The following is a 57,089-nucleotide window of genomic DNA, read 5'->3' as shown; positions in this document are numbered from 1 at the left end:
TCGAACTCGGGAAACGGGGGAGGTTTAACCCCTTGGTATCCCTGTCCGATCAGCGCTGACAGCCCCAATCCGAACAAGGTCAGCGACAGCCCCGAGGCCACTTGGTTGGCCAGGGCAAACTGGGTGAGGATCGCGAACAACAGCGACAGCGCCGCTCCGCCGATCGCTGCGCCCAACAGCCCCAGCAAGGGCGACCCGGTGTTCACCGCAATGGCAAATCCGCAGATCGCGCCGGTGATCATCATGCCTTCGACGCCCAGGTTCAGAACGCCGGCTTTTTCCACCACCAGCTCGCCCAAGGCCGCCAGCAACAAGGGCGTTGCAGCCACGATCAAAGAGGCCAACAGCAGGATCGGATTGATCGAGGACATATCCATTATGCAGCCTCCCCCTTGGCGAATTTGATCTTGAAGTTGGTCAACACGTCCACCGCCAGCAGGAAAAACAACAGCATCCCCTGGAACAATTGGATCGCAGCCGAGGGCAGGCCCAGCTTGGATTGCGCGATCTCGCCGCCGATATAGGTCAGCGCCATCAACCCGCCCGCCAGCAGAATACCCACCGGATGCAGCCGACCCAGAAAGGCCACGATGATCGCGGTGAAGCCATACCCGACGTTGAAATCAATGCTCACCTGACCTGCAGGGCCGGACACCTCGAACATGCCCGCCAATCCAGCCAGCGCCCCCGACGCCCCCAGACAAAACAGGATCAACCGCGCCGGGATAACACCCGCAAAACGCGCTGCGCGCGGGGCCTCGCCCGTCAGACGTATGTGAAACCCCAGCATGTGCCGGTTCAGCAAAACATAGGCGAAAATCACCGCAATAAAGGCCGCAACCACCCCCCAATGCATGCCCGAGCCCGCGATCAGCTCGCCGTTATGGGCGCTGTCATATTGTTGCAGGTTGCGCGATCCAGGAAAGCCAAACCCCTCTGGATTTTTCATCAATCCCAGGGACATAGACGCCAGCAGTTGCTCGGCCACATAGACCAGCATCAGGCTGACCAAAATCTCGTTTGTCCCGAATTTGACCTTCAGCAGCGCCGGGATCATCGCCCACAACATGCCGCCCAGGGCCCCCGCGATCACCATGGCCGGAAACAGCCACCAAGCCTCCAGCGGGTACAGGGCCAGCGCCACGCCAGCCCCGGCCAACGCCCCTACAATATACTGCCCCTCGGCGCCGATATTCCAGATGCCAGCACGAAATCCAAGTGACAGGCCGATCGCGATCAACACCAAAGGCGCCCCTTTCACCAACAGTTGCGGGCGATAATAAAACGCAAACTCGGAAAACAACGGGTCCCAGAAAATCGTGCGGATCGCCACCAAAGGATCCTTGCCCAGAAAGGCAAACAAAATCCCGCCCGCAATCATCGTCAAAATCACCGCCAGAACCGGCGTGGTATAGGTCCATATTTGCGACGGCTGAGGCCGCTTCTCAAGTCTCAGCATAGCCCGGTCCCCGCCTTCTTTGCTCCATAAATACTCAATGAAGGCAACAGCTTAAACATGTGCTTCCTCCATTCCATGGGCCCCACCCATCATCAGGCCGATCTCATCCACGCTCAGTCCGCGCGCAGGCCGGATATCGGACAGGCGCCCCTCGTTCAGGGCGCCAAAATGGTCCGAGATCTCCATCAACTCGTCCAGGTCCTGGCTGATCACGATCACCGCCGTTCCCCCGGCCGCCAGGTCCAGCAAGGCCTGCCGAATTGAGGCCGCCGCCGCCGCATCCACGCCCCAGGTCGGCTGATTCACGACCAAAACGGTGGGCAATTGCATCACCTCGCGGCCGATCACGAATTTCTGTAGGTTCCCCCCGGACAAAGACCGCGCTGCATTGGCAGGGCCGGGGGTGCGCACATCGAACCGCTCGATCACGGCCTCGGCAAATTCACGCGTCTTGCCCCAATTCAGAAACCCCTTGTTTTCAAGCCCTTGCCGCACCGAAGCCGTCAACAGCGCGTTTTCGGTCAGGCTCATGTCTGGCGCGGCGGCGTGTCCCAGCCGTTCCTCTGGCGCGGTCAGCAAGCCCAGTTTGCGCCGTGCGGTCGGGCCAAGCGCCCCAATCGACTGACTCTCCATGATCACCGCCCCTGCGGGTGAGCGAATTTCACCCGAAAGCGCGGCCAGCAGCTCGTCCTGGCCATTCCCGGCGACACCGCCCAACCCCAGAACTTCGCCCGAGCGGACCTTGAGCGTGATCCCCTTCAGCGAGGTTCCGAATTCCGAGGGCGACTTCACCGACAGATCCGTCAACTCCAGCAGAACCGGCCCCAGATCACCGCCCGTGCGTTCGGGCACGTGCAACTGGCTGCCCACCATCATTTCGGCCATCTCGCGCGCCGAAACATCGCGCGGAACGCAGGTACCGACCTTCTTGCCCAACCGCAGGATCGTGGCGCTTTCACACAGAGCGCGAATTTCCTCCAGCTTGTGGCTGATATACAGGATTGCCACCCCTTCCGAGGTCAGCTTGCGCAGGGTTTTAAAAAGGATTTCAACCTCTTGCGGAGTCAGAACACTGGTGGGTTCATCCATGATCAGCAGGCGCGGGTCCTGCAACAGGCAGCGAATAATCTCGACCCTTTGCCGTTCCCCCGCGGACAGATCTCCGACCGTGCGGTAAGGGTCCAGCGGCAGGCCGTAAGTCTCGCTGACCTCTTTGATGCGCGTTGCCAGATCGCCCATTTTCGGCGGGTTTTCCATGCCAAGCGCGATGTTTTCGGCAACGTTCAGCGCTTCGAACAGCGAAAAATGCTGGAACACCATGGCGACACCAGCGGCGCGCGCAATGCGCGGTTCGGCGGGGGCAAAGGGTTCCCCGCGCAGGGTCATGGTGCCGGTGTCGGGCTTGACCAGCCCGTAAATCATTTTCACCAGCGTCGATTTTCCGGCGCCGTTTTCCCCCAGCAAGGCGTGTACTTCGCCCTCTTTGATATCAAACGAGACATCGCTGTTCGCGACGACCCCCGGATAGGCCTTGGTCAGGCCCTGAATAGATAGCAGCGTCCCTGTCACCCGGTTTTTCCCTTGAATAGCGGAGTCTTACGCTCCGTTGTGGTCAGTATGTCACGCGCCACGCCAATCGCAATGGCCTGAGGATGTTTCCCCAACGTCGGGTCCCCGATGGGGCATTCTATGCGCAAAAGACTGTTCATTTCATGACCCAGATTGGCCAGACGGCTGCGAAAACGCGCCCATTTGGTCTGTGATCCGATCAGCCCGCATCTGGCAAACCCATGGCCCAGAAGCGCATGGCACAGCGCCAGATCCAGCGTATGCGAATAGGTCAGGATCAGGTGCTGCGCGTCCTTGGGCGCATGTGGCACCAACCGTTCTGGATGGGCGGCGGGCAGGGGCGTGACACCGGCGGGAATATCCGCGGGAAACCTCTCGGGGGCCGTATCCACCCAGGTGATCGCCAGATCGGGCATCGGGGCCAGAACTGACACCAGCGCTTGCCCCACATGACCCGCGCCCCAAATCCAAAGCGCTTGTTCTGGGCGATGCCGGGCTTCGACAAACCACCCCTGGGTCAGTTCCGAGCGCGGCTGAACACCCTGCGAGCGCGCCTGCGCCAGGCTGCGTTTCACAGAAAGCGGCATATCCGAGCCATCCACCGAGCGCGCGATCACATCACCCGTCATCGCCTCGACCCGCGCCAAATCGTAGACCTCGCGCAACAGGGTGATCCGCCCGCCGCAGCATTGCCCCAACTCGGGCCCCAAAGCGTGTCGCGTCAGCCGGTCCGAGCGCGCCTGACGGGCCTCTTGCGCGGCCTGAAATTCCAGCGCGCCCCCACCGATCGTACCCGACTGGCCGTCATTCCAGACCAGCATTGCCGCGCCCACTTCGCGGGGGCTTGATCCTTCGATGGCAGCAATCACCACGCGCACAACACGCCCATGCGCCAAAACAGCGGCACGCAATCCGTCCAGATCAAACCCCATCGCGCAGCCTCCCGATGGTGGTCAGCAGGCGTTCGGCCGTCGCCGGCGCATCCAAGGCCGGATAGTCCGTCCCACAGGCCGAGACCGCATCCGACAGCGCCAGCCATGCCGAAATCCCCAGCATGAAAGGCGGCTCGCCCACGGCCTTGGACCGGTAAATCGTCTCTTCCCGGTTGCGCCCATCCCATAGCGCCACGTTAAACACGTCGGGCTGATCGGAAAACGCCGGGATCTTGTAGGTCGAGGGCGCATGCGTGCGCAGCCGCCCCTTGTCATCCCAGACCAGCTCTTCTGTGGTCAGCCAACCCGCGCCCTGCACATAACCGCCTTCGACCTGGCCAATATCCAATGCCGGATTTAAAGACGCCCCCGCATCATGCAAGACATCCGCCCGCAAGATCCGGTTTTCCCCGGTCAGCGTGTCCACAACCACCTCGGTCACGGCCGCGCCATAAGCGAAATAGAAAAACGGCCGACCCTCGCCCTTGATGCGATCCCAGGCCAGCTTGGGGGTTTTGTAAAACCCGGTCGCGGACAGGCTGATCCGGTTCTGATAGCACAGCGCCGCAGCCTCGGCAAAGCTCAGCTCCACCTCTCCGGCGCGCACCATGCCGTCGGCAAACTCCACCTCCAGCGCACCACTATACATCCGCAAAAACGCTGCCATACGTTCGCGGATCTCGTCGCAGGCAGCTTTCACCGCCATCCCGTTCAAATCCGACCCGGACGAGGCCGCCGTCGCCGAGGTATTGGGCACCTTCGCTGTATCCGTGGCCGTGATCCGCACCACATCTATCCCCACGCCAAACCGGCTGGCCGCCACCTGCGCCACTTTCTGAAACAGGCCCTGGCCCATCTCGGTGCCACCATGGTTCATCTGGATCGAGCCATCCTGATACACATGCACCAAAGCCCCCGCCTGGTTCAGATGCGTCAGCGTAAACGAGATCCCGAACTTCACCGGACTAAAGGCAATCCCCTTCTTCAACACCGGATTGGCCGCATTCCAGGCCGCAACGGCCTCGCGGCGCGCCTGATACTGCGCGCTTTCCAACAACTGGTCGGTCAATCCATCCAGCACGAAATCCTCGACCCGCTGACCATAGGGCGTCACATTGCGCTTTTTCTTGGTCTCAATACCCCGGGGGGAGGCCGCAGGCCGGGGGGCAGCGCCCCCTTCCATCGCGTCATAGTAATTGCGCCGCCGCAGCTCGGCCGGGTCCATCCCCAGCGCATGGGCGACATGGTCCATCACCCGCTCGATCCCCACCATGCCCTGCGGGCCACCAAAGCCACGATAGGCGGTGGCGCTTTGGGTGTTGGTTTTCAGCCGGTGGCTCTCGATCCGCACATTGGGCAGGTAATAGGCGTTGTCCGCATGCAGCATCGCCCGGTCGGCCACGGGCAGCGTCAGATCCTGCGCCCAGCCGCCTCGGGTCAGTTGCACGAAATCGACGCCGTGGATCATGCCGTCCTCGTCAAAGCCTACGCGATAGGTGATGCGGAAATCGTGCCGTTTGCCGGTGATCACCATGTCATCATCGCGGTCATAGCGCATCTTGCAGGGCTTGCCGGTCAGTCGCGCGGCGATGGCGCAGGCGCAGGCCAGCGCGTTGCCCTGGCTTTCCTTGCCGCCAAAACCGCCGCCCATCCGGCGCATTTCCACGCGGACGCGGTGCATGGCCACGCCCAAGGCCTCGGCCACCTTGTGCTGAATTTCTGTCGGGTGCTGGGTCGAGCTGTGGACCAGCATATCGCCATCCTCGCCCGGTACGGCGGCGGCGGCCTGACCTTCCAGATAGAAATGCTCTTGCCCGCCCAGTTCCAGCGTGCCTTCGACAACATGCGCGGCCTCGGCGATCGCGGCATCCGCATCGCCCATCGTGTAGATACGGGGGCCTTCCTCGAACCGGCTGTCAGCCGCCAAGGCCTCGTCAATCGTCAGGATCGGCATGGTTTCTTCATAGGACACCACGGCCAGACGCGCGGCTTTGCGTGCGATCAGATGGGTTTGGGCCACCACCATGAACAGCGGCTGGCCGACAAAATGCACGGTCCCGTCGCTGAGCAAGGGTTCGTCATGGGCCGAGGGCGAGACATCATTGGCAAAGGGCAGGTCTTCAGCCGTCAGCACGGCCACCACGCCGGGCAGGGCGCGGACTTCGGACAGGTCCATCGCAGCGATCCGCCCGGCGGCGATGGTGCTTAGCCCAAAGGCCAGATGCAGCGTGCCCGCCGGGGTGGGGATGTCGTCAACGTACCGCGCCTGACCCGTCACATGCAGATGGGCCGCGTCATGGGGCAGGGGGCTGGTCACGCTCATGGCTGTACCTCCGCACGCACATCGTGGACCGACACATCGGCCCCCAGATCCTCGAGGAAATAGCGGCTGAGCATGTTGCGCGCGGCCTCCAGCCGGTAGTCGGCCGATGCCCGCATATCGCTCATCGGGGTGAAATCCTGCGCCCAGGCCTCCCAGGCGGCGGCGATGGTATCGTCGCTCCAGGGGTGGCCGATCAGCGCTGTTTCCACGTTGGTGGCCCGTTTAGGAATGCCCGCCATGCCGCCAAATGCGATCCGGGCGTCGTTCACAACCCCGTCGGCGACATCGATATAGAAACACCCGCACACGGCCGAGATATCCTGATCAAACCGTTTCGACAGTTTGTAGCATTTCAGTCGGTCGGCCTGCTTGGGGATGGTGATCGCCTCGACGAACTCGCCTTTGGCGCGGTCCTGTTTGCCATAATCGACAAAGAAATCCTGCAGCGGGATTTCCCGGCGCGACAGATCGCGGCGCAGGTGCAGCGTGGCTCCCAAGGCGATCAGCGCCGGCGGCCCATCCCCGATGGGCGAGCCATTGGCGATATTCCCGCCAATCGTGGCCGCAGCCCGCACTTGTGCGGATCCATACCGGCGCAGCATCTGCCCCAACGAGGGGTGCAGATCATCCATCAGCGGGATCAGCCGTGCCACGGTGACGCCCGCGCCGATGGTGATGCTGTCCTCGGTCTCGGTGATCTGCTGCAAGTCAGCGCAACGGTTCAGAAAGGCGACCTTGGGCAGCTCGCGCAGATGTTTCGTGACCCACAGACCTACGTCCGTGGCCCCCGCGACCAGCGTGGCATCGGGATTGTCCATGTACCACTCGGCCAACTGATCCGCTGTCTCGGGCTGAACGATGGCGCCCTCGGTGGCGGGCAGGGCCTCGGGCAGGGTGAAATCCGACAGATGCGGCGGGGCGGGGTGATCCTCGGCCGCTTGGGCGGCGCGCAGGATGGGCACATAGCCCGTACAGCGGCACAGGTTCCCGGCCAGCGCCGTGGCATGATCGGTATCCCCGTTCAGATGTGCCGTCGCCATCGAGGCAATAAACCCCGGCGTGCAGAACCCGCATTGGCTGCCGTGATGCTCGATCATGCTCTGTTGCACCGGGTGCAGATCCCCCAGAGGCGAGGCCAGACCTTCGACGGTGCGAATAGATTTGCCGTTCAGTTGTGGGAGAAACAGAATACAGGAATTGAGCGCGCGATTGCCGTCTGCATCTTGCACCATCACGGTGCATGCCCCGCAATCACCTTCGTTGCAGCCCTCTTTGGTGCCTGTCAGACCCCGCGTTTCGCGCAACCAATCAAGCAACGTTGCCGTCGGGGGCACGTCGCGCAATTCCACGCTCTCTCCGTTCAGAAGAAAGGTGATATCCATGTGATAGACCCGCCGCCTTACCGGAGTGTTAACCTTGGTGACCCGTCTTCGATGCGGCGTAGAAAACGGGAAGGCCCCTGTTGGTTTCCCTCAGCAAAGCCGGGATTTTACCGTTTGGCAAGAAAAACTACAGTCCGAGTGACTGAGGATGCGGCACCTGCTTAGGCTTTAGGCGCGCATTTCACGCTTTCCGGCGCGGTGTGGCTGAAATAGGATGCGCGATATGACTGATGCTCCTCGATTTATCCATCTGCGCGTCCATACAGAATATTCTTTGCTCGAAGGTGCCGTGCGGTTGAAGAAACTGCCGGGCGTCTGCACGGACATGGAAATGCCTGCCGTTGCCGTGACCGACACCAATTCGATGTTCTCGGCGCTGGAATTCGCCGTGACCGCCAGTGGTGCGGGAATCCAGCCGATCATGGGGTGTCAGGTGGATGTGGCCTGGCATCATCCCGAACCCGGCGCGCGGCAAAAAGATCCCGCGCCCGTGGTGTTGCTGGCGCAATCCGAGGCCGGGTATGAAAACCTGATGCGCCTGTCCAGCTGTCTGTATGTGGACAAGGGCGGGCAGCTGCCACAGGTGACATTCGACGAACTGACCGAGTTTTCCGAGGGGCTGATCTGTCTGACCGGTGGGGCGCTGGGCCCCGTGGGGATGGAGCTTCAGGCCGGGCATCGCACTCAGGCCGAACAGATGCTGCGCCGCTTTGCGCAGATTTATCCCAACCGCTGCTATGTCGAAATTCAGCGTCATCCCGGTGAAAACGGTTTACCCGAAGCCGAGCGCCTGACCGAGCGCGGCTTTGTCGAGATGGCCTATGATCTGGGTCTGCCACTGGTGGCCACCAATGATGTCTACTTCCCCAAGGATGACATGTACGAGGCCCACGATGCGCTGATCTGTATCTCGGAAGGGGCCTATGTCGATCAGGTGGAACCGCGCCGTCGCCTGACCCCGCAACACTATTTCAAATCGCAGCAGGAAATGGTGACGCTGTTCGCGGACCTGCCCGAAGCGATTGAAAACACGGTAGAAATCGCCAAGCGCTGTGCCTTTATGGCGTATCGGCGCGATCCCATCCTGCCCAAGTTCGCCGATGACGAGGTTGTCGAGCTGCGCCGTCAGGCCAACGAGGGTCTCCAAGCCCGTCTGGCCGTGATCCCACATGCGGCCACGGTCGAGGAATACCAGGAACGGCTGGATTTCGAGCTGGATATCATCGAGGGCATGGGCTTTCCCGGCTACTTTTTGATCGTTGCCGACTTTATCAAATGGTCCAAGGATAACGGTATCCCGGTGGGGCCGGGGCGGGGCTCGGGTGCGGGCTCTTTGGTGGCCTATGCGCTGACGATTACCGACCTGGATCCGCTGCGCTATTCCCTGCTGTTCGAACGTTTCCTGAACCCGGAACGTGTCTCGATGCCTGACTTCGACATCGATTTCTGCATGGACCGACGCGAGGAAACCATCCGCTACGTTCAAGAAAAATACGGGCGCGACAAGGTGGGGCAGATCATCACCTTTGGGGCGCTTTTGTCCAAGGCGGCGGTGCGCGACATTGGGCGCGTGTTGCAGATGCCTTACGGCCAAGTGGACCGCCTGTCGAAACTGATCCCGGTCGAGGGCGTGAAACCCGTCAGCATCGCCGAGGCGCTGAAGCAAGAGGAACGCCTGCGCGAAGAGGCCCGCAACGAAGAGGTCGTGGACCGGCTACTGACCTATGGCCAGCAGGTCGAGGGGCTGCTGAGAAACGCCTCGACCCACGCGGCGGGCGTGGTGATTGGCGATCGTCCGCTGGACCGGCTGGTGCCGCTGTACCAGGACCCGCGCTCGGACATGCCCGCGACGCAGTTCAACATGAAATGGGTGGAACAGGCCGGGCTGGTCAAATTCGACTTCTTGGGCCTGAAAACCCTGACCGTCATCCAGAACGCGGTGGACCTGATCAAGAAAAACGGCCGCCACCTGCATATCGGCCCCGATGGCACGGAACTGTATGATCCGCCCGAGGGCGCGGTGGATGATATCGGCGCGATTCCCCTGGATGACGAGCCGACCTACAAGCTCTATACAAGCGCGAAAACGGTCGCAGTGTTCCAGGTGGAAAGCTCGGGTATGATGGACGCGCTGCGGCGTATGAAACCCACCTGTATCGAGGATATCGTGGCGCTGGTGGCGCTGTACCGCCCCGGTCCGATGGAAAACATCCCCACCTATTGCGAGGTGAAAAACGGCCTGAAAGAGCGCGAATCCGTCCATCCGCTGATCGATCACATCCTCGAGGAAACCCAGGGCATTATCGTTTACCAGGAACAGGTGATGCAGATCGCTCAGGTCATGGCGGGGTATTCGCTGGGGGGCGCGGACCTGCTGCGCCGGGCCATGGGTAAAAAGATCAAAGAGGCCATGGACGCCGAGCGTCCCAAATTCGAACAGGGCGCTGCCGAAAACGGGGTTCCCGCGAAAAAGGCCAGCGAAGTCTTTGACCTGCTTGAAAAATTCGCCAACTACGGCTTCAACAAATCGCACGCGGCGGCCTATGCGGTGGTCAGCTATCAGACCGGCTGGCTGAAGGCGAACCACCCCGCCGAGTTCATGGCCGGGGTGATGAACTGCGATATTCATCTGACCGATAAGCTGTCGATCTATGCCGAAGAGGTCCGTCGCGGGCTGGAGATCGAGATCGTGCCGCCCTGTGTGAACCGGTCTTTGCCGACCTTCGATGTGGTGGACGGCAAGCTGATCTACGCGCTGGGCGCGCTGAAAAACGTGGGCCTAGAGGCGATGAAGCTGGTCACGGACGGGCGCCGCGTGGATGGCGTGGACAAACCCTTTGCCACTTTGTTTGATTTTGCCCGCCGGGTGGATCTGAAACGGGTCGGGAAACGCCCGCTGGAAATGCTGGCCCGCGCCGGGGCGTTCGACCAGCTGGACCCCAACCGCCGCCGCGTGTTCGAGGCACTGGACGCGCTGGTGGGCTATTCGGCCGCGATCCACGAACAGAAGGCCAGCAGCCAGGTGTCGCTGTTTGGTGAGGCGGGGGACGACCTGCCCGAACCCCGGATTCTGCCGGTCGAGGATTGGCTGCCAGCTGATCGCTTGGCCGAGGAACACAAGGCCATCGGGTTTTATCTGACCGGCCACCCGCTGGATGACTATTTGCCTGCTTTGAAACGCAAAAAGGTCCTGACGCTGGAGGCGTTGCAGCGCAAGGCCGAGGAAAATGGCGTCGCACGGGACAAGGTGGGGGTGCTGGTCTCGGGCTTGCAAGAGCGTAAATCCGGGCGCGGCACGCGGTTCTTTCGGATGAATGTCAGCGACCCGACGGGGCAGGTGGCCGGGATGGTCATGTTCCCCGATGATTTCGAGGCCACGCGCAAAGTGTTCGAGCAGACCAACCAGGTGGTGATGACGCTGGAAGGGCGCTTTAACGAAGGGCAGTTTGACCCGATGGGCCGCTCGGTCGCGGCGATGGATTCGGTGATCGCGGATGCGGGCAGCTCGGGCCTGAAAGTGCTGATCGAGGACGCAGCGGCGCTGCAAAGTGTAGCGAATATTTTGGAAAACGCCCGCCAGGCTGTGCGCGTGGTGGGCAAGGGGCCGGTGCAGCTGTGTTTGATTCATCCCGAATTGCCCGGCGAGGTCGAAATCGACGCGGGTGACGATTTCCCGGTGAACCCACAGATCAAGGGCGCGCTCAAAAGCCTGTCGGGCGTCGTCGACGTACAGGAGGTCTGATGGCCGAAATTACCCAAGCAGAGGCGCCCAATTTGGCCGATCTCTACCCGCAGGCCTTTCCGGACGAGGACTTGTTGCCGCTGGTCCAGCAGATGGTGGGGCAGCCTCAGGTGGTCAGCCTGATTGCCGGGTCTGCCGAGGCCCCGATTGGCCATATTTGCATGACCTACGGGTTGGTGGCAGGGCAGTCCGTGGCGCTGCTGGGGCCGTTATGCGTGGCGCCGGCGCATCAGAAAACCGGGATCGGCACGGCTTTGGTTCAGGCCGGGCTCGAGGCGGTTCTGGCTGGCGGGGCCGAGCAAGTGCTGGTGTTGGGCGATCCGAATTACTATGGCCGGTTCGGATTTCAGCAAGAATCCGAGGTCGCACCGCCCTATGACTTGCCCGCTGAATGGGCTCCGGCCTGGCAATCGCTTTCCTTGGACGAAGAGGTCCCGCAGGGCCTGTTGGAACTGCCGGATTTCTGGATGAACCCGGCCTATTGGTCCGACTAACCCCTAGTAATGTGGCGGTTTTTCCGGGCCGGTATAGATATAACTGCCCTGATCGCTTTCCTGTTGCGCGGCGCGTTCCATCAGCATCTGTACGCGTTTTTGCAGCTGGTCGATCACGTCTTGCTGGCGCGCCACAACATCCGAAAGGTCGTCCACGGCGCGGGTCAGATGCGCCAGTTTTTCTTCGATCTCGGTCATGCTGCGGCTCCGCTCTTGGGTCAGGACGCAGGATATAGCACGGCTGCGGCTGGGGTGAAGCCTTGAATGCGGGGCGTTTCGGCCCTTGTTGGCTTGCCCCCATGGGCTGCATCCGGTAGACGCGAGCGCGAGTTTAGTGGCAAGGACCAGGATGATGGCCAAGCAGAAAAAAGCCCCCCGCCCCAAGGCAGAGACGCCCAAGGGGTTCCGCGATTATTTCGGTGCAGAAGTGACCGAGCGCAGCCATATGCTGCAACAGATCGCCGGGGTCTATCATCATTACGGGTTCGAGGCGCTGGAAAGCAGCGCGGTGGAAACGGTCGAGGCGCTGGGAAAATTCCTGCCCGACGTGGATCGCCCCAACGAAGGCGTCTTTGCCTGGCAAGAGGCGGATGACGAGAAATGGCTGGCGCTGCGCTATGATCTGACGGCGCCTTTGGCCCGCGTCTATGCCCAGCACCGCAACGATCTGCCCACGCCTTATCGCCGCTATGCGATGGGGCCGGTGTGGCGCAACGAAAAGCCCGGACCGGGCCGATATCGCCAGTTCTATCAGTGTGATGCGGACACGGTTGGTGCGGCCAGCATGGCGGCGGACGCCGAGATTTGCGCGATGCTGTCGGATACGCTGGAAACCGTCGGCATCCCGCGCGGCGACTACATCGTGCGGGTGAACAACCGCAAGGTTCTGAACGGGGTGCTCGAGGCGATGGGCCTGGGCGAGGCCGCCGATCACGATGCGGTTCTGCGCACCATCGACAAGTTCGACAAGGTCGGTGAGTCCGGCGTGCGCGAACTGCTGACCAAGGGGCGTCTGGATGCCTCGGGGGCGTTCATTGATGGGGTTGGTCTGTCCGACGATCAGGCTGAACCGGTGATTGCCTTCCTGACCTCCAAGGCTGCGGATGCGGCCGGGACGCTGGCCAATCTGCGCGCTGCCGTGGGTGGATCGCAAATCGGTCAGAAGGGCATCGAAGAGCTGGAAACCATCGCCGAGCTGGTGCAGGCACAGGGCTATGGCCCGGATCGCATTGACATCGATCCTTCGGTCGTGCGCGGGCTGGGATACTACACCGGCCCCGTGTACGAGGCTGAGCTGACCTTTGAAATCTTTGACGAAAAAGGCCGCAAACGGCAATTCGGCAGCGTGTCGGGCGGTGGCCGCTATGACGATCTGGTGAAACGCTTCACTGGGCAGGAAGTGCCTGCAACGGGTGTCTCGATCGGTGTCGACCGCCTGCTGGCCGCGCTGCGTGAAAAGGGGCGTATCAAATCCCAAGCCACGGGGCCCGTGATCATCACCGTGATGGATCGCGATCGCATGGCTGATTATCAAACCATGGTGGCCGAACTGCGCAACGCCGGTATCCGCGCCGAGGTCTATCTGGGCAACCCCAAGAACTTCGGCAACCAGCTGAAATACGCGGACAAGCGCAACTCGCCCGTCGCTGTGATCGAGGGCGGCGATGAAAAGGCCAATGGCGTGGTGCAGATCAAGGACCTGATCCTGGGCGCCAAAATCGCAGAAAACGCGACGCTGGAAGAATGGAAAGAGCGCCCCAGCCAATACGAGGTGCCGCGCGATCAGCTGATCGCCAAGGTGCGCGAAATTCTGGAAGGGCAGGACTGATGGATCGAGCAGCCCTCAGGGCGCGAGCGGCCCAATTACGCGCCCGGTTCGAAGAAGAAAACGCACAGGTCGTGGAAACCGCGATCCTGCAACCGGCGGATACGCTGCTGGACCTCTATGGCGAGGACATCCGGGCGCGGGCCTATGTGACCTCGGATGCGTTGCGGGGCGAACAGATGCTGCGCCCCGATTTCACTGTGCCGGTTGTGCAGATGCATATGGAGGTCGGCGCCGAACCTGCGCGCTATACCTATGCGGGCGAGGTGTTCCGCCGTCAGGAAGACGACGCCGCGCGCCCGAATGAATATCTGCAAGTCGGATACGAGGTGTTTGACCGCGACAACCCCATCGATTCGGATGCCGAGGTCTTCACCGTGATCCGCGCCGCCCTGGGCGATGTGCCTGTGCGGGCCGCCACGGGGGACATCGGCATTCTGATGGCGGCTGTGGATGGGCTGGACACGACGGACGCGCGCAAGGCCGCGCTGCGCCGCCACATCTGGCATCCCCGCCGGTTCCGCTCGCTGATTGATCGCTATGCCGGGCGGTTGCCGGTGCCTGCGGCGCGTCAGGCGTTGCTGGCGGCTGCTGATCCATTCGCGGCCGACGTGCCTCAGATCGGGCTGCGCAGCCGGGCCGAGGTCGAGGCACGGATCGAAACCTTGCGCGCAGATGCGGCGACGCCTCCCTTGGCCGAGCGCGAGGTCGCGCTGCTGGATGCCATCGTGTCCGTGCGTGAAAGCCTGCCCAACGCCCTAGAGCATCTGCGCGACATCGCCGTGGACATGCCCGCGATCGAAGCAGCGGTCGAGCGCCTGTCGCGTCGCATGAAAGCGCTGGAAAAGCGCGGTGTCGACGTGGATGCGCTGGATTTCGAGGCCAGCTATGGCCGGACCTCTCTGGAATATTACGACGGGTTCGTCTTTGGGTTCTATCAGGCCTCGCGCCCAGATTTGCCGCCAGTGGCGGCGGGGGGGCGCTATGATGCGCTGACCCGTGTGCTGGGGCAGGGCGCTGAAATTCCGGCCGTTGGGGGCGTGATCCGCCCGGACCGTTTGATCGACGTGGAGACAGGCAAATGAGCGTGAAGCTGGGTGTGCCCTCCAAGGGGCGCTTGATGGAAAAGACCTTTGACTGGTTCGGCGAGCGGGGCATCACCCTGTCGCGCACCGGGTCTGACCGCGAATATGCCGGCGCTGTCGAAGGTGTGGACGGGGTCGAACTGGTGCTGCTGTCGGCCGGGGAAATCCCGCGCGAGCTGGCCGCGGGCCGGATCCATCTGGGCGTGACCGGCACCGATCTGGTGCGTGAAAAACTGGGCCAGTGGGATCAACAGGTGCAGGAACTGGCCGAGCTGGGCTTTGGCCATGCCGACCTGATCATCGCGGTGCCCAACTGCTGGGTGGATGTGGATGTGCTGGACGATCTGGACGCGGCTGCGGCCAGTTTCCGCGCCAAACACGGCTTCCGTTTGCGGATTGCCACCAAGTATCACCGGCTGATCCGCGATTTCTTGTTTGATAACGGTGTGGCCGATTATCAGCTGGTCGATAGCCAGGGCGCGACCGAAGGCACGGTGAAGAACGAAACTGCCGAGGCCGTGGCCGACATCACCTCGACCGGGGACACTTTGCGGGCAAATCACCTGAAAATCCTGTCGGATGGGCTGGTGCTGAAAAGCCAGGCCACTCTGTTCCGCTCGCGTACGGCACCCGTCACGGATGCGGAACGCGCCACCGTGCAGGAACTGATCCGCGTGCTGGGGATCGACTGAGGCCTAAAGCACCCCGATCTCGGACAGCGCTGCCGACAATTCGGGTGGCAGCGCCTCCTCGGCTTCGCGGCCGGGGGGCAGATCGGGGGGGCTGTCTTCGGGCTTCAGATAGCGCCAGCCCTGAAAGGGGCGGCGTTGCGCCTGGGCGGTGCGACGCAGCTGGGGGTCCAGCACAATGGCGCAGCGACGGATGCCGTCCGAGCCGATCACCTCGTCCATCCGCAGAATGCGCTGGCGACACTGAATAACGCCCTTGATCACCCAATAGATCGAGCCGCCATCCAGAATCTCGGCCTCGCGCTTGGGCCACATCCGGGTGACGTGACGCGGCAACCCGTCCGGCCCCTGAGCCTGCGGCAACTGTTGCCAGGCGGTCAGGGTGTCCACGGACTCGGTTCCGACGCTGAGTTTGATGAGATTCATGACAAAGCTCTATAGATGGTGTATCGTTGCGGGGTCAAACACAAAATACAGTAGATAAACGAAGTTTCGTTTTGGCTCGATTTAGCGTTGACCCCCGCCAGATCAAGCCCTAGACGGAACGCCCTCGGAAGGGTGTATCTGCCGCGCCTTTCGGATGATACTATAAGAAACCGGACCAACAGGAACCCTGCCATGACACGATTTGCCGCCCCGATTTCCGAACAGATCTGGGACATGAAGTACCGACTGAAAGAGGCCGATGGCACCGCTATTGACCGCACGGTCGAGGATACGTGGCGGCGCATTGCACGGTCTTTGGCCGAGGTCGAGCAAGACCCGAAAACCTGGGAAGAAAAGTTCTATGCCGCGCTGGAGGATTTCAAATATCTGCCCGCCGGTCGCATCACCGCAGGGGCGGGCACCGGGCGCAAGGTGACGCTATTTAACTGTTTCGTCATGGGCACAATCCCCGACAGCATGGGCGGCATTTTCGACATGCTGAAAGAGGCCGCGCTGACCATGCAGCAGGGGGGTGGAATCGGCTATGATTTCAGCACCATCCGCCCCAAGGGCGCGCCGGTTGCGGGTGTGGCTGCCGATGCCTCGGGGCCGCTGTCGTTCATGGATGTGTGGGACGCGATGTGCCGCACCATCATGTCCGCGGGCAGCCGCCGCGGCGCGATGATGGCCACCATGCGCTGTGATCACCCGGACATCGAAAACTTCATCACCGCGAAATCCGACAGCGCCCGTCTGCGCATGTTCAACCTGTCGGCGCTGGTGACGGATGACTTCATGGAGGCCGTGAAGGCCGATGGCCCGTGGGAGCTGAAATACGGCGACAAGGTCTATCACACCCTGCAGGCGCGCGACCTGTGGAACAAGATCATGAAGTCCACCTATGATTTCGCTGAACCCGGTGTCATTTTCATCGACCGGATCAACAAGGCCAACAACCTCAACTATGTGGAACAGATCGCAGCCACCAACCCCTGCGGCGAGCAACCCTTGCCACCCTATGGCGCGTGTCTGCTGGGCTCGGTCAACCTGGCGCGGCTGGTCGCCAACCCGTTCGAAGCAAACGCCGGTCTGGACCTGGGCAAACTGGACGATCTGGTGCGCACCGCGATCCGCATGATGGACAACGTGGTCGATGCCAGCCAGTTCCCGCTGGAGTCCCAGGCACAAGAAGCCCAGGCCAAGCGCCGCATCGGGCTGGGCGTCACCGGCTTGGCGGATGCGCTGCTGATGGTCGGGCTGGAATACGGCACCGATGCCGCCGCAGCACAGGCCGAGGAATGGCTGAAACAGATCGCGCGCGCGTCCTATCTGGCCTCGGTCGATCTGGCCAAAGAGAAAGGGGCGTTTCCGCTGTTTGACGCGGAAAAGTACCTGGCATCCGGCAACATGATGCAGATGGATGACGACGTGCGCGACGCGATCCGCGAACATGGTATCCGCAACGCGCTGCTGACCTCGATCGCGCCCACGGGCACCATCAGCCTGTATGCCGGCAACGTCAGCTCGGGCATCGAGCCGGTCTTTGCCTATGCCTACACACGCAAGGTCCTGCAAAAAGACGGCAGCCGCACCGAAGAAGAAGTCGTGGATTACGCCGTGCAGCTGTGGCGCGACAAATTCGGTGACGCCCCGCTGCCCGACTATTTCGTCAACGCCCAGACATTGGCCCCGCTGGCCCATGTAAAGATGCAGGCGGCCGCGCAGAAATGGGTGGACAGCTCGATCTCGAAAACCATCAACTGCCCCGAGGATATCAGCTTTGATGCGTTCAAAGAGGTCTATATGGAGGCCTACGAGACCGGCTGTAAGGGCTGCACGACCTATCGCCCGAATGACGTGACCGGCAGCGTGCTGTCGGTGGCCGAGGATAGCGACAAAGCCCCCGAGGCCGATACCGGCGCCGATGTGATCTATATGGCCGAGCCGCTGGATCGTCCTCAGGCGCTGGATGGTCATACCTACAAGCTGAAATGGCCCGATTCCGAGCACGCGATCTACCTGACCATCAATGACATCCTGATCAACGGCCACCGCCGCCCGTTCGAGGTGTTCATCAACTCCAAGAACATGGAGCACTACGCCTGGACCCTGGCGCTGACCCGCATGATCAGCGCCGTGTTCCGCCGTGGCGGTGACGTGTCCTTTGTTGTCGAGGAACTGAAGGCCGTGTTCGACCCGCGCGGTGGTGCCTGGATGCAAGGGAAATACATTCCCTCGATCCTGGCGGCGATCGGCGGCGTCATCGAACAACACCTGATCCGCATCGGCTTTATCGAAGGCGAGGGCATGGGCCTGAAGGCCGATCCGCAGGCCGAGGTCGTCAATCTGGACAACGCCCCCAAAGGCAAAGCCTGCCCCAGCTGCGGCCAATACGACATGCGCATGGTCGAAGGCTGCATGACCTGCGCCAGCTGCGGGCACTCCAAATGCGGCTAAGGCCCGCGTAAACGGGCTGTTGTGGCGTGTCACGCGACATGACCTAAACGTTTCAATAGGTCATTTTTTATAAATCAGATGAAGAAACGGCCTCGGATGTTATCCGGGGCCGATTGATTTCAGGTTGGAACTGGCGAACATGGATGCTCGCCTGCCAAACCAGTGCCCGTCCCCGGCATCGGGATTGGGCTTCAAGATTGGCCAACGGCGACCCGATGCAAGATCTGGATGGCGAGGCTCCGATTCTGGAGCACCGTACTCGTCTCGGAGCTGGTCTACGAGGCTGAGACAGCGGGCGGCAAGAGAATTTCGCCGCCTCTGCCCGTCATCGCCAGGAGCTTTCGACGCAGCTCGGTCGCTACAACCGGAACGATATCGTAGGCACCTTGCCAACCTTCGGAGGGAACGCGATCAGAGACAACGCTTTCGATCGCTTGCCGACCCACGTATGATTGCCCGGTTTCCGTAGTGAAACCGATCAGCATCAGCAAACCGTCCACGCCAGGGTCTTCGGCAATTGCGCTAGCTAACGAGGCAAGCTGCTTCGTTGTCGGCCCATCCTTCAGGAGGTCGTGGACATAGGCGCGAACCTCTGAGAACTCCGAGTTTGGGCCACCCAATTCGCGTTGCCAATGCCATCCGTCGTATAACTTGCCGTCGAGAGCGCCGCTGACGGTCAAGTCAACAAGGCGGCGCGCGGCGGATACGGTGTTGAACCTCATCGCGGTCGCTCGCCACTGATGGTTCTGATAGAGACGCGGGGCTTCTTCTGCAAGCTTGAAAGTCACGCCTTCTGCGTTGTCCGAGCAGGAAGCGGAGAGTCCGCCAACCATCTCTTCGAGCATTCGTGGTTCGCGCTGCGCCTCCGGCATGCGGCGCACGATGGCGGGCAGACCGGTGACAGGTGTGGCGAATGGCAAAAGGCGTAACCAGTCGCGTAGCTGATACGCGTCGCTTTCAGTCAGAATCCAAGTCTCCGTCTTGGCCGTCTCAAAGGTTTCAGCTATGCCGTCGGCTACGAGCTTGATATTGATGCCCTCGCCAGAGAGGACCAGCGACAACAACAAGGCTGCGCGCGCTTGCCTTGGCGCGAGAGAAATGAGCTTCTGGATCGTAGCGTCACGCTCGCCGTGGGGGAGCCGTGCTCCAACAATGCCGAGCGCAACCGCCAGCTTTGTCCGCGCCTCCGACGAACCATCAATGATTAAGGTCTCGATTGCCCCGAAGATCGCCTCTGCCTCAACCAATGTAGCGGCAGGATCGGCGGCGCGCGCCTCCACGCGCGAGAAATCTACGCCGACGCGGAACTTTTTGTCGCCCCTGGGTTCGTTCGCTCCAAACCATTGGACAGCCAGCACGCGCGCCGCCAACTCGCCAAAATGCTCATCCGTCAGGTACTCATGCATCAGCACAGCTGTCTCTTGTGCATTGATCGCCAAGAACGCCCGTTGGTATTCGTGCATGTGTGGATGCCGCGCTTTGTGCACCGCGTCTCGATCCCTACAGCTGCTCGCGGTAGCTTTTTCGCGAAAAGCTCGATAGCGACGTAAATTGTCTTCAAGCATTCTCTTCAAGAGTGGAAGATGTTCGACGGACGGCGCGTGGCTCATCATCGTTGCAATGGTGGCTATTCGCAAACGCTTCTCATCCCCAGTGGAAAGCATGCGCTCGGCCCATTCGTGCGCCAGCACGCCGATTGCGGCCAACCCTTCCTCATTGAAGGGTCGCGCCCGGTTTTCATCGCTGTAGGTCCTACGGGAAAACAGCTCGGCCAATTGGACGATATCCTCATTGTCAGCGTTTACTGCCCGCGCCTGAACGGCGGCCACCAAACTTGCGCCCGGCGTGTGACCGATACGGGCACGTAGACAGTGATAGCGATCACCCGCAGCCTGAGTGTATTTTCCGTTGGCGTCGCGCACGACCTTCCTAGCAGTAAGATACGCGTCGATCAGCTGACCGACAGCAATTGGTCCAAGCACTGAGGAGGCAGCTTCAGCGTGGTCGTCGTGGCGCTTTGTTTCTTCAAGGGCAATTCCAAGCAGTTCGTCGTCCTCAAGAACAAACCCGGCGGTGGCAAGAATATTATCCGCGCCGTAGAAGAGTTCGCGGCGTTCACGCACGCGGCGCAGCAACCCGTCAGCAAGAGTTTGCGGATAGCGATTTCTTACTTCGTACAATAGATACCTATCGCCATCGCGCTTACGGTCGAATTCCATTTCAGCAACAATCTCGGCGTCGCCTTCATCTCCGCCTGGCGAGTAGACGAGCGTACGCAGGCGCTCAATGTGCGATATTCCGGCAGCAGTGCGCCGTTCGCGCGATCGCTAGAGTTCCTGCTGGACAGCGTCAACGGCTATGTCGTCGAGCTGACCCTTTTGGGCGAGGATGTCGTAGGTCGCGTCGCCTGCGTCCACCAATAAGACAGCGACCTGACGGTCCGTCCGTCGAAATAGGAGCGCATCGACAACCATCGCCTTCACTTCTGGCTCACTGTCACTCTTCGCGATTGCGGTCGCAAGATAACGGCCTTCAATTCCGCTATTCGAAGCGATTTCATGCAGTACGTTCTTGCGGATTTCCGGCGGCAGCGCTGCGATGCGTGCCGCTGCATCACTCCCAAGCACGGATGGTCGAAATTGTTTGGCCGCCCGTAGAGCGCGCAACTGCACTTGATTGTTCGCGTGGCAACGGTCATATACGGACGAGAACATCGGTGCAGGTCTGTCCAACGCGGTGCGGGAGAAGCCACGCGACCGAGTTCTGACGCTGGACGAAATCCGAGCCATCTATGACGCCGCCGAGTTCCTTAGCCCCCTGTGGACACCGATAGTTCGCCTACTCATCCTAACCGCGCAACGCCGCTCGGACATTGCGCACCTTCGCTGGTCTGAGGTCGAACTGGAGAAGCAGCGCTTCACCCTGCCTGCTGCTCGCACCAAATCAGGACGCGCCCATATCGTTCACTTGTCAGAGGCCGCACTGGCTGAACTGCCCCAGCAAGGCGAATGGGATTTGCTTTTCACGACCACAGGCAACAGCCCGGTTTCAGGGTTCAGCAAGATGAAGCGAGAATTGGACAAACTGCTGCCTGACCTTGAGCCTTGGCGGTTTCATGATTTCCGCACATCGTTTGCCACTGTCATGGCGGGATCCGGGGCCAATGAAGGTGTGGTGGATCGCATCCTCAATCACGCCGCCACAGGGTCGGCGGCGTCAGCGGTCGCGCGGGTTTACAACATGTCCAGCCAATTGCCCCAACGTGCCAAGGTGCTGGATGACTGGACCGCATTGATCACGCAGCGGGAATCCAATGTTGTGAGGTTGGCAGTCTGACAAATCAGGTTGCAAAGGCCGAAAAGAGGGCCGTGGACGAACTAAAGCGTTTTTGCCCAACAGTGGTTTTGGATAGTCCAACGGACTATTCGGTTGAAAACCTGTCAGATAGCCCCAGAGAAACGAAGGTTATTGAACCCAGCATTGGCGCTATTCGTTCTGAGGACGCTGCACTGCTCCGTGAACTTGGCTACCCAGCGATTCCAGATAAGCTACGCGCTTACAACGATTACTGCGCTCTTGATCCCGACGCACAACGGGACTTGATATTGCGGTTGTTAAACGCGGCGGCAGAAATGCAAAATCAAGCAGCATGGGACGCGGCAGCGGATTTAATCGACCGCATGAGATTGGTTTTCAAGCGTCACGGCGTCAAGCATCTGCATTTTGAAGAACTGAGACTAGCACTTGACGACATGGATCGTCCCAAACCCGGAAAGAAGCGATCCCCCAAGGGGGGTGATCAACGTAAAGCGCTGATGAAAACGCTTGTGGCCATACTCGTCAAAGAATTTGGAATCAAAGCATCGTACAATAAAGACAAGAAACCATCGCAAACCAAGGTCAAATCACACGATTGCGCTTGCGCAATCGTCGCCCGCGTTTGCAAAGCCCATTTCCAAGATAAAAAATTCACCGAATCTGCGGCTTGGACAGCTTATTATCGGGGCTGACAGCCCCACCTGTTGCACCTGATATTAAGAAGCGCCGATCCCGCTTGTCTGTCGCGTTGTTGCTAGGTTCACAACGCGACAACGTCGCTAAATGCCCCGACATACACGCCCCCGCGAAACCGCCACTGTGGCTACCAATGTCGGCCTGTGCAAAATGTCTGCTATATGTCTAATCGCGTGACCAACAGCAAAATCGCGCGATCAAATCTCGCGTAACTTATTGATTTTTAAGGATTAAGTGGTGCCCCCACACGGACTCGAACCGCGGACCTACTGATTACAAATACCTTGGGCTAGACGCTAACCGCTTGTTGCCAAAGCATTAGTCTTCGAAGGCATTTGGCGTTACAAGGATGTAACAAGTTTTCAGAAGCATCGCTTGCTTTGCTGGACCAAAGGCAATCATGGGACGCCATTACAAAAAACCTAATTTTCGAACCGTCATGTCGGGCAACGTTACCGAAGAGGACGGGCGCGTCTACCTCTATGGCTCAGAGGAAGTTGGCCCGGTGCAACTAGAAAGCCGTTTTCACTTCTTCAAGTCCGAGTTGTCACCAGACGCGTGGGAACGTGTCCGTAAACGGCACAAGCTGTCAAAGAAGGTGAGGCACACCTGCTATTCTCACGGCGTGCGCAAAGGAGAAGGGCGCGGCGTTGGCCCGTGGGTGTCGCCGACGTTTCAAATTCAGTGGGCCTACCCACCGGAGAATTTCTGACCAATGTAATTTGTCGGTAGGACCGCACAAAGCGTTGAGCATCGCGGCATATTGTGTGCATATTGATGCTGAGGCACGATATGCAGCATGGACACTCTTTCTCGGCAAGAACGCTCGAAGCGTATGTCCTTGGTTCGCGGACGCGACACCAAGCCGGAAATGCATGTCCGTCGCCTAACCCACGCATTGGGATACCGTTACCGTCTGCATCGTCGAGATCTACCCGGCAAACCAGACCTAGTGTTCGGGCAGCGGCGCAAGGTGATTTTCGTTCATGGTTGCTTCTGGCATCGTCACCCCGATCCCGTCTGCAAACTCGCACGCCTTCCGAAATCGCGACTGGACTTCTGGTTGCCAAAACTGGAAGGCAACCGGGAGCGAGACGAGCGGAACAACGCGATGTTAACTGAGATGGGTTGGGATGTGCTGGAAATTTGGGAATGTGAGACTGCCGACGTGGATGCGCTGGCCAAGAAGATAAAAGGATTTCTGGGATGAGATCAGTCGAGTTGTTCGCGGGCGCGGGAGGCCTCGGGTTGGGGGTCGGCAATGCCGGGTTCACCCATGAGGCCGTCGTGGAGATTGATCGCTGGGCCTGTGACACGCTGGCCGAGAACACCGACTGGCCGCTCCACGGCTGGGACAAGGGCGACGTGCGGCGGTTCGACTACGCACCGCTCAAGGGCAAGGTGAACCTCGTCACCGGAGGCCCGCCCTGCCAGCCGTTCTCGATGGGCGGCAGGCATCGCGCCTTCCTCGATCCGCGCGACATGTTTCCAGAAGCCGCCCGCGCTGTGCGCGAGTTGCGGCCCGAGGCCTTCATCTTCGAGAACGTGAAAGGCCTCAAGCGTCAGGCATTCACGAACTACCTCGAATACATCCGCCTGCGTCTGCGCCACCCTGACCTGACGCCGCACGATGGCGAGGAATGGCTTGACCACCTCAAGCGGCTTGAGGACTACGAGACCAGCGGCGCAAGCGGTGGGTTGCTCTACAACGTCGTGATCCGCCTCCTGAACGCTGCCGACTACGGCGTGCCGCAGAAGCGTGAGCGGGTTTTCATCGTCGGTATCCGTGACGATCTCGCGACCGCGTTCCACTTCCCCGATGCCACACATTCGCAAGACGCGCTGCTTTGGTCGAAGTGGCGTAGCGGTGAATACTGGACGCGTCACGGCATCGCCCCCGTTCCGAACGAGCGGGAGCAGGCCCGTGCTGCGCGCTTGAAGGACAAGCCGCGCGAGTTGCCGTGGCAGACAGTGCGCGACGCCTTGCAGGACATTCCTGATCCTGAGTTCGACCCCAAGGAAGCGGCCAAGGTGGCCGATCATCGGTTTATCCCCGGCGCACGTTCCTATCCGGGGCACACAGGAAGCCCGCTGGATGAACCAGCGAAGACCCTCAAGGCGGGCGTGCATGGCGTGCCCGGTGGCGAGAATATGCTGCGCCGTCCCGATGGTTCGATCCGCTATTTCTCAGAAAGAGAGAGTGCCCGCATTCAGACATTTCCCGACGATTTCCGTTTCCACGGATCTTGGACGGAAACGATGCGGCAATTGGGGAATGCGGTGCCTGTTCGCCTAGCTGAGGTTGTTGCCAAATCAGTGCGGGAACAGATACTAAAGTCACATGAGAAAAGTGACGCCTTACAATCCCTTGGACAAGCAGCACCTAGCCGAAAGCGCGGCAGGCGCGCTGCTGAGGCAGGAACCTGAGGCGCTTCCGCCTGAGCCGTTCGAGGGCGCGGGCATTTACGCCATATATTATCTCGGCGACTTTGACGCATACCGACCGCTTGCGGAAATCAATCGCAAGCGGATGGAAGCACCGATATACGTCGGCAAGGCCGATCCCAAGGGCGGTCGGCGCGGCGGTGATTGGGACGCACCCGCTGGCCCCGCGCTCTCTGACCGGTTGCGAAAACACTCGACCTCGGTGACACAGGCCGAAAACCTCGACGTGGGCGACTTCCGTTGCCGCTACCTCGTCCTCGACGATGTGTGGGTTAGGATGGCGGAACGGATGCTGATCTCGTGGTATCGCCCACTCTGGAATGTCGTGGTTGATGGCTTCGGCAACAACGATCCTGGAAAACGCCGCGCGACTCAGCATCGGTCCCCTTGGGACATTCTGCATCCGGGTCGTCCGTGGTCAGTCAAGTTGGCCGAAGGCGAAACGACAACAGCCCAAATTGAAGATAGAATAGCGAGGCATTTCTTGAATGCGAAAGCCTGAGACTTTTGTGAACTTCGTTTCACGCCATGCACCATTGAACGAATTACCAGTATTCCATACTGCGCGTGGAACAGTGTTTGAGAAAATTTTGGAAACTGAAAGCCTTTCCCCCAGACCATGCAAAGTTATGGGAAAGGACATTCTCTATCTGTACTGGGGAATTCCGGGGTATCGTACTGGTGATCCGAGATCTCAGAATAAGAAGCTCTCCTCGGCACCAATTTGCTTCCTAGTCGAGCGAGGAAGCCTAATGCAACCATTTGATACTTTCCCTTTCGATACTGGCGCGGCATCGTTTACAGCAAAGCAGTTCGCACTAGAGGAGGAGTTGGAATTGGACCAATATCGCGTAACTAGTGATAGCAATGGGCCAGAAAGAATTGCCGCAAGTCTCTATCACACAATTTCAAACTACCTATCCGGACATATACCTGAGGAGGTCAGCGAAGAATTGTCAAATAATCTAAGCTTCTCTTCTCTCAAGTTGGTTGAAATAATTAACTCCCCAGAAAGCAACGAGGTGGACGAAAGGAGTGCAATTGTCGAAGTTCAACATGAACGATCAATCCAGATTTCGGCCGACAACATTTCTGCAATCGTTGCACCTGACATAATTGCGGCTTCTGCGCTTCTCGTTGAAATTGGCCAAGAGCTGGATGCTGAGATAATACCATACCCGTTTAAGAGGGATTCCAACCCTTCGCGCACCATTAGAATAGAAGAGGTGACCTGCCCCCCGAGGCTCCCTCATTCATAACGAGAGTCTGCGGGTCTGGTTTTCATAGTCTTGGTCGTCAATTTGGGCAAGCGCGCCGGACGCGGAGCTCTCAAATTGCTCAAGCGTTCGGCGCGCTTCTGCGGGCGTTTTGTTTCCGAGAGATGAGTGCGGCCTGACGTTGTTGTAGTCGTACCGCCAGAGCGCCAGTTTTCGACGCGCATCATCCAGACTTTCGAACATCTCTTCATTTAGACATTCGTCGCGCAAGCTGCCGTTGAATGACTCGATGAAGGCATTCTGCTGTGGCTTGCCCGGATCAATGTAGTGCCAGTCGACGCCGTTGTCGTTCGCCCATTTCAGGATTGCCCGGCTTGTGAACTCAGTCCCGTTATCGCTGACAATGCTGGCAGGCTTGCCATAGATACGCACAAGCGCATCCAACTCACGCGCAACCCGGGCACCCGAGATGCTGGTGTCGGCCATCAGGCACAGGTTCTCACGGCAGAAATCGTCATTGACGGCCAGGATGCGGAACCGGCGTGATGCCCCGAACGTGTCCGACAGGAAGTCCATCGACCAACGTTCGCCTGGCCTCAAAGCCTCTGGCATTGGTGTTCGAGACCCACGCGCCCGTTTCCGTCCACGCCGTCGCCGAACGCCCAGCTTCTCCTCGGTGTACAGCCGATACAGCTTCTTGTGGTTCATCACGTATCCTTCGCGCTCCAGCATCACGCCGATCCGGCGGTAGCCAAACCGACGCCGTTTGGCCGCGACGGCCTTCATCTCCTTGCGTATCTCAGGATTGTCCGGCGGGCGTTCACGCCGGACCGTCTTCGGATCGACACCGACAAGTCGGCAGGCCCGGCGTTGCGAGATGTCATGATCCCGCATCGCCCTGAGCGCTGCCTCTCGCCGCTCATTCGGCGTCGTCAACTCTTTCCCAGCAAATCCTTCAGCACAACGTTGTCCAGCATGGCATCGGCCAGCAGACGTTTAAGCTTGGCGTTCTCGTCCTCCATCGCCTTCAGCTTGGCCGCATCAGACACTTCCATGCCGCCATACTTGGATTTGAATTTGTAGAACGTGCCCTGGCTCAGGCCATGCTTGCGGCACACCTCCGCCGTCGGAATCCCGGCTTCTTGTTCTTTGATCATCCCAATGATCTGGGCTTCAGTGAAACGGCTCTTTCGCATTTGTTTGCTCCTTCAAGAGGTTGAGCAAACTCTACATTAAAGTGCGGGAGATTTCGGGGGGCAGGTCAATATCAACATGATCTTTCGCAACATTTTGGGTTGTAGCCTTACCCTCGCGGCCCTGCGCGGGCATGCCTGGGACGACCTGGACGCGTTCTTTGCCAAAACCGCAAAAGACATGACATTCGAGGCCAAGGCGCACCCTGAGAAAACGGCCAAACAGTTGCAGGATGCAAAGGACCGATACGTCTTTGTCGGATAAGGCAGGAAAAGCATACAAAAGTTAGGAAATGTTGCATAAATTTTGCAGGTATTTTCTTAAATAGGCGGTAGGAATGGTATCGGAATGTAACAAAAGGTGCGGAAAAGTTCGTTCCTTTTGGTGCATTCGGCCCAAACCGGACCTTGCCAATTTAGTCGAGCGCCGCAGTACAGCTTCCGCCAACCGGCCATTCGCTGCGCCCGTGTGACCCTTGCATAACTCAAGGTGAGAGTGCGGGACCTATCCTCAGGCTGCCCTTGCCATTGTTTCTCGGTCCTGTGTTTACTTGTCTGGTGGCTGCCTTGGCGGTGTTTGTCGCAAACAGAGACTGGCGCTCAGATTGGTGTCTTTTCAAGAAATCCAACCTTCCAAGTGCCCGAAATCTCGCAGCGTCTGATGCCAAACTGGGGGCGTGGGGTCGGTCTGACAACCGCGCTGTGCATAATGGCCAGATACCGCTACGAAGCTCCCAGAGACATGCGCAACAACCCTGCGTGTGAGGCCCGGCCTTGTCGGGTTAGCACCAATCACCATCCGCTCACATGCCGGAGGTTGCGGAGTATCTCGCTCCTCAACGCCAGGTGGACTTGGGTGGGGCCGTGGGGTAGCGTGTGGCTATTGGTTTTTGGATGATTGAGGGCGTGACTATGGCGCAGTATGGCGGGTTTACTCTGAACGGCATTGATGTTGGTGACAATTCTGGTTGGTCAGTCTCCGGTGCCGGGGATGTCAACGGCGATGGCATCGACGATATTCTGATTGGAGCCCCCCTTGGGGGCGATGGAAACGGGCAGTACGGTATCGGCGAAACCTATGTTGTCTTTGGCCGCGTTTCCGGCTTTGGCGCCAATTTCGATCTGGCCGATTTGGATGGCAGCAACGGGTTTATCCTGAAGGGCATTGATGAGGTTGACTTATCTGGTTGGTCGGTCTCCGGCGCTGGCGATGTGAATGGCGATGGCATCGACGATATCCTGATCGGGGCCGTTGATGCCGATGCAAACGGGCAGTACAACAGCGGCGAAACCTATGTTTTGTTTGGCCGCGCGTCCGGGTTTGACGCCAGTATCGAACTGGCCGATTTGGACGGTAGCAACGGCTTTGTCCTGAATGGCATTGATAAAGGTGATCAGTCTGGTTTCGCAGTCTCCGGTGCTGGCGATGTGAATGGCGATGGCTTTGATGACGTCCTGATCGGGGCCCCAAATGCCGAAGTAAACGGGCGGATTTGGAGTGGCGACACCTACGTGGTGTTTGGCCGTGCGTCCGGCTTTGATGCCAGTATCGATCTGGCCGATTTGGATGGCAGAAACGGGTTCATCCTGAAGGGCATTGAGCGACATACGGATACTGGTTCCGCAGTCTCCGGCGCTGGCGATGTGAATGGCGATGGCATCGACGATATTCTGATTGGGAGCCCCGGTGGCGATGGAAACGGGTGGGATCATACCGGTGAAACCTACGTGGTGTTTGGCCGCGCGTCCGGCTTTGACGCCAGTATCGAACTGGCCGATTTGGATGGCAGCAACGGCTTTGTCCTGAATGGCGTTGATGGCAATGACGCGTCTGCTTCCGCAGTCTCCGGCGCTGGCGATGTGAATGGTGATGGCATCAATGATATCCTGATTGGGGCCCGCTACGCCACTGCAATCGGGGAGGACACTCACCACACCCGCGAGTTATATGATATCGGCGAAACCTACGTGGTGTTTGGCCGCGCGTCCGGCTTTGATGCCAGTATCGATCTGGCCGATTTGAATGGCAGCAACGGCTTTGTCCTGAATGGCATTGATGAAGGTGATCAGTCTGGTTTCGCAGTCTCCGGTGCTGGCGATGTGAATGGCGATGGCTTTGATGACGTCCTGATCGGGGCCCCCCGCGATATCGATGCAAACGAGCCGATAGACGGGCCGAGAGGTAGCGGCGAAAGCTATTTGGTGTTTGGCCGCGCGTCCGGCTTTGACGCCAGCGTCGATCTGGCCGATTTGGACGGTAGCAACGGGTTTATCCTGAAGGGCATTGATGTGGGTGACTTTTCTGGTTGGTCAGTCTCCGGCGCTGGCGATGTGAATGACGATGGCATCGACGATATTCTGATCGGGGCCTTTGGGGCCCATGCAAACGGGCAGTACAACAGCGGCGAAACCTACGTGGTGTTTGGCGGTGCCACTCTGAACAACCTGGATGTCGCGGATGGTGCGCGTGACGGATCGATCGACCTTGCCAATCTGTCGTCGGCCCTGACGGCGATCGTCGGCACAGACGGCAACGATGCCCTGATCGGAACCACGCGGGATGACCACCTGATCGGCATAGAAGGGCAGGACAACCTGCGCGGATTGCGGGGCCATGATTTGCTCGAGGGGGGTCTGGGCGTTGATACGCTGATCGGTGACCACGGGGACGATACGCTGGACGGTGGCGCGGGTGCGGACGTGATGAAAGGCGGCTACGCTGCGGACACCTACTATGTCGACAACATCGGCGATCAGGTACAGGAAAGCAGCAGCTGGTTGGGCCGCGACAGCGTGATTTCATCCATCGATTTCGCGATGGGCCGCAGCCATATCGAAGATCTCACCCTGACCGGCAACGCAGTGAGCGGCACCGGCAACGGGCTTGGCAATACCATCACCGGCAATGCGGGGAACAACATTCTGGACGGCGGGCGCGGCATCGACACGCTGATCGGCGGTTTGGGCGACGACACCTATATCCTGCGCCACAGGGGCGACATCGCCCAAGAGGTCGGCCTGAGCGTCCGTCAAAAAACCCTGAACGCCGCTGTGAACGGCCATGACACGGTGCTTGCCCATAACAGCTTTAGGCTGGCATTTGGCATCGAAGATATCCTTCTGCAAGACGTGATCGGCAGGAATGGCCAGGCGGTGAACGGGCTGACGGCCATCGGCAATAACCTCGACAATCTGGTGCAGGGCAATGCCGCGAATAACAGCCTTAACGGTCGCACCGGGAACGACACGCTGACGGGCGGCGCGGGGGCGGATGAGTTCATGTTCACCGACCCGTTGGGCGCGCAGCACGCCGACACGATCACCGATTTTACGACTGGCGAAGACCGGATCGTGATCAAAGGGGCCTTGGTGAATGTGGCCCGTGGGGTGGTTGATGCGGAGGCCTTTCACCTCGGCAGCGCGGCCACCACGGCGGATCACCGATTTACCTTTGACGGCACAACCCTGCGCTATGACGCAGACGGAAGCGGTGGCGACGCAGCGCAGATCATCGCCACCTTAGACGGCGCGCCGACCCTCATGGCAGACGATATTTTCATCGCTTAGCGCGGTATTATCAATCAATAAAAGCTATGGTTTTGCACACCCTGCAAAACCATAACTCCCCATAAGTTCAGTCAATAAAGTGATACATTTCGCACATATCTACATGCAGTTTCCACATATGCTCGGGCAGCCCTCAATGACCGCTTTCACCATTCTGGACATCGATGCGAGCAAGTGCAGCGAACGTCCGTTTTCCGCCCGTTATGTTGAAAAGTCGAAAGCTGTGATGCTCCCGTTTTTCGCGTCGGCGCAAAGGATGTCGATTTCGGAGGTCAAAAGTGCTCAAGCCGGTATACGAAAATCCTCAAAGCGTGATTCATTTGCAACGGGCGAAAACAAGCTGATATCGGCTTCCGATAAGCTTCCGGAATTTCAAGGGTGTTCGCTGCGTCAGCGAGCATCCACGCAACCAATTGAATTAAATAGATAAATGGTGCCCCCACACGGACTCGAACCGCGGACCTACTGATTACAAATCAGTTGCTCTACCAGCTGAGCTATAGGGGCAAGCCGCAGAAGACGGGGTGTCTTCTTGGCTGATGGGCTTTGAACCGCACCATTTCAACGACTGACATGGCGTGACTCGCGGACCACGATGGGCGTTTAAACCATCGGCGCGTCGAGCGCAATCCGTCCTGCTGGCTCCGACCTCGAAATCTTGGGGCAGGGCGTGGTGCAGGGGGGAATTCCGAACCGGGCGCGATCGTCGCGTGGCAACCCTATAGAGAATAGCAGCTGCCGAAGGCGACACCGGTGACGTTCTCGCGCTTGCGCAGGACCGCACGCTGCCATTTGGGGGTCTGGCGCGTAACGGGCAGGCTCTGTCGATCAGCGGATCGCTCGATCTGCGTCCGTTCTTGCACGCAGTGATGAACAACAGGTTGCCCCGGGACCGGGACGAGGCAACAGCGAAAAGCGTGGTCTTGTATCAGCCGGTGGAAAGCGTGCGACGGATTGCCTGGGCGTCTGGCGGCAAGCAGTCATCACTTGCTGCTTTGTTGGGGAGTGAGAATGGGGTTTTGGATCAGGATTCGCGCAAACCGGTGGTAAGTGCCGGTTGTTGCATTGTATTTTAGGCTTGAAATTTTAGGCTTGAAATAAAATTTCACCCCATTAACCTGCTTGCCATGTGGGTGGTTTTTGCGTGGAATGACCGGGCGAGGGCCCTGAACCAGATTTGGCCGCAAGCCAAAGGCGGAACAGCCCACCACCTAAAGAAGCCACATTAAGTGGCACTTGCAACAGGGAATTTTGTGATGAAAAAACTGACTGCGGCACTACTTGCGACGGCCATGACGGCCTCGGTCGCCCAGGCGGATGTGAAGGTGGGGATGATCACCACCTTGTCGGGCGGGGGCTCGAGCCTGGGGATTGATGTGCGCGACGGCTTTATGTTGGCCGTAAAGCAGGCCGGGCGCGACGATCTGGAGGTGGTGATCGAGGACGATCAGCGCAAGCCGGACATCGCCGTGCAACTGGCCGACAAGATGATCCAATCGGAAAAAGTTGACGTGCTGACCGGCATCATCTGGTCCAATCTGGCGATGGCAGTGGTGCCCGCCGCCACGGCGCAGGGCAAATTCTATCTGTCGCCCAATGCGGGGCCCTCGGCGCTGGCTGGCAAGGGCTGTCATCCGAACTATTTCAATGTGGCCTGGCAGAACGACAACCTGCACGAGGCCGCAGGTAGCTATGCCAACGGGGCGGGGTACAAGAATTCGTTCATCCTGGCGCCCAACTATCCTGCGGGTAAGGATGCACTGACCGGCTATAAGCGTTTCTTCGAGGGCGAGCTGGCGGGTGAAATCTATACCAAGTTGGGCCAGACGGACTATGCCGCCGAGATTGCACAGATCCGTGCCTCGGGGGCGGACAGCGTGTTCTTCTTCCTGCCTGGCGGCATGGGGATTTCTTTCCTCAAGCAATATGCCGACAGCGGTGTGGACCTGCCGGTCGTGGGCCCGGCCTTCAGCTTTGATCAGGGGATCCTGCAAGCGGTGGGCGACGCGGCGATGGGGGTGGTGAACACCTCGCAATGGAACAAGGATATCGAGAACGCGGCCAACACGGCGTTTGTCGCCAGCTTCCAGGCCGAATATGGTCGTCTGCCCTCGCTGTATGCCAGTCAGGGGTTTGATACGGCGAACCTGCTGTTCAGCGCCATGGACAAGGCGGATGTCGGGGATGCCGAGGCCTTCCGCGCCGCGCTGAAGGCGGCCGAGTTCGACAGCGTTCGGGGTGACTTTGCCTTTGGCAACAACCACCATCCGGTGCAGACGATCTATGCCCGCGAAGTTGTGAAAGAGGGCGACGTCTATACCAACAAAATCCTGGGTGCTGCGCTGGAAAACCACGCGGACGCCTATGCCGCTGACTGCAAAATGTAATGTGACCTGACCCGCCCCGGCATCTGTCCGGGGCGGGGCCAAGCGCGGACACTCTCATGTCATTCATATTGATAATCGAGCAAATCCTGAACGGTTTGCAATCTGGCGTCATGCTTTTCCTCATGGCGGCGGGGCTGACGCTGATCTTTGGCGTGATGGGGCTGATCAACCTGGCTCACGGATCGCTGTACATGGTCGGAGCCTTTGCCGCGGCGGCTGTTGCGGGCTGGACCGGGTCTTTCCTGCTGGCGCTGGGCGCGGCGCTGGGCGCGGCGGCTCTGGCCGGGGCGATCGTGGAAATCGTGGTGATGCGACGGCTGTACAAGGCCGCCCATCTGGATCAGGTGCTGGCGACCTTTGCGCTGATCCTGGTGTTCTCCGAGGGCACGCGCTGGGTGTTTGGCTCGTTTCCATTGTTTCTGGATATCCCCGATGCGCTGTCCGGCCCGATCACATTGCCGGGGGGCATCCAGTATCCGCTGTATCGACTGGCGATCATCCTGATCGGCATCGCTGTGGCGCTGGGCCTGTGGTGGCTGAACGCGCGCACACGGATCGGCATCCAGATCCGCGCCGGAGAGAATGACCGCGAGATGATTGCCGCCTTGGGCGTTGATATTTCAAAGCTTTATACGCTGGTATTTGCCCTTGGGGCCGCGCTGGCCGGGTTGGCCGGGGCGCTGGTCGGTGCGCTGCAATCGGTGCAGGTCGGTATGGGAGAGCCCATCCTGATCCTGGCCTTCGTGGTGATCGTGATTGGCGGAATCGGGTCCATCAAAGGCGCCTTTATCGGCGCCATTCTGGTCGGTCTGACCGATACGCTGGGCGGGGTTTTTCTGCCGCAACTCTTCAAGCTGTTCATGGCTCCGGATGCCGCCACCCAGGTGGGTGCGTCGCTGGCCTCGATGGCGGTTTACATCCTGATGAGCGCAGTTCTGATCTGGCGCCCCTCGGGCCTGTTCGGAGCACGCTGATGATCCCTGAACGTATTCTGAATGCCTTGGTTTTGGCGGCGTTTCTGGCCGTGCCCCTGTGGGCGCTGGTCGCGGACGAACCCTTTACCATCACGCTGGCAACTCGTGCGGCCGTTTTGGCGCTGGCTGCCGTTGGTCTGAACATCGCGCTGGGGATTGGCGGGCTGGTCAGCCTGGGCCATGCGGCGTTTTTCGGGCTGGGCGGCTATGCGATGGGGATCCTGGCCTCGCATGCCCAAAGCTACACTCCGCTGGATCTGGGCCTGTTCACGGTCGAGGGCACCAAGTCCATGCCGATCATTTGGCTGGTTGCGGTCCTCGCTTCGGCACTGGCGGCCCTGGGCATCGGGCTGCTGAGCCTGCGTACCAGCGGCGTCTATTTCATCATGATCACGCTGGCCTTTGGGCAGATGTTCTTTTTCTTCGCGATTAGTTGGCCAGCCTATGGCGGCGAGGACGGGCTGTCGATCTATGTGCGCAACGGGTTTCCGGGGTTGAATACGCTGGTGCCGATCCAGTTCTTCGGCCTGTGTTTCGCCCTGCTGTGCGCGGCGCTGTTCCTGAATGCGCGGTTGCGGGGATCGCCCTTTGGGCTGGCGTTGAACGCCGCGCGCCAACGCCCCGAGCGGGTCGAGGCGATCGGTCTGTCCCCAATGCGGCTCAAGCTGGTGGCCTTCGTGATTTCGGGCGCCGTGACCGGGCTGGCGGGGGCGCTGTTTGCCGATCTCAACCGCTTTGTCAGCCCGACCATGTTCAGCTGGCAGCTGTCGGGCGAGTTGATGGTGCTGATCATCATCGGCGGCGTCGGGCGTTTGATGGGGCCGGTGGTTGGCGCCGGGCTGTTTGTATTGCTCGAGCACGTGCTGGGCGGGCTGACCGATTTCTGGCACGTTTTCTTGGGGATTATCTTGCTGCTGATCGTGCTGTTCGCGCGTGGCGGCCTGGTGGGGCTTTTGACCGGAAAGGAGGGGCCGCATGTCTGATCCGATCCTTGAAACGCGCGGGCTGAACAAGTCCTTTGGGGCGCTGAAGGCCACGGATGATGTGTCGATCTCGCTGAAGCCAGGAGAGATTTACGCCATCATCGGCCCCAACGGCGCGGGCAAATCCACCCTGATCGGCCAGATCAGCGGTGCATTGCAGCCCGATACTGGCAGCGTGCATCTGTTGGGCCGGGACGTGACCGTCGATGGCGTGGCCGTGCGGGCGCGGGCTGGGCTGGGGCGGACGTTCCAGATCTCGGCCCTGGCGATGGAAGACAGCGTCCTGGAAAACGTGTTGTTGGGGGCCTTGGGCCATTCGGCACGGCCCTGGCGGTTCTGGGGCAACGTCACACGTGATACCGCGCTGCTGGACCGCGCGATGACAGCCCTGCAACGCGTCGGGTTGGAGGCCGAATCCCAGACCCGCTGCGCCGACCTGAGCCATGGTCAACGCCGTCAGCTCGAGGTTGCGGTGGCACTGACCCTGACCCCCAAGGCGTTCGTGATGGATGAACCGATGGCGGGGCTGGGGATCGAGGGCTCGAAGAACCTGACCGCGTTCCTGGATGGCCTGCGCGCCGAGGCTCCGATCCTGCTGGTGGAGCACGATGTGGACGCGGTGTTCGCACTGGCCGATCGGATCAGCGTGCTGGTCTACGGCAAGGTCATCGCCAGCGGCACCGTGGACGAAATCCGCGCCAGCCGAGAGGTGCGCGAAGCCTATTTGGGAGAGGACGCATGAGCCTGCTGCGTATCGAAAACCTGACCGCCACCTATGGCACCGCGCAGGCGCTGTTTGATGTCTCGCTCGAGGTCGGGCAGGGTGAAGTCGTGGCCCTGATGGGGCGCAACGGCATGGGGAAAACCACGACGATCAAGGCCATCTGCGGAATGATCCCCTCGCAGGGGGGGCTCTGCTTTGACGGGCATGATCTGCAGAGGTTGCCAAGTCACAAGGTCGCGCGTTTGGGCATTGGTCTGGTCCCTGAAGGGCGCCGCTGCTTTGCTGATCTGACCGTGCGCGAAAACCTGATCGCGGCGGCCCGGCCCGGCGATTGGACCCTGAAATCCGTGGCCGAGTTCTTTCCCCGCTTGGGGGAACGCGAAAACCAGCGGGCCGTGTCCCTGTCCGGCGGGGAGCAACAGATGCTGGCCATCGGCCGCGCCCTGATGACCAATCCGCGGTTTTTGATTCTGGACGAGGCCACAGAAGGTCTGGCGCCCCTGATCCGTCAGGAAATCTGGGCGGCGATTGCCAAGCTGAAACAGGAAACGGGCATGTCGATTCTTGTGGTCGATAAGTCGTTGAAAGAACTGGGACAAGTGGCTGACAAAGGCGTGGTTTTGCTGCGGGGGCGCACCGCTTGGATGGGGGCTTGGGGGGATCTGAGCGAGGAAATCTCGAAGCAATACATTGGGGTCTGATGCATTGCGTGTATTAGCTTCATGCATAGATATTTTATGTTTGAAATAAAAATCCGACTCGCATAGGCTGGTCCCACAAGCGATCCAGTCATCGACAAGGAGAACCTTATGCGCATAGCCTGTTTGGGTGGCGGCCCCGCCGGACTTTACTTTGCGATCTCGATGAAGCTGCGCGACCCCGCGCACGAGGTGGTGGTGATCGAGCGCAACCGCGCCAATGACACGTTCGGCTGGGGGGTGGTTCTGTCCGATGACGCGCTGGAACAAATGCAGGGGAACGACCCGCAAAGCACCCAGGCGATCCGCGATCACTTTGCTTATTGGGACGATATCGCCGTGGTTCACAACGGCGTGCGGACGGTTTCAGGAGGGCACGGGTTTGCTGGCATCGGGCGGCGTCAGATGCTGATCCTTTTGCAGGAACGGGCGCGTGAACTGGGCGTTGAGATGCGCTTTGAAACCGAGTTCGACACCGCGCTGGACTTCAAGGATGACTATGATCTGGTGGTGGCGACCGACGGGATCAATTCGCGCACACGCACGGCGCTGGCCGAGGAATTCCGCCCCGATATCGACATGCGCGAGTGCAAGTTTATCTGGCTGGGGACGCACCAGAAATTCGACGACGCCTTTACCTTTATTTTTGAGAAAACCGAGCACGGCTGGCTGTGGGCGCATGTTTATCAGTTTGACGACAACACAGCGACCTTCATCGTGGAATGTCAGCAGGACACCTGGGACAACTGGGGGTTCGAGCACATGTCCAAGGAGGAAACGGTCGAGACTTGCCGCAAGATTTTTGCGGCCCATCTGGACGGGCATGACCTGATGTCGAATGCCACGCATTTGCGGGGCTCGGCGGTGTGGATGAACTTTCCTCGGGTGATTTGCGAACAGTGGTATCACGACAATATCGTGCTGATGGGGGATGCGGCGGCGACGGGGCATTTCTCGATCGGGTCGGGATCGCGATTGGCCTTTGACAGCGCGATTTCGCTGGCGAATTACCTGCAATCCGAAACCACGATGCAGGGTGCTTTTGAGCGGTATCAGGAAGAACGGCGGCTCGAGGTTTTGCGCCTGCAATCGGCGGCGCGCAATTCGTTGGAGTGGTTCGAGCAGGTCGAACGCTATCTGGATTTGGATCCGGTTCAGTTCAACTATTCCCTGCTGACACGCTCGCAACGGATCAGCCATGAAAACCTGCGTTTGCGCGACCCTAAGTGGTTGGAATCGGCGGAAAAATGGTTTCAAGCGCAAGCGGGTGTGGTGGACAATGCGCCCGTCCGTGCACCCATGTTTGCACCGTTCAAACTGCGCGAGATGGAGCTGAAGAACCGCATCGTTCTGTCCCCGATGGCGCAGTACAAAGCGGTCGACGGCACGCCGGGTGACTGGCACCTGATCCATTATGGCGAGCGCGCGAAGGGCGGCGTTGGGCTGGTCTATACCGAGATGACCTGCGTGTCGGCCGAAGGGCGGATCACGCCCGGCTGTCCGGGCCTCTATGCCCTCGAACACGAGGCCGGTTGGAAGCGCCTGACCGATTTCGTGCACACGGAAACTGACGCGAAAATCTGCTGTCAGATTGGCCATTCAGGGCGCAAGGGCTCGACCCAGCTAGGGTGGGAGGACATGGACGCGCCGTTGGAAAACGGCAACTGGGACATCGTCAGCGCCTCGGCCCTTCCATGGTCGCAGAACAACGCGACGCCGCGCGAAATTACGCGGGCTGAAATGGACGTGGTGCGCGATCAGTTCGTCGCTTCGGCGCAGATGGCCGAGCGTGCGGGCTTTGACATGATCGAACTGCACGCCGCGCATGGCTATCTGATCTCTTCGTTTATCTCGCCCATGTCAAACGTGCGGACGGATGCGTATGGTGGCAGTCTGGATAACCGGATGCGCTATCCGTTGGAAGTGTTCACCGCGATGCGTGCTGTCTGGCCAGAAACCAAACCCATGTCGGTGCGGATCTCGGCGAATGACTGGGTGGGCGACGATGGCGTGACCCCGGACGAGGCCGTCGAGATCGCGCGCATGTTCGAGGCCGCGGGCGCAGACATCATCGATGTGTCGGCCGGCCAGACCTCGACCCAGGCGAAACCGATCTATGGGCGCATGTTCCAGACACCCTTTAGCGACCGCATCCGCAACGAGGCAGGCATCAGCACCATGGCCGTCGGCAATATCTACGAGGCCGACCACGCCAACTCGATCCTGATGGCGGGGCGGGCCGATCTGGTTGCTGTTGGACGTCCGCATCTGGCTGATCCATACTGGGCCTTGCACGAAGGCGCCAAGATCGGTGACCGGGCTGCGCCAGACTGGCCGCTGCCATATCTGGCGGGCCGGGATCAGGCCTGGCGACTGGCCGATCGCGAAGCGGAGATGATACGCGTATGACCACTCAGACCAACCCCTCGAACCCAGAGCAACCGATTTCCAAAGAGCGGCTGCGCCTGTGGCTGAAGCTGCTGAAGGCCAGCAGTCTGGTCGAAGGAGAGATCCGCCGCAGGTTGCGCAGCGAATGCGATTGGACGCTGCCTCGGTTCGATGTGATGTCGGCCCTGTCGCGCGCGCCCGACGGGCTGAAGATGAGCGAGATCTCCAAACTGCTGCGCGTGTCCAACGGTAATGTCACCGGGATCGTGGACAAGCTGACCCAAGAGGGGCTGGCGCTGCGCGTCGCGGTGCCCGGTGATCGGCGCGCCAACCTGGTTCGGTTGACCCCGCGCGGGCAGGCGCTGTTCGCCCAGCACGCCGCGGCACATGAGGCCTGGATCGACGAGATTCTGGGCGGTCTGGATGCAGATGACGTCGCGGGCATGATCCTGCGGCTGGATCATCTGACCGAGCATCTGGAAGACGACGCATAACCGGGCAGGAGGCCGATCCATGAGCTCTGACGCGTATAACCCTCGCACCGACGGGGCGAAAATGTCGTTCCGGGATGCGATGTCCTATGGCGACTATCTGCATCTGGAGGTTCTGCTGGATCAGCAGCATCCGCAAAGTGATGCTCACGACGAACTGCTATTCGTGATCCAGCACCAGACCAGCGAGCTATGGATGAAGCTGGCCATTCACGAGCTGGCCGCCGCGCGCGATGCTTTGCTGATCGGAGACACGGCCAAGATGTTCAAAATGCTGGCGCGGGTCAGCCGGATTTTCGAGCAACTGAACGGCGCGTGGGACGTTTTGCGCACCATGACCCCGGCGGATTATACGCGCTTTCGCGAGGCCCTGGGCCCGTCCTCGGGGTTTCAAAGCTATCAATACCGGATGATCGAATACGTGCTGGGCAACCGCAATCCCAACATGTTGCAACCGCACGAACATCTGCCCGAGGTGCATAAGATGCTGCGTGACGAGCTGTCACGTCCCAGTTTCTATGACGAAGTGGTGCGGCTGTTGTTCCGTACCGTGGACGGGCACGAGGACAATGTGCCGAGCCCGGTTCTGGAGGCGCCTCATGCAGCCGACCCGGAAATCCAGGCCCGCTGGAAGCTGGTGTACGAAGACATCGACAGGCATTGGACGCTCTATGAACTGGGCGAAAAGCTGGTCGACCTTGAGGATTACTTCCGTCGCTGGCGCTTCAACCACGTCACCACGGTGGAACGGGTGATCGGCTTTAAACGCGGCACCGGGGGCACCTCGGGCGTGCAATATCTGCGCCGGATGCTGGGGGTCGAGCTGTTCCCCGAGCTGTGGCACCTGAGAGGAGAGCTGTGATGCTGCCCCGCAAAGACCTGTTCGATCTGCCCCAGGGTGTGATCTATCTGGATGGAAACTCCCTGGGTCCGCTGCCGCGTGGTGCCGCGGAACGGGCAGGGCAGGTAATCACCCACGAATGGGGAAACGAACTGATCCGGGCCTGGAACACAGCCGATTGGATTTCCCTGCCCAAACGGGTGGGGGATCGGATCGGTCATCTGATCGGGGCGCCCGAGGGCTCGGTTGCGACGGGCGATACCCTGTCGATCAAGGTGTATCAGGCGTTGGATGCCGCGCTGAAAATGCGCCCGGATCGGCGGGTGATCCTGTCAGATAACGGGAACTTCCCAACCGATCTGTACATGGCGCAAGGGCTGATCGGGACCATCGACAGGGGCTACCAGCTGCGCACCCCCGCACCCGAAGACGTGGCCGCAGCCATCACCGAAGACATCGCCGTGGTGATGCTGACGCAGGTCGATTATCGCTCGGGTCGGATGCATGACATGGTCGCGATCACCAAGGCCGCGCACGAGGCTGGCGCCGTGATGATCTGGGATCTGGCCCATAGCGCGGGTGCGGTGCCGGTTGACATGGCGGGCTGCGGCGCGGAATTCGCTGTGGGCTGCACTTATAAATATCTCAATGGCGGTCCCGGCGCGCCGGCCTTTATCTATGCCCGACCCGATATTGTGGACAGCATTCAGCCCGCGCTGGCCGGGTGGATGGGGCATGACGCGCCCTTTGCGATGGAGCTGGGATACCGCCCCGCCATGTCCACCGAGCGTCTGCGCGTCGGCACGCCGCCCATCGTGCAGCTGTCGTTGCTGGACGCGGCTTTGGACGCATGGGAAGGGGTCCAGATGGCCGATATCCGCGCGGCCTCGATCGAATTGTCCGAGCTGTTCATTGCCGAGGTCGAGGCCCGTTGCCCACAGCTGACCCTGGCCTCGCCGCGCGATGCAGCGCAGCGTGGATCGCAGGTTTCTTTTTCGTTTCCAGACGGTTACGCGGCCATGCAAGCGTTGATTGATCGCGGGGTGATCGGGGATTTCCGCGCGCCGGACATCATGCGCTTTGGTTTCACGCCGCTCTATCTGGATGCGGATGATATCCGCGCCGCTGCGGCCATCATCGAAGAGGTGATCGGGGGCGAGCTGTGGCGCGATCCGAAATATCAGGTTAAATCGCGCGTCACCTGAGCCGCTAACATGACAAGTCCGCGCAAAAATGCGCGGCCTTTTTCGTTAGGTCAGATGGGCTGTGGCCTCGATCTCGACCAGCGCCTCGTCCTCGACCAGGGCCGAGATCACAAGCATCGACATGGCCGGGAAATGCTTGCCGAACACCTCGCGATAGGCGGCGCCAACTTCGGCCTGGCGGGCCAGATATTCGGCCTTGTCGGTGACATACCAGGTCAGGCGCGTGACGTCCTTCACAGTGCCGCCGGCCTGTTCAACCACGGCGCGGATATTCTGTAGCGCCTGACGCATTTGGCCAATGAAATCATGAGTTTCAAAGACCTGATCCGCGTTCCACCCGATCTGGCCACCAATGTGCAGAACACCGTCCTTGGTCAGCATTCCGTTGGCATAACCCTTGGCCGGAAGCCAGCCTTCGGGCTGAATTGTTGTGTGGGTCATTCTGCCTGATCCTCCCATTCTTTCAGTTTTTCGCGCACGGGTTCGGGCCAGGTGGCGGGTTTGCCGTCCCCGTCCACATGCACCAATGTCGCGCGGGTTTCAAAGCGGATCTCACCGTCCGAATCCGCAACCATGTGATAGGTCAGGGACGTGCGCCCCACCTTTTCCACGCTCAACACCAGCTCCAGCCTGTCACCATGTCGGCTGGGCCGCAGAAACCGCGTTTCAATGCTGGCCGTGGGCACCCCGTCGGTGCGTAGCAGCAGGTGAAACGGCCAGTCCAGCGCGTCGGCAAAGAAGGTCTCGACGCAATCGTTCATCATCTCGAAATAGCGGGGAAAAAACACGATCCCCGCCGGATCGCAGTATTTGAACAGGACTTTCTGAGGGTAGCGGAATGCCATATTGAGGGTCTTATCTTTCGTTGAGGGCACGTATGGGCAGGCTAGTGACCCGCCCCGACCGGTTCGATCTGGAAGCGCTGAATTTTCCCGGTTGGTGTCTTGGGAAGCGATTTGGCGAACACGATACTACGGGGATATTTATAAGGTGCAATCGTCGCCTTGACGTGGTCCTGCAAGGCCTTGGTGGTGGCGGCATCGGCGGGGGCCTCCTGGGTCAGCACCACATGCGCCTCGACAATATGGCCGCGCGCGTTGTCCGGCGCGCCAATCACGGCGCATTCAGACACAAGGGGATGCGCCAGAAGGGCGGCCTCGACCTCGGGGCCAGCGATATTGTACCCGGCCGAGACGATCACATCGTCATTGCGGGCGGCGAAATGGAAATAGCCCTCTGCGTCCTGAACAAAGCTGTCCCCGGTGACGTTCCAGCCATCCTGAACATAGCTTTCTTGGCGTTCACCGCGCAGATACCGGCATCCGATCGGGCCTTGCACGGCCAGACGTCCCATCGTACCGCGCGGGGCCTCGGTTCCGTCTTCGGCCAGCACCTTGGCCTTGTACCCCGTCAGCGGTTTGCCAGTGCAGGCGGGGCGGTGATCCTCGAACCGGTTCGAGATGAAGATATGCAGCATTTCCGTCGCCCCGATCCCGTCCAGCATCGGTTTTCCGGTCTTGGCCTGCCACTCGTCATACACCGGTTTGGGCAGGGTTTCGCCCGCGGATACAGCCGCACGCAAAGAGGACAGATCCGCCCCGTCCTCCATCGCTTGTAACATCACCCGATAGGCGGTGGGAGCGGTGAAACAAACAGTGGCGCGGTATTTCTCGATGATCTCAATCATATTGGGGGGCGAGGCGGCCTCGAGCAGGGTGGCCGTTGCGCCGAAACGCAGTGGAAATACAGCCAACCCGCCCAGACCAAAGGTGAATGCTAGCGGAGGAGATCCGACAAACACATCCTCGGGCACAACGCCCAGAACCTCTTGGGCATAGCCATCCGCGATGATCAGTAGGTCGCGATGAAAATGCATGGTCGCCTTGGGATCGCCTGTCGACCCCGAGGTAAAGGCCAGCAGCGCCACATCATCCTGAGCCGTATCGGCAGCTTGAAACGTCACGGGTTTTTCCAGCGCCAGCCGGTCCAGCTCGGCATCGTGATTGGCGGTGCCGTCAAAGCTGACCACGGTTTTCAGGAACGCGGAATCTTTGGCGCAGGCCACCATTTCATCCATCAGGCGCGAGTTGCAAATCGCGTGGGTGATCTCGGCTTTGTCCACGTATTTGGCCAGCTCGCCCGCGCGCAGCATCGGCATGGTATTCACCACCACCGCGCCCACCTTGGTCGCGGCCAGCCAACAGGCCACCATCGCCGGGTTGTTGGCCGATCGGATCAGCACGCGGTTGCCTGGCTGTACGCCCAGATCATCGACCATCGCATTGGCCAGACGGTTGGTCCAGTCTGTCAGTTCCTTGTACGTGCGCTGGCGCCCGTTGCCGATCAGCGCCGTGTGATCGCCAAACCCCTTAGCCACCATGGCGTCGGTCAGCTCGACCCCGGCATTCAGGCGATCAGGATAGTCAAAGCCGTCCAGCAACAACTCGGGCCACATCTGGGCGGGCGGCAAGTTGTCCCGAGCGAACGTGTCGGTATGCGCGGACGGCTGAAACATGCGGGTTACTCCTGTTGGGACGCCAGGGTTTGCCGGGCGATGATGACTTTCTGGACGTCTGACGCGCCCTCGTAGATGCGTAGGGCGCGGATTTCGCGATAGAGGCTTTCGACAATGGCGCCGGATCGCACGCCTTCGCCGCCGAACAGCTGCACGGCCTTGTCGATCACCTGCTGCGCCTGGTCGGTTGCGAACAGCTTGGCCATCGCGGCCTCGCGCGTGACACGCGGCGCGCCCATGTCGCGGGTCCAGGCGGCGCGATAGGTCAGCAAGGCCGCAGCGTCGACATCCAGCGCCATGTCGGCGATATGCCCCTGAACCATTTGCAGATCGAACAAAGGCGCGCCCTGGACCTGTCTGGAGGTGACGCGGGTGAGGGCTTCGTCCAGCGCCCGGCGGGCAAAGCCCAACGCGGCCGCCGCCACGGTCGAGCGGAACACATCCAGCACGGCCATCGCGATCTTGAACCCCTGGCCCGGTGCGCCGATCATGGCGCTGGCGGGCACACGGCAATCCGAGAACCGAAGCGTCGCCAGCGGGTGCGGGGCGATGGTGTCCAGCCGCTCGGCCACCTTGAACCCTGGCAGGTCGGGCGTGACGATGAAACAGGACAACCCCTTGGCCCCCGGACCTTCGCCCGTGCGGGCAAACAAAGTGTAGACGTCCGCGATGCCCCCATTGGAAATCCAGGTTTTTTCGCCGTTCAGAACATAGTCATCCCCGTCGCGCGTTGCGGTCATGGTGGAATTGGCCACGTCCGAGCCTGATCCCGGTTCGGTCAGCGCAAACGCCGAAATCGCTTTGCCTGCGCGGGTCAGCGGCAGCCACGCGGCTTTCTGCGCGCCCGAGCCAAACAGCGTCAGCGCTCCAGTGCCCAGCCCTTGCATGGCAAAGGCAAAATCAGCCAGCCCATCGTGGCGCGCCAGCGTTTCCCGCGCGATACACAGCTTGCGGACGTCGAACGTGCCATCATCGCTGGAGGTCGGTTGCAAGACACCTGCCTTGCCCAGATCGGCCACCAGTTTGCGACAGGCCTGGTCCGTGTCGGAATGATCAATCGTCAGCCCTTGCGCCACCTCTTCAACATGTGCGGCCCATTCGCGGTGCGCCTCGTCGAAAAACGGCCAGGTCAGAAAGGTTTTGTCCGCCATCAGTCGCCCTCGAATACCGGCGTTTCCTTGGCCACGAAGGCCTCGTACGCGCGGCGGAAATCGTTGCCCTGCATGCAAATCGCCTGCGCCTGGGCCTCGGCCTCGATGGCTTGTTCCAGGCTCATGGACCATTCCTGCGCCAGCATGGTTTTGGTCATCGAATTGGCAAAGGTCGGGCCCGCGGCAATGCGCGTGGCCAGTTTCATCGCTTCGGCCTCTAGTGCGTCAGCCTCTACGACCGTGTTATAAAACCCCCAGCGTTCGCCCTCATCGGCGCGCATGGCGCGGCCCGTGTACAACAGTTCAGCCGCACGGCCCTGACCGATGATCCGGGGCAGCATGGCGCAGGCGCCCATGTCACAGCCCGCCAGACCCACGCGGTTGAACAGAAAGGCCGTCTTGGCCGATGGCGTGGCGATCCGTAGATCCGAGGCCATGGCCATGATCGCCCCGGCGCCCGCACAGACGCCATCGACAGCAGCGATGATCGGCTTGCCACAGCCCAGCATGGCCTTGACCAGATCGCCAGTCATGCGCGTAAATTGCAGTATTTCCTTCATGGTCATGCGCGTCAGCGGACCGATGATGTCGTGCACATCCCCGCCAGAGCTGAAGTTGCCACCGTTGGGCAGGATCACCACGGCGTGCACGTCATCATCATAGACCAGGGCGCGAAACCAATCCCTGAGCTCGGCGTAGCTATCGAAGGTAAAGGGATTTTTCCGCTCGGGTCGGTCATGCGAGATACGGGCGATGCCGTCTGAAATCTCGCATTTGAAATGCTGAGGGGTCATTGGGTCTCCTCCTGGGGAATGTCTGTGTGGGGGGCGGGCGTCATACCTCGCCTCCGGAAACCGAAAGCGCGTGGCCGTTGATCGCCGAGGCCTGCTCGGAGGCCAGAAACAGGGCGGTCGCGGCGACTTCTGCGGGGTCAATCATGCGCCGCTGCGGGTTGGCGGAAACGATCATGTCGATGGCGCTGTCCCGCGCGACGTCGAACCGCTGCATCAGGCCGGTGATGGCGCCCTCGGCCAGTTCCGTATCCGTGAAGCCGGGGCAAATTGCGTTGCAGGTGATGCCGCGCCGCGCCACGTCCAGCGCAACCGAGCGCACCAGACCCAAGACGCCGTGTTTGGCCGCAGTATAGGCCGGGACCGAGGCATTGCCCTTCAGCGCGGCGGTCGAGGCAATGACGATCAATCGCCCTCCATCAGGCATCCCGGCAAGTGCGGCGCGAAAGGTCAGGAAGGTGCCCGTCAGGTTCACATCCAATGTCTGACGCCATTGCGCCAGCGTCATCTCCGTGATCTTACCCGGGGCCCCACCGCCTGCATTGGCGATGACAATGTCAAACGGGGTGGCAAACAGCGCCTCAGTGTCAGACTCCGAAGTCACATCCGCGCGCACGCACACCATGTCATATCCGTGGGCGGTCTGGGCCAAAGGCGCGGCGCGCCGCCCCGAAATGGTAACGCTGTGGCCCTGCTGCGCAAAACCGCGCGCTACGGCCCGCCCGATACCCGAGCCGCCCCCGGTGACCAGAACCCGGCTCATGCGTCGGGCCTGTCACAAGACAAACAACACAGAGAGGTTCCACCAGCGCCCATATCCATCGATCTTTTCCTTCGCTAACGGGAAAAAGATCGCACGGGGATAATGGTATTTCAAGTATAAAGTTTTAAGCTTGAAGTTTGTAGTCGCAGCAGCCGGTCTTCACACCAAGTGCCCAGCCCCCCGGTCGGGCAGGGGGCTGGGCTTTTGATCCGGGATCAGATCAGCTGTTTCAGCATGTCCTTTTCATAGGCCGCCAGCTGATCGAAATTTCCTGCGGCCACCTGGTTGGCCCAGTCGGGGTTTGCGATCATGGCGCGGCCCACGGCGACCAGATCGAACTCGTCCCGCTCGGCCCGATCCAACAGACCGTCGATGCTGGCCGTTTCAGCCGCGCGAAAATCGGCGGTGCCATCATCGGGCAGGAAATCGGCGTTCAACCCAACGCTGCCCACGGTGATCGCGGCTTTGCCGGTCAGCTTGCGCGCCCAGCCCGCCAGGTTCAGATCGCTGCCGTCGAATTCAGGTTCCCAGAAGCGGCGGGTCGAGCAATGAAATATGTCCACGCCAGCCTCGGCCAAAGGTCGCAGGAAATTCCCAAGGGCCTCGGGCGTGTCACACAGGCGGGCGCTGTAATCCTGTTGTTTCCATTGCGAAAACCGGAAAATGATCGGAAAATCCGGGCCGACTGCGGCGCGGCAGGCGCCCACGATCTCGAGCGCGAATTTCGAGCGCGCTGCCAGATCGCCACCATAGGAATCCGTTCGCTGATTGGTGCCGTCCCAAAGGAACTGGTCAATCAGATAGCCATGCGCGCCGTGGATCTCGATCGCGTCACATCCGATCCGCTGTGCATCCGCCGCAGCCTTAGCAAAGGCGGCGACAACGTCGTCGATATCCTGTTGAGTCATCGCATGGCCGGTGACCTTGCCGGGGCGCGCCATGCCGCTGGGGCTGTGGCCAGGAGTATCGCCTCCGGGCATCACGCCGGGGCGGCGGATGGCTCCGACATGCCACAGCTGGGGGGCAAATTTCCCTCCTGCCGCGTGCACCGCATCGACAACGCGTTTCCATCCTGCCAAGGCCTCGGCGCCAAAGAAGGCGGGCACATTGGGATAGCCGCTGGCGGCCGGATGATCGACAAACGTGCCTTCGGAAATGATCAGGCCAGCGCCGCCCTCGGCGCGACGGCGATAGTAATCCACGACCTTGCTGTTGGGCACATTCCCGGGTGAATACGTGCGGGTCATCGGAGCCATAACGATCCGGTTTCTCAGGCTTAGCTTGTCCAGTTCGACCGGACGAAACAGGGTGTCGGTACGGCTCATGGCGTGCTCCTTTGGTCTAATTCCGATAGGCAAGAGGATATTCCGCTGCTGACCCTAAGGAGTAGCGCAGCCCACACATCGCGCAATTGTTCCCTTGGGTCACAACGCGGATGCCGCCACGTCCGGTCCTAGCCAAGCAAGGCGACGCAGGTGACCAGCAGCGCAATTTCGCTCAGCTGTTGGCTGGCGCCCAACACATCGCCAGTCTGCCCACCGATCTTGGCGCGCGCCAGCAGGCCACATCCAAACGTCACAAGCACCCCGATCAGCGCAAGCAGCACCGCCTCCACCCCAAGACCGATCACCGCGACCCCAAGCGCCAAGGCAACGGCCAATCCAGCGGCCTGTAGGGGCGGGCGCCCCACGGATTGGCTGAGGCCGCTTTGACGGGCATTGGGCAGCCAGGCCATCAACACGGGCATCCCTGCGCGCGACATCATTCCCACGGCCAGTATCGGTGCCAGCAGCTGTCCGGCCTGGATCAGCTGTTCTAGCGCCCACCAACGCGCCGCAAAGCTCAGGATCAGTGCGATCACGCCATAGGTGCCGATCTGACTGTCCTTCATGATCTCTAACCGGCGCGCGCGGTCCCAACCGCCCCAGAACCCGTCGGCGCAATCGGCCAGCCCGTCCTCGTGCATCGCGCCCGACAGAATCGCGGTGACGGCAAGAACCACCAGCGCGCCAAAGCCAGCGCCCAAGGGGCTGGCGATCAGACCGGCCAACCCCGCGACACCGGCCAACACGGCCCCCGCCAGCGGATAGGCCCAAGCCGCCTGAGCCCCGCGCGCATACGCCGCCTGCGGCAAGCGCAGGGGCAGGCGCGTCAACAGCGAAACAGCAACGGCAATATCGCGCGGCTGGGGGGTGAAACGGGCTTTTTCTGTCATCTGTGACCTTTTGATATATGCACCCCCGATAGCATTGCGCTAAACCCCCCGGCAACACATTGCCACGGCAAGTACGAAACAAGACAAGAATGAAAGCAGACCCCATGACTCAGCCCTTTGACACGCTTGATGCGTTCCGCTCGGTTCTGGCGCAGGCCCCGACCGCAGATCTGGAAGCCCGAAAAGAGGCCGAGGCGCGCAATGGCCAATTGACCAAACCTCCGGGGGCGTTGGGGCGGCTCGAGGATCTGGCGATCTGGTATGCGGGCTGGCGCGGCGAGGCTCGCCCCCAGATCAATGCGCCTCAGGTGGTGATTTTTGCGGGCAATCATGGGGTGACGGCGCAAGGCGTGTCGGCATTTCCGGCCGAAGTGACCGAGCAGATGGTGCTGAACTTCCAACATGGTGGCGCGGCGATCAACCAGTTGTCCAAGGCGTTCGGGGCCAAGATGGATGTGCATGCGCTGTCTCTGGACACGCCCACAGCGGATTTCACCCAAACCCCCGCGATGAGCGAGGCTGAATTGCTTGCGGCCCTGCAAACGGGATGGAATGCCGTTGATGCGGACGCCGACCTTCTGGTGACAGGCGAGATGGGGATTGGCAACACGACGTCCGCTGCCGCCATCGCCCTGGCGCTGTTTGGCGGGGACGCAGGCGATTGGACCGGGCGTGGCACGGGCGTGGATGATGCCGGGCTCGAGGTCAAAACCCGCGTTGTGGCGCGGGGCGAGGCCATGCATGCCGGTGCCATCACCGATGGTCTGGACGCGCTGCGGTGTTTGGGCGGGCGCGAGCTGGCCGCGATGGCCGGCGCGATTGCCCGCGCGCGCAGCCTGCGTATTCCCGTGATCCTGGACGGGTTTATCTGCTGCGCCGCTGCCGCCTGTCTGGCCAAGACGGTGCCCTTTGCGCTGGATCACTGCGTCGCGGGCCATGTCAGCGCCGAGGCCGCGCATCCCCGCCTGTTGAACGCCCTGGACAAGGCGCCGCTGGTGTCGCTGGGGCTGCGCTTGGGCGAAGGCTCGGGCGCCGCGCTGGCGATAGGTATTCTGAAAGGCGCCGTCGCCTGCCACTCGGGCATGGCCACCTTTGCCGAGGCGGGCGTGTCCGACGGGTAATATCCTGTCGGTCGACGCCTCAGTCCTCTTGTTCAGCGCGCTCGTCAAGTTTGGCTTGCAGGGTGGCCTCAAGATCTTTGTCCAGTTCCAGGGCGCGCTTGATATAGGCCTCGTTCTTGGACGCAGGGACATTGGGGTCCCATAGCTGCGCCAGATCACGGATGGCTTCGCGGTCGTGCTGAAAGAAGACCTTTTCCGCCATGGCGGCCTCGTATTCACTCAGGCCGATGTTCTCCAGAACATAGCGCCCTGCGCGCAGCGAGCTGTCGAACATTTCGCGCACGATGTCGTTGGCACCCGCCTTGTACAGCCGGAAAACATGGTTGCGATCGCGGGCACGGGCGATGATATGCAGGTCAGGGCGTTCGCGGCGCGCAAAGGTGACCAGCCGGACCGAGGCATCGGGATCATCCAGGGCAACGACCAGAATGTGGGCTTCTTTCAGGCCTGCCGCATGCAGCAGCTCGGGCCGGGTCGGATCGCCAAAAAATCCCCTGAACCCGAACCGGCGCATCAGCTGGATCGTTTCCATATCATGGTCCAGCACCACGGTTTTAAAGCCGGTGTTTTGCACCATCCTGTTGACCATCTGGCCAAAGCGCCCCATCCCCGCGATGATCACCGGGCCCTGTTCATCAACCACATCTTCCATGTGATCCGCCCCATCGTCGCCCGTGCGGTGCGACAGCCAATCATAGAGGATGAACAGCAGGGGCGTGGCCAGCATCGACAGCGCAACGACCATCAACAATTGCTCGGACAGGCCTTTGCCCAGCACGTGGGTTTGTTGGGCAAAAGACAGCAGTACAAAGCCGAATTCTCCGGCCTGGGCCAGCGAGAGGGTGAACAGCCACCGGCTGCGGCCTTTGAGTTTGAACAAGGTGCCAAGGCCAAACAGGATCGCCCCTTTGCCCGCGATCAATGCGGCCGTCAGGGCCAGGATTGGGGCGGCGTTTTCGGCCAGCAGGGTAAAGTTGATCCCCGCGCCAACGGTGATGAAGAACAGCCCCAGCAGCAGGCCTTTGAAGGGTTGGATATCGCTTTCCAGTTCGTGCCGGAACTCGGTGTTGGCCAGAACGACTCCGGCCAGAAAGGTGCCAAGCGCGGGCGACAGGCCCACCGCGTTCATCACATAGGCAATGCCCAGCACGATCAGCAGCGCCAGCGCGGTGTACATCTCGCGCAGGCGGGCGTGGTGGATATAGCGGAATACCGGGCGGGTCAGATAGATCCCGGCCAGAATGATGACGGCAACGGCGCCCAGGGTGATCAGGGTGACCGCCCAGCCGGGCAGGCCCTCGACCAGCGCCGAGATCGTGGCATCATGCCCGCCACTGCCATGTCCTCCATGTTCGCTGTCCGTTGCGCGCGCAATCGAGCCGTCCTCGCGCAGATGCGCCACTGGGGCGACCGCCAGCAACGGCAGCAGCGCCAACATCGGGATCACGGCGATATCCTGCGTCAGCAGTACCGAGAAGGCCGAGCGCCCGCCGCCAGTACGCATCAGGCCCTTTTCCGACAGGGTTTGCAGCACGATCGCCGTTGACGACAGCGACATGATCAGCCCGATCGCCAGCGCCTGGGGCAGGGGTTGCCCTAAGGCCAGCGCGCCCGCCATCACCGCCAATGTGGTCAACGTGACCTGCAATCCGCCCAGTCCCAACAGCTTGTGGCGCATGTCCCACAGTGTGCGCGGTTCCAGTTCGAGCCCGATCAGGAACAGCATCATCACCACGCCGAACTCGGCAAAGTGTTGCAGGTCGGCGGTTTCGCTGCCCACCAGCCCCAAGGCCGGGCCGATCACGATTCCGGCCATCAGATAGCCCAGAACCGAACCCAGCCCCAGCCGCGCCGCAATGGGCACGGCGATCACTGCGGCGGCCAGATAGATCGAGGCTTGGAACAGGATAGATTGCATTCGGGCTCCTTCAGAGGGTTCGCAGCGCAGCGTCGGGACGGAAGTGCGGAACGCTCTTTCGGATTTGACCAGCGGCACCGGCACGACGACCAGCCACAGCCCGATGGGTTGGGGGCGAGGGGGGCAGGAGCAAGGTGCGGCTCGGCTTGGGGTGCGACATCACCGGCCCGTGGACAAGTCCGGGCATCGCGGTCAATGGCCGATTATCTGGTACATCAATCATAAGGGTAGTATTCGCGTCTTCTGAAACGACTATGCGACGCCGGGGCACAAGGGTAAAGCGGTCTGGCCGGAAATCCAAAAAAATCCGCACGAGTGCGTAATTGAGCAGCGCCTCTGGCCTTCTGGGGCAGCAGCCAGGAAGTCTAGCCGCGCGGCATTTTCAGGACCACGGATTTGCCGTTTTTCACATAGCGCAGCTCGGATTCCGTGATGACGGCCACCTTGCCGCCATCCAGGCGGTCTCCGACCTTGACGGTCTTATAGCGCCCGCCCGAGGTGCGGACCAAGGCGCGCCGATCCCCTCCTTTGCCATTCACACCGATCAGGTTCAGTTTGCGCAGGTTCAGTGCGTTTTTGACGGTCGCCTGACGCGCCACCGAGGCCGACGAGGGAATCGAGGGCGCAGCGGCAGCGGCGGTGCGCACGGTGGGCTCGGCCTTCTTGGTCTGGGCGACCAGCTTGTCGAAGTTTTTCGGGCGTGTCTTGGGCCGCAGCGACAGTGCAACCGCCTGAGGCGTCGCCGTGTCAGCCTCGTCCGGGTCTGTTTGCGGCCGCACCGTACCGGGGCGCGCTTTGGGGCGGATCGCGGCCAGCTCCGAAAGGGTACGACCGCCCAATTGGCCCCGCTCGGTGGCTTCTTGCAAATTTCCGGGGCGCAAACGCGGACGCACCTGGGCCAGGCGTTCCAGATCTGCGGCGCTGAGCCCGTCGCCACGTCGTTCGGGCAAGGTTTGCGGCACGATCGCTGGTTTGCCTGCGTAAACGGTGATGCCTTCGGGGGTCAGTGCCCCTTCGGGCGTGGCTTTGACAAGGCCGCGTTCGTCCAGATCGAAGGTCGTGCCGGCAACGGTCGGGTTCAGGGTTTCGTTTGGTGCCGCGTCATGCAGCCGCGAAATATCCGGCAGGGCCACGGCATCCACGGCGCGGACCTTGGGATCGATCGAGGCCAGATAGACATCGGCATTCCCCAGCGCTTCGGGCACGAGCGGCTGTTCGGGGGCGATCAGCCAGATACCCGTCGCGATATAGCGGCGCTCGGCCTCTTCGGGGCTCATCAGGTCGGGCGTATCCGGCAGGACAATGGCCTGCCCGTCGGACAGAGCAGGGTCCGGTTCTCCGGCAGGTTCAACGTCTTGCGCTTCGGCCAGTTCTTCGGCGGTCGCGGTGTCCTTGTCCGGCGTAGCCGGGAGGGCGGCGTCCGGCGTAGCCGGGACGGCGGCGACCTCGATCTGTTCAGGGTCGGATCGGAACAACCCTGCCAACCCGTCTTCGCTGATGAAGCTGGCCCAGATGGCGACAACCGCCAAGAAAATCAGCAGGATAACGGTTAGTGCAAGGCCCATGAAGCGCGGCTTGCCACCAATGACGGGTCCCTCTTTGGCCGGTTTTCGCGCCCCGAACATCGTCAGGCGCTGCCGCTCGGACTGCGCCTCCTGCGAGGGCTGGGATTTCTGGGGCTTCGGCTTTTCCGGTTTGGGGGCCTTGGAGGTGGTGCCTGCCTGTGCGGGCTTGTCTGCCGGGGCGGCGATAGGCGCGCGGCTGGACTGGAACTCAGCGGAAAGATCCGTGTCAGCGGCCGTTGCGCTGATCGGGATAGACGGGGCCGTGACGCTTTCGATGGCTGTTTCAGCGCCGCCAACCGGTTTGGCGGTCCCATCAGGGGCCGAGCGGCTGGCCCGCACGCTGGCAAAGGCCATCCCGGGGGCGGTATCCTGAGGATCTGAGGTGGTTTCAGGTGGCAGCGCTGCGGGGGCTTGCTGCTTGGCCTCGGTGAGTTCGGCGGTGTCTTCCTTGGGCGCGTCCGCTGGTTCAGGTTCGGGTTCTGGCGCAGGTTCTGGTTCAGGCTCAGGAGCTGGCGCGGACTCCGCAGGCTCTGTTGGCTCGGCGGGGTCCAGCGTGTCTGGCGTCTCGGATTGCTGGGCGACCGACTCTGAACCGTCCAGCCCAGCGTCAACGATCATCGGCGCTTCTGGTTCGGGTTCGGGCTCTGGCTCGGGGAACTCGGCCATGCCGATCACATGCAGCGGTTGCAGATCCCGGGCGACGTTTTCGGTAGGCGACAACAGGGCCTTGGCAGCGCGCGTCACACCAAAAAAAGGCTCGCCCGGGAAATCATTCTGTTCTGGCAGGGCCACGAAGCTGACCGGGTCAAAGCCATGTTCAACGGCAAAGGCCTCGGCCTCGGCCAGGGTTTCGCGCGCGACGGCGGCCAGGAACAACTGCCCGTCATCCAGCGACCAGTCAAAGGCCAGATCGGACAGAGCATAGGGCGTGGCCCCGTCCAGTGCCGTCGCCGCATCGGCCTCGGCGGCCTCTTCGGAACTTGCGGTCGACCCGACGGTCATGTACTTGATCTGATCGTTGGGCAGCACCAGCTTACAGCGCACATCACCGGGGCTCAGAACCTCGGCATCCTCACGCAGCTGGGCCAGAAGGTCCGTCAAATTCTCGGCGGCAAAATCTGCATCGCCCACCAAAAGCCACCCCGACGGCGCGCGTTGCAGCAGTCGGACACCTTCAGCAGACAGTGTCAGGGCGAAGTTCGGTTTCATCACTCTGGCAATAACATTCCACAGGACCCAACGGGAGTCCCGTTCCCAACGAGGCGCAGGTTATAGCAGCTTCTCGCCGAGTGGAAGGAAAACAAATATGTGATTGTTGTCTCTGACAGATTTATGCGCACCCTTGGGACAGATGCAAAAGGAGAGCAGCATGAAATCGACTGCAAAATCCCTGAGTTTGATACTGGCCCTCGTGGTTGCGGGTGCGGGGCTGTCCGCACCCGCGCTGGCGCAAGAGGCCCGTCAAATCACCGTCACCGGGCAGGGCGTTGTCCATACGGTGCCGGATATGGCAACGGTGTCGCTGGGCGTTGAACACCAGCACCGCGACCCGGCCAAGGCCATGGCGCAAAGCTCGGCTGCGGTGGCCGCGATGCTAGAGCGTCTGGCCGCGATGGGGGTGGAAAAACGCGATGTGCAGACCGGGCAGGTCAACCTGTCCCCGATCTACAATCACCGCAGCAATGACACGCCCCGGATCGAGGGGTATCGCGCCGTACTGAGCCTGAATGTCCGGGTGCGCGACATGGATCGGCTGGGGCAGATCATGGGCGCGGTGCTAGAGGATGGGGCGAACCGATTTTCGGGTCTGAATTTCGGCGTCCAGGTGCCCGGCCCGTTACAGGATCAAGCGCGTCAGGCGGCCGTGGCCGAGGCCTTGCGCAAGGCGCAGCTTTACGCTGATGCGGCCGGGGTCGAACTGGGGGAGGTGATGTCCATCTCGGAAAATACGGCTCAGTATGGTCCGCCCATGGCGCGGATGGCAGCGGATATGGCCGAGGCCGTGCCTATCGCCGAGGGCGAGCTGAGCTTGTCGCAATCGGTGACGTTGGTGATTGCGCTCAAATAAGAAAACGGCGCGAGGAGACTCGCGCCGTTTCGTCACGTGCGGTCGGATTAGCGCGGCAGCGCCTGATCCAGATCGGCGATCAGATCCTCGGCATTTTCGATCCCGATGGAAATCCGCACCACATTGGGGCCGGCCCCTGCGGCGACCTGCTGTTCCTCGGTCAGCTGACGGTGCGTGGTCGAGGCCGGGTGGATGATCAGCGACCGCGTATCGCCCAGGTTGGCCACGTGGCTGAACAGCTCCAGCCCGTCCACGGCTTTCACGCAGGCGTCATAGCCGCCCTTCAGCGCGACAGTGAACAGACCACCGGTGCCGCGGGGGCAGATTTCCTTGCCGCGCGCATGGTAGGGCGAGCTTTCCAGCCCAGCATAGGTCACAGCCTCGATCCGGTCATCGTTTTCCAGCCATTGGGCCACCTTCAGCGCGTTTTCACAGTGACGCTCCATCCGCAGCGACAGGGTTTCGATGCCCATCAAGGTGTAGTGCGCGGCTTGGGGGTTCAAGGTCATGCCCAGATCGCGCAGGCCAATGGCAATCCCGTGGAAGGTAAAGGCCAGAGGACCGAAGGTTTCGTGAAACTTCAGGCCGTGATAGGCGGGCTCGGGCTCGGACAGCGAGGGGAACTTGTCGCTGGCGGACCAGTCGAACTGGCCGCTGTCCACCACAACACCGCCGGTGACAGTGCCGTTGCCGGTCAGGTATTTGGTCATCGAATGCACGACCAGCGTGGCGCCATGGGCGATCGGGTTGCACAGGTAGGGCGTGGCGCTGGTGTTATCCACGATCAGCGGAAGGCCAGCGTCCGAGGCAACCTTGGCCGCAGCGGGCAGGTCGGTGACATAGCCACCCGGGTTGGCCACGGATTCGCAGAACACGGCGCGGGTGTCATCGTCGATGGCGGCGGCGACAGCGTCCATATCCTCGAAATCGACGAACTTGGCGGACCAGCCGAAGCGCTTGATGGTCTGGCTGAACTGGGTGATCGAGCCGCCATACAGACGCGTGGACACAACCACGTTGCGCCCCGGCGCCATCAGCGGGAACAGCGCCATGATCTGCGCCGCATGCCCCGAGGAACAGCAGACCGCGCCCACACCGCCCTCGAGCGTGGCGATGCGTTCCTGCAGAACGGCCACGGTGGGGTTGGTCAGGCGCGAGTAGATATAGCCGACCTCTTGCAGGTTGAACAAAGCCGCCGCGTGATCGGCATCGCGAAACACATAGGCCGTGGTCTGGTAAATCGGCGTCTGGCGCGCGCCAGTGGCCGGGTCAGGCCGGGCGCCTGCGTGAATGGACAGCGTATCAAACCCATAGGTGGGGGCATCGGTCATGGGGGTCTCCTCCTGAAAACGTCCGGTAAATCAATCCGGTTCTTGCACTATTGCCAAAAGGGATAGGCCATCTGAGAATGGGCGACAATCACAAAGCAACCTTTGGGGGCATTTCATGCGTTCCGCTTTTCACCTGGCCTT

The 57,089-nt window shown here is 60.9% G+C and carries 51 protein-coding genes and 1 tRNA gene (2 of these 52 running past the window's edge); 28 read left to right on the top strand and 24 right to left on the bottom strand.

The genetic code is table 11. From position 1 onward, the window contains the following. The 6 genes in view from ACXADQ_RS18275 to xdhA are tightly spaced (at most 51 nt apart) and all read right to left on the bottom strand, a layout consistent with a single transcriptional unit that may run on beyond the window. A protein-coding gene (locus ACXADQ_RS18275; RefSeq protein ID WP_475324498.1) for an ABC transporter permease crosses the window boundary here: on the bottom strand, positions 1–377 show its 5' end (the start). 544 nt of this gene lie to the left of the window's left edge; only the first 377 of its 921 coding nucleotides appear in the window; the start codon lies at positions 375–377; its stop codon lies off the left edge, out of view. After that, positions 377–1,459: an ABC transporter permease gene (locus ACXADQ_RS18270; RefSeq protein WP_475324495.1), complete on the bottom strand. Its 1,083-nt coding sequence runs from the start codon at positions 1,457–1,459 to the stop codon at positions 377–379. The genes ACXADQ_RS18275 and ACXADQ_RS18270 overlap by 1 nt, the downstream gene beginning before the upstream one ends. Positions 1,460–1,510: 51 nt before the next feature. Continuing rightward, positions 1,511–3,028, bottom strand: coding sequence for an ABC transporter ATP-binding protein (locus tag ACXADQ_RS18265; protein ID WP_475324492.1), 1,518 nt, complete (start codon positions 3,026–3,028; stop codon positions 1,511–1,513). Next, complete coding sequence (gene xdhC, locus ACXADQ_RS18260) at positions 3,025–3,960, bottom strand: xanthine dehydrogenase accessory protein XdhC (protein WP_475324488.1); 936 nt, start codon at positions 3,958–3,960, stop codon at positions 3,025–3,027. The genes ACXADQ_RS18265 and xdhC overlap by 4 nt, the downstream gene beginning before the upstream one ends. Continuing rightward, positions 3,950–6,283 (bottom strand): xanthine dehydrogenase molybdopterin binding subunit, encoded by a 2,334-nt coding sequence (gene xdhB / locus ACXADQ_RS18255; RefSeq protein ID WP_475324484.1) that lies wholly within the window; start codon positions 6,281–6,283, stop codon positions 3,950–3,952. The genes xdhC and xdhB overlap by 11 nt, the downstream gene beginning before the upstream one ends. Then, the gene (gene xdhA / locus ACXADQ_RS18250) at positions 6,280–7,665 is read right to left on the bottom strand and encodes a xanthine dehydrogenase small subunit (protein ID WP_475324480.1); all 1,386 of its coding nucleotides are present in this window, start codon (positions 7,663–7,665) and stop codon (positions 6,280–6,282) included. Before xdhA ends, xdhB begins: the two co-directional genes overlap by 4 nt. Before the next feature lie 223 nt (positions 7,666–7,888). Between xdhA and dnaE the strand changes: the two genes are divergently transcribed. Beyond that, on the top strand, positions 7,889–11,407 hold the full coding sequence (dnaE, locus tag ACXADQ_RS18245) for a DNA polymerase III subunit alpha (RefSeq protein ID WP_475324475.1): 3,519 nt from the start codon (positions 7,889–7,891) through the stop codon (positions 11,405–11,407). Next, on the top strand, positions 11,407–11,901 hold the full coding sequence (locus tag ACXADQ_RS18240) for a GNAT family N-acetyltransferase (protein ID WP_475324471.1): 495 nt from the start codon (positions 11,407–11,409) through the stop codon (positions 11,899–11,901). The genes dnaE and ACXADQ_RS18240 overlap by 1 nt, the downstream gene beginning before the upstream one ends. A 3-nt stretch (positions 11,902–11,904) precedes the next feature. On the opposite strand, the gene ACXADQ_RS18235 is transcribed toward ACXADQ_RS18240, so the two are convergent. Next, complete coding sequence (locus ACXADQ_RS18235; RefSeq protein ID WP_475324467.1) at positions 11,905–12,099, bottom strand: SlyX family protein; 195 nt, start codon at positions 12,097–12,099, stop codon at positions 11,905–11,907. Positions 12,100–12,253: 154 nt separating this feature from the next. Here ACXADQ_RS18235 and hisS point away from each other — a divergent pair, with 154 nt between their 5' ends. The 3 genes from hisS to hisG are packed head-to-tail and all read left to right on the top strand — an operon-like array spanning position 12,254 to position 15,503. Continuing rightward, positions 12,254–13,729 (top strand): histidine--tRNA ligase, encoded by a 1,476-nt coding sequence (gene hisS, locus ACXADQ_RS18230; protein WP_475324464.1) that lies wholly within the window; start codon positions 12,254–12,256, stop codon positions 13,727–13,729. Further along, positions 13,726–14,811, top strand: a complete 1,086-nt coding sequence (locus ACXADQ_RS18225; RefSeq protein WP_475326103.1) for an ATP phosphoribosyltransferase regulatory subunit — start codon at positions 13,726–13,728, stop codon at positions 14,809–14,811. Before hisS ends, ACXADQ_RS18225 begins: the two co-directional genes overlap by 4 nt. Then, the gene (gene hisG / locus ACXADQ_RS18220) at positions 14,808–15,503 is read left to right on the top strand and encodes an ATP phosphoribosyltransferase (RefSeq protein ID WP_475324462.1); all 696 of its coding nucleotides are present in this window, start codon (positions 14,808–14,810) and stop codon (positions 15,501–15,503) included. Before ACXADQ_RS18225 ends, hisG begins: the two co-directional genes overlap by 4 nt. A gap of 3 nt (positions 15,504–15,506) precedes the next feature. On the opposite strand, the gene ACXADQ_RS18215 is transcribed toward hisG, so the two are convergent. Continuing rightward, positions 15,507–15,926: a DUF1489 family protein gene (locus ACXADQ_RS18215; RefSeq protein WP_475324458.1), complete on the bottom strand. Its 420-nt coding sequence runs from the start codon at positions 15,924–15,926 to the stop codon at positions 15,507–15,509. Between the two features lie 192 nt (positions 15,927–16,118). Here ACXADQ_RS18215 and ACXADQ_RS18210 point away from each other — a divergent pair, with 192 nt between their 5' ends. After that, the gene (locus ACXADQ_RS18210) at positions 16,119–18,383 is read left to right on the top strand and encodes an adenosylcobalamin-dependent ribonucleoside-diphosphate reductase (protein ID WP_475324454.1); all 2,265 of its coding nucleotides are present in this window, start codon (positions 16,119–16,121) and stop codon (positions 18,381–18,383) included. Positions 18,384–18,482: 99 nt separating this feature from the next. Here the strand turns inward: ACXADQ_RS18210 and ACXADQ_RS18205 are convergent, their stop codons facing one another. The 3 genes from ACXADQ_RS18205 to ACXADQ_RS18195 all read right to left on the bottom strand — a co-directional run bounded on the left by ACXADQ_RS18205 (position 18,483) and on the right by ACXADQ_RS18195 (position 21,097). Then, positions 18,483–18,776, bottom strand: coding sequence for a hypothetical protein (locus ACXADQ_RS18205; RefSeq protein WP_475324450.1), 294 nt, complete (start codon positions 18,774–18,776; stop codon positions 18,483–18,485). Beyond that, entirely contained in the window at positions 18,659–20,602 is a 1,944-nt protein-coding gene (locus ACXADQ_RS18200; protein ID WP_475324446.1) for a hypothetical protein, read from the bottom strand. The genes ACXADQ_RS18205 and ACXADQ_RS18200 overlap by 118 nt, the downstream gene beginning before the upstream one ends. A 108-nt stretch (positions 20,603–20,710) precedes the next feature. Then, positions 20,711–21,097, bottom strand: coding sequence for a hypothetical protein (locus ACXADQ_RS18195; RefSeq protein WP_475324442.1), 387 nt, complete (start codon positions 21,095–21,097; stop codon positions 20,711–20,713). A 22-nt stretch (positions 21,098–21,119) separates the two neighbouring features. Between ACXADQ_RS18195 and ACXADQ_RS18190 the strand changes: the two genes are divergently transcribed. The 7 genes from ACXADQ_RS18190 to ACXADQ_RS18160 all read left to right on the top strand — a co-directional run bounded on the left by ACXADQ_RS18190 (position 21,120) and on the right by ACXADQ_RS18160 (position 26,101). Further along, the gene (locus tag ACXADQ_RS18190) at positions 21,120–21,719 is read left to right on the top strand and encodes a site-specific integrase (protein WP_475324438.1); all 600 of its coding nucleotides are present in this window, start codon (positions 21,120–21,122) and stop codon (positions 21,717–21,719) included. A 32-nt stretch (positions 21,720–21,751) separates the two neighbouring features. Beyond that, entirely contained in the window at positions 21,752–22,393 is a 642-nt protein-coding gene (locus ACXADQ_RS18185; RefSeq protein ID WP_475324434.1) for a hypothetical protein, read from the top strand. Positions 22,394–22,797: 404 nt separating this feature from the next. Further along, positions 22,798–23,109, top strand: coding sequence for a hypothetical protein (locus ACXADQ_RS18180; protein ID WP_475324430.1), 312 nt, complete (start codon positions 22,798–22,800; stop codon positions 23,107–23,109). 87 nt (positions 23,110–23,196) lie between these two features. After that, a complete protein-coding gene (locus ACXADQ_RS18175) occupies positions 23,197–23,607 on the top strand; it encodes a very short patch repair endonuclease (protein ID WP_475324427.1) in 411 nt (136 codons plus the stop codon). After that, complete coding sequence (locus ACXADQ_RS18170; protein WP_259778844.1) at positions 23,604–24,824, top strand: DNA cytosine methyltransferase; 1,221 nt, start codon at positions 23,604–23,606, stop codon at positions 24,822–24,824. Before ACXADQ_RS18175 ends, ACXADQ_RS18170 begins: the two co-directional genes overlap by 4 nt. Then, complete coding sequence (locus ACXADQ_RS18165; protein WP_475324420.1) at positions 24,739–25,344, top strand: Eco29kI family restriction endonuclease; 606 nt, start codon at positions 24,739–24,741, stop codon at positions 25,342–25,344. The genes ACXADQ_RS18170 and ACXADQ_RS18165 overlap by 86 nt, the downstream gene beginning before the upstream one ends. After that, positions 25,331–26,101 (top strand): hypothetical protein, encoded by a 771-nt coding sequence (locus ACXADQ_RS18160; RefSeq protein ID WP_475324417.1) that lies wholly within the window; start codon positions 25,331–25,333, stop codon positions 26,099–26,101. The genes ACXADQ_RS18165 and ACXADQ_RS18160 overlap by 14 nt, the downstream gene beginning before the upstream one ends. Here ACXADQ_RS18160 and ACXADQ_RS18155 read toward each other — a convergent pair. Further along, a protein-coding gene (locus ACXADQ_RS18155) for an IS3 family transposase (RefSeq protein WP_475324413.1) occupies positions 26,096–27,255 on the bottom strand; the annotation gives its coding sequence in 2 pieces (ribosomal slippage) (positions 26,096–27,006 and positions 27,006–27,255; 1,161 coding nt in all). The two genes, ACXADQ_RS18160 and ACXADQ_RS18155, sit on opposite strands and share 6 nt — an antisense overlap. Positions 27,256–27,331: 76 nt before the next feature. On the opposite strand from ACXADQ_RS18155, the gene ACXADQ_RS18150 reads away from it, so the two are divergent. From ACXADQ_RS18150 to ACXADQ_RS18140, 3 genes are all read left to right on the top strand, one after another. Next, positions 27,332–27,517: a hypothetical protein gene (locus tag ACXADQ_RS18150; protein WP_475324409.1), complete on the top strand. Its 186-nt coding sequence runs from the start codon at positions 27,332–27,334 to the stop codon at positions 27,515–27,517. Between the two features lie 611 nt (positions 27,518–28,128). Further along, positions 28,129–30,819: a hypothetical protein gene (locus tag ACXADQ_RS18145; RefSeq protein WP_475324405.1), complete on the top strand. Its 2,691-nt coding sequence runs from the start codon at positions 28,129–28,131 to the stop codon at positions 30,817–30,819. A 136-nt stretch (positions 30,820–30,955) separates the two neighbouring features. Next, a complete protein-coding gene (locus ACXADQ_RS18140; protein ID WP_475324401.1) occupies positions 30,956–31,249 on the top strand; it encodes a hypothetical protein in 294 nt (97 codons plus the stop codon). Position 31,250: 1 nt separating this feature from the next. On the opposite strand, the gene ACXADQ_RS18135 is transcribed toward ACXADQ_RS18140, so the two are convergent. Beyond that, positions 31,251–31,326 (bottom strand) — tRNA-Thr (locus tag ACXADQ_RS18135). A gap of 749 nt (positions 31,327–32,075) precedes the next feature. On the opposite strand from ACXADQ_RS18135, the gene ACXADQ_RS18130 reads away from it, so the two are divergent. From ACXADQ_RS18130 to kynU, 9 genes are all read left to right on the top strand, one after another. Continuing rightward, a complete protein-coding gene (locus ACXADQ_RS18130) occupies positions 32,076–33,206 on the top strand; it encodes an ABC transporter substrate-binding protein (protein WP_475324397.1) in 1,131 nt (376 codons plus the stop codon). 56 nt (positions 33,207–33,262) lie between these two features. Then, on the top strand, positions 33,263–34,180 hold the full coding sequence (locus ACXADQ_RS18125) for a branched-chain amino acid ABC transporter permease (protein ID WP_475324394.1): 918 nt from the start codon (positions 33,263–33,265) through the stop codon (positions 34,178–34,180). Continuing rightward, positions 34,180–35,163, top strand: coding sequence for a branched-chain amino acid ABC transporter permease (locus tag ACXADQ_RS18120; protein ID WP_475324391.1), 984 nt, complete (start codon positions 34,180–34,182; stop codon positions 35,161–35,163). Before ACXADQ_RS18125 ends, ACXADQ_RS18120 begins: the two co-directional genes overlap by 1 nt. After that, positions 35,156–35,905, top strand: a complete 750-nt coding sequence (locus tag ACXADQ_RS18115) for an ABC transporter ATP-binding protein (protein WP_475324388.1) — start codon at positions 35,156–35,158, stop codon at positions 35,903–35,905. Before ACXADQ_RS18120 ends, ACXADQ_RS18115 begins: the two co-directional genes overlap by 8 nt. Beyond that, positions 35,902–36,588: an ABC transporter ATP-binding protein gene (locus ACXADQ_RS18110; RefSeq protein WP_475324385.1), complete on the top strand. Its 687-nt coding sequence runs from the start codon at positions 35,902–35,904 to the stop codon at positions 36,586–36,588. The genes ACXADQ_RS18115 and ACXADQ_RS18110 overlap by 4 nt, the downstream gene beginning before the upstream one ends. Positions 36,589–36,696: 108 nt before the next feature. Then, positions 36,697–38,994 (top strand): bifunctional salicylyl-CoA 5-hydroxylase/oxidoreductase, encoded by a 2,298-nt coding sequence (locus ACXADQ_RS18105; RefSeq protein ID WP_475324382.1) that lies wholly within the window; start codon positions 36,697–36,699, stop codon positions 38,992–38,994. Beyond that, on the top strand, positions 38,991–39,467 hold the full coding sequence (locus ACXADQ_RS18100; protein WP_475324377.1) for a MarR family winged helix-turn-helix transcriptional regulator: 477 nt from the start codon (positions 38,991–38,993) through the stop codon (positions 39,465–39,467). The genes ACXADQ_RS18105 and ACXADQ_RS18100 overlap by 4 nt, the downstream gene beginning before the upstream one ends. Positions 39,468–39,486: 19 nt before the next feature. Next, entirely contained in the window at positions 39,487–40,326 is an 840-nt protein-coding gene (locus ACXADQ_RS18095; RefSeq protein ID WP_475324373.1) for a tryptophan 2,3-dioxygenase, read from the top strand. Beyond that, positions 40,326–41,510 (top strand): kynureninase, encoded by a 1,185-nt coding sequence (gene kynU / locus ACXADQ_RS18090; protein WP_475324370.1) that lies wholly within the window; start codon positions 40,326–40,328, stop codon positions 41,508–41,510. Before ACXADQ_RS18095 ends, kynU begins: the two co-directional genes overlap by 1 nt. A 45-nt stretch (positions 41,511–41,555) precedes the next feature. On the opposite strand, the gene ACXADQ_RS18085 is transcribed toward kynU, so the two are convergent. The 8 genes from ACXADQ_RS18085 to cobS all read right to left on the bottom strand — a co-directional run bounded on the left by ACXADQ_RS18085 (position 41,556) and on the right by cobS (position 48,945). Beyond that, positions 41,556–41,951 carry a RidA family protein gene (locus ACXADQ_RS18085; protein WP_475324367.1) on the bottom strand — a complete coding sequence of 132 codons (396 nt, stop codon included), beginning with the start codon at positions 41,949–41,951 and terminating at the stop codon, positions 41,556–41,558. After that, positions 41,948–42,355: an acyl-CoA thioesterase gene (locus ACXADQ_RS18080; protein WP_475324363.1), complete on the bottom strand. Its 408-nt coding sequence runs from the start codon at positions 42,353–42,355 to the stop codon at positions 41,948–41,950. Before ACXADQ_RS18080 ends, ACXADQ_RS18085 begins: the two co-directional genes overlap by 4 nt. 41 nt (positions 42,356–42,396) lie before the next feature. Next, a complete protein-coding gene (locus tag ACXADQ_RS18075) occupies positions 42,397–44,025 on the bottom strand; it encodes an AMP-binding protein (protein WP_475324360.1) in 1,629 nt (542 codons plus the stop codon). Positions 44,026–44,030: 5 nt separating this feature from the next. After that, positions 44,031–45,176: an acyl-CoA dehydrogenase family protein gene (locus ACXADQ_RS18070; RefSeq protein ID WP_475324356.1), complete on the bottom strand. Its 1,146-nt coding sequence runs from the start codon at positions 45,174–45,176 to the stop codon at positions 44,031–44,033. Then, positions 45,176–45,970: an enoyl-CoA hydratase family protein gene (locus ACXADQ_RS18065; protein WP_475324354.1), complete on the bottom strand. Its 795-nt coding sequence runs from the start codon at positions 45,968–45,970 to the stop codon at positions 45,176–45,178. The genes ACXADQ_RS18070 and ACXADQ_RS18065 overlap by 1 nt, the downstream gene beginning before the upstream one ends. Before the next feature lie 40 nt (positions 45,971–46,010). Then, complete coding sequence (locus ACXADQ_RS18060) at positions 46,011–46,730, bottom strand: SDR family NAD(P)-dependent oxidoreductase (protein WP_475324352.1); 720 nt, start codon at positions 46,728–46,730, stop codon at positions 46,011–46,013. A gap of 215 nt (positions 46,731–46,945) precedes the next feature. Next, positions 46,946–48,055: an NADH:flavin oxidoreductase gene (locus ACXADQ_RS18055; protein WP_475324350.1), complete on the bottom strand. Its 1,110-nt coding sequence runs from the start codon at positions 48,053–48,055 to the stop codon at positions 46,946–46,948. A 128-nt stretch (positions 48,056–48,183) separates the two neighbouring features. Next, positions 48,184–48,945 (bottom strand): adenosylcobinamide-GDP ribazoletransferase, encoded by a 762-nt coding sequence (gene cobS, locus ACXADQ_RS18050; protein WP_475324347.1) that lies wholly within the window; start codon positions 48,943–48,945, stop codon positions 48,184–48,186. A 104-nt stretch (positions 48,946–49,049) separates the two neighbouring features. Here cobS and cobT point away from each other — a divergent pair, with 104 nt between their 5' ends. Continuing rightward, positions 49,050–50,066, top strand: coding sequence for a nicotinate-nucleotide--dimethylbenzimidazole phosphoribosyltransferase (gene cobT / locus ACXADQ_RS18045; RefSeq protein WP_475324344.1), 1,017 nt, complete (start codon positions 49,050–49,052; stop codon positions 50,064–50,066). Positions 50,067–50,085: 19 nt separating this feature from the next. Here cobT and ACXADQ_RS18040 read toward each other — a convergent pair whose 3' ends face one another. Beyond that, the gene (locus ACXADQ_RS18040) at positions 50,086–51,984 is read right to left on the bottom strand and encodes a monovalent cation:proton antiporter-2 (CPA2) family protein (protein ID WP_475324340.1); all 1,899 of its coding nucleotides are present in this window, start codon (positions 51,982–51,984) and stop codon (positions 50,086–50,088) included. A 365-nt stretch (positions 51,985–52,349) separates the two neighbouring features. Then, on the bottom strand, positions 52,350–54,758 hold the full coding sequence (locus ACXADQ_RS18035; RefSeq protein WP_475324337.1) for a hypothetical protein: 2,409 nt from the start codon (positions 54,756–54,758) through the stop codon (positions 52,350–52,352). A gap of 160 nt (positions 54,759–54,918) precedes the next feature. Here ACXADQ_RS18035 and ACXADQ_RS18030 point away from each other — a divergent pair, with 160 nt between their 5' ends. Beyond that, on the top strand, positions 54,919–55,617 hold the full coding sequence (locus ACXADQ_RS18030; protein ID WP_475324335.1) for an SIMPL domain-containing protein: 699 nt from the start codon (positions 54,919–54,921) through the stop codon (positions 55,615–55,617). Between the two features lie 47 nt (positions 55,618–55,664). Here ACXADQ_RS18030 and ACXADQ_RS18025 read toward each other — a convergent pair whose 3' ends face one another. Then, positions 55,665–56,948 carry an O-acetylhomoserine aminocarboxypropyltransferase/cysteine synthase family protein gene (locus ACXADQ_RS18025; RefSeq protein ID WP_475324332.1) on the bottom strand — a complete coding sequence of 428 codons (1,284 nt, stop codon included), beginning with the start codon at positions 56,946–56,948 and terminating at the stop codon, positions 55,665–55,667. A gap of 115 nt (positions 56,949–57,063) precedes the next feature. Between ACXADQ_RS18025 and ACXADQ_RS18020 the strand changes: the two genes are divergently transcribed. Then, on the top strand, positions 57,064–57,089 hold the 5' portion of the coding sequence (locus tag ACXADQ_RS18020; RefSeq protein ID WP_475324329.1) for a VOC family protein. The gene runs 388 nt beyond the window's last position; only the first 26 of its 414 coding nucleotides appear in the window; the start codon lies at positions 57,064–57,066; its stop codon lies beyond the right edge, outside the window.

This window comes from Thalassovita sp. ABM4_323 (assembly GCF_056158665.1).
Note: the sequence above shows the minus strand (reverse complement) of the source record. Positions and strands in the feature narration are given on the sequence as shown.

What these genes read in the sequence shown, in the direction of transcription:
- ACXADQ_RS18055 (WP_475324350.1), bottom strand. Translation starts at nt 48,055, where the DNA reads ATGAGCCGTACCGACACCCTGTTTCGTCCGGTCGAACTGGACAAGCTA.
- ACXADQ_RS18270 (WP_475324495.1), bottom strand. Translation starts at nt 1,459, where the DNA reads ATGCTGAGACTTGAGAAGCGGCCTCAGCCGTCGCAAATATGGACCTAT.
- ACXADQ_RS18080 (WP_475324363.1), bottom strand. Translation starts at nt 42,355, where the DNA reads ATGGCATTCCGCTACCCTCAGAAAGTCCTGTTCAAATACTGCGATCCG.
- ACXADQ_RS18060 (WP_475324352.1), bottom strand. Translation starts at nt 46,730, where the DNA reads ATGAGCCGGGTTCTGGTCACCGGGGGCGGCTCGGGTATCGGGCGGGCC.
- ACXADQ_RS18165 (WP_475324420.1), top strand. Translation starts at nt 24,739, where the DNA reads ATGAGAAAAGTGACGCCTTACAATCCCTTGGACAAGCAGCACCTAGCC.
- ACXADQ_RS18210 (WP_475324454.1), top strand. Translation starts at nt 16,119, where the DNA reads ATGACACGATTTGCCGCCCCGATTTCCGAACAGATCTGGGACATGAAG.
- ACXADQ_RS18115 (WP_475324388.1), top strand. Translation starts at nt 35,156, where the DNA reads ATGTCTGATCCGATCCTTGAAACGCGCGGGCTGAACAAGTCCTTTGGG.
- ACXADQ_RS18095 (WP_475324373.1), top strand. Translation starts at nt 39,487, where the DNA reads ATGAGCTCTGACGCGTATAACCCTCGCACCGACGGGGCGAAAATGTCG.
- ACXADQ_RS18130 (WP_475324397.1), top strand. Translation starts at nt 32,076, where the DNA reads ATGAAAAAACTGACTGCGGCACTACTTGCGACGGCCATGACGGCCTCG.
- ACXADQ_RS18170 (WP_259778844.1), top strand. Translation starts at nt 23,604, where the DNA reads ATGAGATCAGTCGAGTTGTTCGCGGGCGCGGGAGGCCTCGGGTTGGGG.
- ACXADQ_RS18075 (WP_475324360.1), bottom strand. Translation starts at nt 44,025, where the DNA reads ATGTTTCAGCCGTCCGCGCATACCGACACGTTCGCTCGGGACAACTTG.
- ACXADQ_RS18085 (WP_475324367.1), bottom strand. Translation starts at nt 41,951, where the DNA reads ATGACCCACACAACAATTCAGCCCGAAGGCTGGCTTCCGGCCAAGGGT.
- ACXADQ_RS18040 (WP_475324340.1), bottom strand. Translation starts at nt 51,984, where the DNA reads ATGCAATCTATCCTGTTCCAAGCCTCGATCTATCTGGCCGCCGCAGTG.
- cobT (WP_475324344.1), top strand. Translation starts at nt 49,050, where the DNA reads ATGACTCAGCCCTTTGACACGCTTGATGCGTTCCGCTCGGTTCTGGCG.
- hisS (WP_475324464.1), top strand. Translation starts at nt 12,254, where the DNA reads ATGGCCAAGCAGAAAAAAGCCCCCCGCCCCAAGGCAGAGACGCCCAAG.
- ACXADQ_RS18180 (WP_475324430.1), top strand. Translation starts at nt 22,798, where the DNA reads ATGGGACGCCATTACAAAAAACCTAATTTTCGAACCGTCATGTCGGGC.
- xdhA (WP_475324480.1), bottom strand. Translation starts at nt 7,665, where the DNA reads ATGGATATCACCTTTCTTCTGAACGGAGAGAGCGTGGAATTGCGCGAC.
- ACXADQ_RS18120 (WP_475324391.1), top strand. Translation starts at nt 34,180, where the DNA reads ATGATCCCTGAACGTATTCTGAATGCCTTGGTTTTGGCGGCGTTTCTG.
- ACXADQ_RS18175 (WP_475324427.1), top strand. Translation starts at nt 23,197, where the DNA reads ATGGACACTCTTTCTCGGCAAGAACGCTCGAAGCGTATGTCCTTGGTT.
- hisG (WP_475324462.1), top strand. Translation starts at nt 14,808, where the DNA reads ATGAGCGTGAAGCTGGGTGTGCCCTCCAAGGGGCGCTTGATGGAAAAG.
- ACXADQ_RS18125 (WP_475324394.1), top strand. Translation starts at nt 33,263, where the DNA reads ATGTCATTCATATTGATAATCGAGCAAATCCTGAACGGTTTGCAATCT.
- xdhC (WP_475324488.1), bottom strand. Translation starts at nt 3,960, where the DNA reads ATGGGGTTTGATCTGGACGGATTGCGTGCCGCTGTTTTGGCGCATGGG.
- dnaE (WP_475324475.1), top strand. Translation starts at nt 7,889, where the DNA reads ATGACTGATGCTCCTCGATTTATCCATCTGCGCGTCCATACAGAATAT.
- ACXADQ_RS18065 (WP_475324354.1), bottom strand. Translation starts at nt 45,970, where the DNA reads ATGACCCCTCAGCATTTCAAATGCGAGATTTCAGACGGCATCGCCCGT.
- ACXADQ_RS18235 (WP_475324467.1), bottom strand. Translation starts at nt 12,099, where the DNA reads ATGACCGAGATCGAAGAAAAACTGGCGCATCTGACCCGCGCCGTGGAC.
- ACXADQ_RS18150 (WP_475324409.1), top strand. Translation starts at nt 27,332, where the DNA reads ATGATCTTTCGCAACATTTTGGGTTGTAGCCTTACCCTCGCGGCCCTG.
- ACXADQ_RS18215 (WP_475324458.1), bottom strand. Translation starts at nt 15,926, where the DNA reads ATGAATCTCATCAAACTCAGCGTCGGAACCGAGTCCGTGGACACCCTG.
- ACXADQ_RS18070 (WP_475324356.1), bottom strand. Translation starts at nt 45,176, where the DNA reads ATGGCGGACAAAACCTTTCTGACCTGGCCGTTTTTCGACGAGGCGCAC.
- kynU (WP_475324370.1), top strand. Translation starts at nt 40,326, where the DNA reads ATGCTGCCCCGCAAAGACCTGTTCGATCTGCCCCAGGGTGTGATCTAT.
- ACXADQ_RS18200 (WP_475324446.1), bottom strand. Translation starts at nt 20,602, where the DNA reads ATGGAATTCGACCGTAAGCGCGATGGCGATAGGTATCTATTGTACGAA.
- cobS (WP_475324347.1), bottom strand. Translation starts at nt 48,945, where the DNA reads ATGACAGAAAAAGCCCGTTTCACCCCCCAGCCGCGCGATATTGCCGTT.
- ACXADQ_RS18110 (WP_475324385.1), top strand. Translation starts at nt 35,902, where the DNA reads ATGAGCCTGCTGCGTATCGAAAACCTGACCGCCACCTATGGCACCGCG.
- ACXADQ_RS18030 (WP_475324335.1), top strand. Translation starts at nt 54,919, where the DNA reads ATGAAATCGACTGCAAAATCCCTGAGTTTGATACTGGCCCTCGTGGTT.
- ACXADQ_RS18105 (WP_475324382.1), top strand. Translation starts at nt 36,697, where the DNA reads ATGCGCATAGCCTGTTTGGGTGGCGGCCCCGCCGGACTTTACTTTGCG.
- ACXADQ_RS18035 (WP_475324337.1), bottom strand. Translation starts at nt 54,758, where the DNA reads ATGAAACCGAACTTCGCCCTGACACTGTCTGCTGAAGGTGTCCGACTG.
- ACXADQ_RS18140 (WP_475324401.1), top strand. Translation starts at nt 30,956, where the DNA reads ATGACCGCTTTCACCATTCTGGACATCGATGCGAGCAAGTGCAGCGAA.
- ACXADQ_RS18100 (WP_475324377.1), top strand. Translation starts at nt 38,991, where the DNA reads ATGACCACTCAGACCAACCCCTCGAACCCAGAGCAACCGATTTCCAAA.
- ACXADQ_RS18160 (WP_475324417.1), top strand. Translation starts at nt 25,331, where the DNA reads ATGCGAAAGCCTGAGACTTTTGTGAACTTCGTTTCACGCCATGCACCA.
- ACXADQ_RS18025 (WP_475324332.1), bottom strand. Translation starts at nt 56,948, where the DNA reads ATGACCGATGCCCCCACCTATGGGTTTGATACGCTGTCCATTCACGCA.
- ACXADQ_RS18195 (WP_475324442.1), bottom strand. Translation starts at nt 21,097, where the DNA reads ATGTTCTCGTCCGTATATGACCGTTGCCACGCGAACAATCAAGTGCAG.
- ACXADQ_RS18240 (WP_475324471.1), top strand. Translation starts at nt 11,407, where the DNA reads ATGGCCGAAATTACCCAAGCAGAGGCGCCCAATTTGGCCGATCTCTAC.
- xdhB (WP_475324484.1), bottom strand. Translation starts at nt 6,283, where the DNA reads ATGAGCGTGACCAGCCCCCTGCCCCATGACGCGGCCCATCTGCATGTG.